This is a genomic window from Enterobacter sp. 50793107, assembly GCF_001463365.1.
Lineage (GTDB): Bacteria > Pseudomonadota > Gammaproteobacteria > Enterobacterales > Enterobacteriaceae > Enterobacter > Enterobacter cloacae.
In genome coordinates, this window is sequence record NZ_LNII01000163.1 from 1 (window position 1) to 57113 (window position 57113).

Here is a 57113-nt window from a genome sequence, read left to right on the forward strand (position 1 = left end):
CTTCGGCTTCGCGGAGAATACTGATGATCTGTTCGTCGGAAAAACGCTTCTTCATGGGGATGTCCTCATGTGGCTTATGAAGACATTACTAACATCGGGGTGTACTAATCAACGGGGAGCAGGTCAAGAAAACTATATTGACTGGGTGGGGTATTCCCAAACTAACGGCTTATCTCACCACATACAAGATTTTGACATTCTCTTTGACGACAAGGAAAACAATGAATAATAAAACTATGGACATCGTGAACATCGTGAACACCCTAATTAACTCTTTCCACGACATTTGGCATTTACCAGCCCTGCGGCTTGTTAATAAGGCGTGGCGTGAGAGAACGCCCTCCGCGCTTCTGGAAGCGATACAATACACTGAACAGGCAATTACCGCCCTTGAACACTGGAGCGCTGCTGTAGAGCACCTGGTGCAGATGAACGGGGATACCGTCACCGTGGATCAGGCGTGGCGCATTGCCAATGATATGGAGGAGCTTGCCCTCGCTATGGAACACATCACCGTTGAACTCGGAGAGCTTGCCATCCAGATCGCGGAAGAATGCGCATAACATAAAAGTTACGAAATGTCTTGACTTATTGTGCTATTTGTGTCATAATTAGAGTTATAGGGTAAGAATTCGAATCACTTCTCCCTCCTGAATGCCGTTTCCCATAGCGGCACTCTTTCCATCTGAATTTTCTCTCTGAAAGTGTTGGTTCTTTCTTCTTTGTCTTGTTTAGTTCCGAAGGAATGCGCGGGATGTAATGTCTCGTTGTGTTGGTATTGCATCGCAATCACCGCGCATCTCCGACTTTTTCAGAAAGAGCATTCGCTCTTTGCTCATTCATTCCGTTAGGATGAATGTAGTCAGACTGAATAAATGCCGTCAGTGGTCGTTACGTTCAGGCTGGCAATCTCTTATTACTATTCCAGTGGTGATATTGAGATTCCATTCCCACTTCTCGCCATGACAGAAGGGCTTCTGTTTTGAGGTGGGAGCAATGACGGGCGATCCTTCTTCTGTTATTCATAACAGTTGCGCCCTTCATTTTTTTAAAGAAACCATTCTTTAACATCATAATCCTCCGAAACGAAAATGACGTTAAACAATGCTTTCTAACAAGGGCATACTCTCCAGGGGCTTAATCGCCCCTTTTTAACAACTTGCGTTAACACTTTCGTTATTAATGAAAAGATGAACGCAGTCACAACGCGAAGGAAACAAAAATAGATGTTTCTACTTAATAACAAATCGCGTGTACTCAAATATAAAAATGATGTTCTCACCGTCAATCCTCAAATGATTGAGATGGTGGCTCAGTATGCTGGTTGTTCGGTTGATGAAGTGATCAAAGCGATGGATACGTATTTTCCTGACGAATCACCAAAACAAGAAACCACTATTCAGGATTTGATTGCACGTAAAGTAAATAAGGAATCAACCAAACAATGATTATTGACCTATCAGAAGTCTTTCCGGTACGTAAAAGCTACACAGATATTGTGAGTGCTGCGACCGACAATTTTGCAGCAGTAGACAGTAAAGTGTTCGCTTCTCTTCCTGCTGATGTGCAGTGCGGCGATGTGCTCGATAGCACTGGCGCTCTCTATACCTCTGGGAATGTGGCTTATGTCGTCGTGTCCGACTTCGTTCAAGCTGGAAGTAATAAGCCTGTGAACGTCCTACGCGCCCCCAACGTTGGATCATACGTTGCCCTCAAGAGCGACAATCTCAACGCAGCTAACCACGCAGCAGCGATCAGCGCATTACAGGCGCAAGGCTTCGCCACTCGTGAATTTTTCACCTCTTAAGCAAGGAAGATAAATAATGATTATTGGAAACGAGCGTATCGACCTTTCCCCATTATTCCAACTAACCAGCACCAGAAATTTCCTACTCAGTTCTCTAAATCTCTTTGATGGTGTGGGCGTTTCTTCTCATAAAGTTAGTGTGTCCCGTCTGCTGGAAGATAACACCAGCCTGTTCAACCAGCCTACGGCGCGTTTCTCAAACGAGCATAACACCACGCAGCGTCAGAGCGGCAAAGAATGGCTAATCGAGCTTCCGTATTTCCTTCGTGAAGATCTGATCACTCCGTCAGATATTCAGGGCAAGCGTAAGCCAGGAAGCGATATTCAAGAAACAGTGACGGACATTTACAGCGATTACATGGGTAAACACGCTGTAGCGTTTATGCGAACCCGTGAAAGTTACCTCGCACGATCACTCTTCTCTGGTCAGGTGTATACACCTAAGACAGACGATCTGTTAATCGACTTTGGCGACCTGTTCGGCGTAGCCCCGATGAATGCCACTCTTGATCTGTCAGCTACAGATAGCAGCACTCTACGTGCGATTGACGACATGGTGAGTCAAATCACCGAAGCGGCACAAGGTATGGCGTCACAGGTAGAGAGGATTATCGTTTTCGCCAAGGGTGGGTTCTATAGCGATCTGCGTTTCAGTCCTGCGATGGAGGCGGCTTTCCGCTATGTCAGCCCACTTGATGAAGGGAACGTAGTTTTCCAGCATCGTGACCTCCTGCCAGGCGTGAGCACTTTCAGTATTCCAGGCACGAATTGCGATGTTGTGAAAGTAACTGATCCGCTGCTACTTGCACAAATGGGTGATGCCGACGCTATCGCCATCCCGCAATTCGCTAAGGGAAGTGGTATTTACACCAATATCTACGGCGCGGCTTCGTCAACGTTCGAACTCCTTAATGCTGCACCTGCGGAAGTTTATAGCTGGAGCTTCGAAAGTGAGCGCGGAAACACGATCAACGTGATCTCGGAAAACTCAGCACTGCCAGTTAACCACGGCCTGAACTTCTCCGTTCACATTAAAGCCTCAGAATAACGAGCGATAGACGGTAGTTCTTCCCGTCTGGAAATAAAGAAGAACTTTAATCAGGGGCGTAGGGAACTGGAACACGCAAAGCAAATGCGCCAGCCCTTGCCCCTTTTTATTTCCAGAATAATGAGGAAAGATGAAATTGGAACTTATCCTAAAGAGTCGAGGCTTGCATTTACAACTAAATGATACAAATGCCGAGCAACTACTGAATTTAGCAGCCGTATCGAGAGCGCTTGATGTGAGCTATTCACATTTAAGACAACTTATTTTCAAGGGAATGAGTGTATCAGATGCACTTAATTATCTTGTGAACGAAAAGAAAGGGTGTGAATAATCATGCTTGAAATCCACACAAGTTCTATCAAGAACACGGTGAAATTTAGTGTTGATCGTAATTCAATGAAAGAAGCTATGGACGCTTTCGATCAAATTCAGAAGAAAGCCAAAGGCATTAAAGACCCTACGTTGAACATGAAAAGATTCAGCCAGGGGCTAAAATCTGCTGAAAGGGAACTCGATAAGCTGAATAAGAAAGCGTCAAAGCCTCGTAATAGCGATGAACGAGAAAAGGCAAGGGCAGCTAAGGCGCAAGCCCGTGTAGAGGCTCAGGCAGCGAAAGAGGCCGCAAGAAACGCACAGCGCCGTGAACGGGCTGAATTGAAGCTACTGGACACTGCCAGCAGCTTTAAAAGTATGCAGCACCTTACCAATGTTGAGCTTACACAGGCCGCGCTTGCAGCGTCACGGATCACTAAAGCCTATGCAGCAGGTACTATCTCTCTACAACGCCAGAACAGCGAGATTAAGCGCTTGCAGCAGAGCTACAGACGCATTAACGCAGAGCGTAGGGCAGCGGCAAAAGCGGGAGGGGCTAACGTTCTTGGTGGCGGTGGTAAGGCTACAGGGGCGATCTCTGGCTCTCTGATGGGCTTAGGCACTGGTGCGCTGGCTGGCGCTGGTATCGGGGCGGCGGCTTACGGTGCTTATTCATGGGGTAGAGATGCTGTAACAGCCCAGGAAGAGCGCAGCGAGATTGTGCAACGTGCCAGATTGGGCGGTGTGGATTACAACTTTCTGCAATCGTTAGGCCAGTTTGCACAAGCTAACGGGATTGATTCCGGTATCGGTACGCAGGGAGCCAGAAAAAACTTGGATGTTGCAAAAGATGTGTCCGAGAAACTCGCAGACGGTGCGCTGAATGCGAAACGTAATAAACAGGGTGAATGGACAGGAGCACCAACAGGCATTAACACTGCTTTGAACATGGGGTATACGCCTGAACAGCTTAAAGAATGGGCTAAAAATCCGTTTGGTTTTGTCTCTTCATACACCAACACAATGCAATCTAAAGGATTGAGTGAACAGGAAATTTTGCACAATCTCGAAGACCTCGGGGACGATCTCGGGCTTTACGCCAAAGCCTTTATGAACGGTGGTAAGGCACTCACTGATCAGGTGGACGTGCTCAAGCGTAATGGTCAGTGGTTGAACCAGGAGCAGCAGGATCAGCTTGTAGCCTACCGTAAGTTTAACCAGGAACTTAGCATTCTATCCGATAGCCAGAAGCTGGCATTCTTCGAAGGGTTTATGTCAGAGATTGACCCTGAAACCATGCGAGAGTTTAAGGAAGCTATGCAGGAGGCGTTACCTTTCTTCAAGGGAGCAGGGGCAGCAGCCGGTGATCTTGTATCCGGCTTGATTAAGCTAACCAACTGGATCACAGGTAAGCTGAATCTCCTGAACGGTGACAACACTACTAAAGAGGCGGTGAGCCAGCATTACGGCACAACGTCAGCACCTGCACAACCTGGGAGTAATCCAGTGGCTAACGCCTACGGAGCCAGCCAGCCTAAAGCAGACGGCACACATGAGCATAATGTATTCGACACAGTGCGCGAATGGTGGAACGGTACGAGCGGGGCGCAGGACGTTACCAGTTACGCGCAGAGCACCAACGGAGATTACTCTCCTGTTTCGATGTTGAAACAGAGTGCAGCAGCGCCAGTTAAGCCAGCCAGTGCGCCGATCATGCAGCCTGTAGTGTTGCAGAATCAGCTACCGGAAGGGCTTATCCATCTAACTATTTCTCCTGATCCGACATTTGGAAACATGCTTAATGCTACCGTTGATCAGCGTATCAGTGATAACAATCAGCGTATGGTGCTGGCTGTTTCATCTGGACAAGGGACGGGGGGCTAAATGGCAACACCTGGAAGTTTAACTATCGGGGGCAGCGATGCCTCCCGTATCAATTCAACCTCGAATAGTAATAATAGCAGTGCTACCCGCACCAAAGGTGAAAACGGATTCACCATCCTGGCATCTGTATATAATTCGTCCTCAGATAGCTACATTCAAAACTATCAAGCGATAGTTTTTGATGCTGTGACGGACACGGGAGTCCGTAGACAGGCTGATATTACCAGCTATCCCGTTGAGAGCGGGGCAGAGGTGAGCGATCACGTTCAGATTAAGAATAATACATTCAAGCTATCGGGGATTATTTCCGAAACTCCGGTGAGGCTGGAAAAGGATTTGTTATACAGCGCTGGTGTGAATGGCACTCGTATCAGTCAAGCTATCGAATACCTCGATAAGATGTTTGACAGTCGCCAGCCCATCACATTAGTGACAGAGCACAAAGTGTACGAGAATGTTATTCTCTCCGGCATTTCCTACGATTATAAATCTGAATACGCGATGCAATTCGATCTTGAATTTGAACAGATCAGACTTGTTAGCAAAGCTACAGTTAATGTTATCGCGACTAAAACGCAGGGAAATAAATCTGTAGGCGGTACGGTGAAACAGAAGGTAGTGAACAATGCACCTAAGAAAACCGAGGGTGATACGGTTACTACGGAGTTTAAGAAATAAGGGGCTTACGCCCCTTTTTTCGTTTCTGGAAAGATGATTTCTGGATAATCCACCATTTCCACATAGTCGGATAGCTCTTTCATGGAACACCCCGCGCTGTAGGTCTTGAATGCTTCTGTAGAAGCGGCTTGTGAAGAGTGCCCCGTGATATATCCGATCCGTTGTTCGGGTACTCCGGCACGGTCGAGACACGTGATAAAATGCCCCCTCAAACTGTGAAAGCACTGACGGTCTGTAGCCATAGGCACTACGCGACGCCGTAAGCGGGTGAATGCCTGGGAATAGAATGGTCCTTTCTTACCGTCTTTGCGTTCAATCTTGTTAGCCTGTGGTAACAGGTAATCTCCAGTGTTCAAACTCAGATAATAATCCACCATGCCGATCAGAAAAGCATGGATAGGAATGTGTCTAATCCCTGCCTTCGTCTTGGATTTGCTAATGTAGAATGTCCGTATCCCTTCCACCATAACGATCTCTTCTTTCTTCAAGCTGGCTATTTCGTCCAGCCTTGCACCAGAGAACAAACCGATCAGAATAACTGCTCGTAGCTCTTCGTCTGCTTCGTTGAGTAGTGTAGATAGCTGATGCCATTCAAACGGCTGATAGCTTTCAATTGTGCGCCGCGCTTCAAGGTTGTGACCATGAAACGGATTTAGGGGGGCTATAGCGTCATAGCGGCGTTTGGCGAACTCGTAGAGGCTACCTAACGATGTAAGCCAGTTTTGCACGGTCTGGGGCGCTACATCGCGTTTCTGCTGCTCTTCTATGAAGTCTGTAACTAATCGGCGTCCAATCTGATCCAGGCTGATATCAACTTTCCCAATACTCTGGAGAAACACCTCAACGGCTCGCGCCGATTTGCTCAGTGTGGAGAATGATCTCCGATCCTGGTAGGCAGTAGCGTATTCATCTCGTAAGAAGCACAGGTGAGGAATCGAACTGGCTCGCTCTTCAATCAATGGTTTATTCTTGTTCTTCCTGATTTGAGAGTGCAGGGAAGTGATCGCAAGCTGAATACGCTTATCCTCAGTATCAGGCTTGAACTGTTCTTTAAGGTTGTTCCACTCTACCAGCATGTGGTTACGGAAGTGACGCGCCTTGTAGATATCTCTTGTCCCTGTACTTTTCCGATACAGGCGCTTCCCGCCGAACATGTGACGCATATAAGACGGGATGTAGATTTGAAACTGCCATACACCGTCCGGTGAAAGATAAAGATACTCCTGGCCCTTGATTGTCATGAGACTGATCCTCTAAAATCTCGCAATCAAGTATCAATAATAGTTACTATGTTGATTCGATGATCGTCGCGTTGCGGAAATTATGAAACAGAGTTTCGATTCCCTTCGCCCGCTCCAGACCTTTCTTAAAGACTAAATCCTAAGCGACTCTGTTTAAAGCTTTCTGGCTGATTTACTTACTGTAAGCAATTTTGAACATCGCACTGCCATCCAGCATTCTCGCTAAATAGCAGTCCGACGTTTTTGACGTTAACCCTTTATTTTTAGTTCCTTGATACGGAAATCATTTCCCATACTGGCTGACACATGGCTGACTACCGCGAGTTCAGCCTGACTGCCCGTGGCTTTGAATTTTCCACTCAGGGTTACCCATTCATTTGCCTGCTTCAGTTCCAGGGGGGCGGAAATGTCTTTGCCATCAGCACGCAGCGAAACCTTTGGCGCTTCATATTTTCCTATGATGCGCGCAATTTTCACCGTCCAGGTATATTCATGCCCGGCAGTCAGACCTGTCAGCGTCTTTTTGAGGATCTCACCGGCATGGTTTTTATTAGGTCTGGTAATAAACTCGACGGCGCGGGTGCTGGTGTCAACCAGGTAAAGATCGTGCCCGGCAGGTCCGGCCTGCCAGTTATTCCAGTTATCGCGCTCAAAGTTGGTTAAATCTTCAAACGGAGCTGCCGCCGCGGCGGAAATATCCGCCTCGCGATACACTTCAACGCTGAATTCACCGGCGTTGTCTTTGTACTGGTCTTTGCCATCGGCAAAAATCAGTGTCAGCGCCCCTTCAGCAGGAACCGACCAGCGGTATTTATGATTACCAACCGGATAATTTTCGTTACCAATGCGTGCCTGAAGCGAAGGATTGCGTAACGTTAGCGTTTCACCCTCTCGGGGAATACGCCCCTGTGGTGCGGTAAGCGCAAAATTTTCACTTCCATTCCTGGCCCAACCACTGGCCAGAATAGTAATTATCTCTCCCGCTTTGAGGGCAACTCCTGTATTTGTCCCTTCGGCATTTTTTGCGTCAACTTTTCCTGACCAGATTAAATTTTCGCTCATGTCTGACTCCTGTGACAGCGTGGCGAAGAATTTCGCCATTGAAAGATAGTCCTTACGAAATGCGTGATTTAAGTCACTCAGTTCTGCTAACCGCCTGATAATTTGAATAAATAAAATCCTGAGAAGCACGAACTTCTCATCATCATTACCCGGTTGTTATCGGCAGGAATGAGAATAGTCAGGTGGTATATACAATTCAAAACGCTAAAAGCTTTATTAAGGGTTGCGATTTTGTAATCAATTAAAAATATTAAAATAATTATCGCTGAATTAGGAATAATCTTAAGCAATAAGAGGGTGAGTGCAGGGTTTTTAAATCGTTTATTCTCCCCATTGTTTACGTTGATATTCATGTAAGCACTTCAGGAAATCGGGCATACTTATCACGTGTCATGCGGGTAAAGTTCAAAAATAAACAAATCATCTTTTTACGTATGCCATACCCTCTGATATACCTTCATTCCCTCATACCAGTCTGAGTGATGGCCGCTGTGGTCTATACTGGCCATTATCGAATACCCAAAGGTGGTGTCATGCATATATTGCCTCCTGTTCGCCCTGAACACTCCATTGAACGCCTGACGGCGGTACTTGAACCCATTGCGGAAAAAGTGAAGCTCGCGCCGCGTAAGCGGATTACCTGGAAACATAAAGGCCGCCAGCAAATGTATCTTTTTCAGGAAGGAGAGCTTTCTTTGCTGCGGGCATCTGACGGGTTGCTGTTAGTTAGCGTTTTTGAGCCTCATCTGTTCGGCATTGCCGAGATGATCCAGCCGACGCAAGGACATATACTACGCGCAGAACGGGAGTCTCTGATTTTGCGTGCTGATGCAGATGAAGCCGCCGCGCGATTTCGTGAACAGGGCGTCTGGGAGGATGTGGCAGCCTTGCTGTCGTACCATACGGCCTATCTCATTTATCGTGATGCCCAGGTTGTGCAGCAGCGCACCTATTCCGTGATTCGCAGCTATCTGCAGGAGATGATATTACTGCCTGATGAGGTGCGGATGCGAATAACTATTCTGGAATATATTCAGGATCGTACGCTTCTTTCCCGCAGCAGTATTCTCAATGTATTATCTGCACTTAAGCAAGGTAAATATATCGCGTTCAAACGTGGCGGATATTTACTGGAGGTAGGGCATTTGCCAGAGTCATTTTAAAATTTAAAAATAAACAGAAAATGATTTCGCGATCGTCGTGTTTGTCGATATCGTTTGCTCACTGAAATATTCAACAGAGTAAACGGGATTTCTATGAAAAAGACACTTGTTGCATTAATTCTGGCTAACGCTTTTACCGCAACGTCTGCATTTGCAGCGGCAGATACAGGCACCTGGTATAGCGGTGCTAAATTCGGCTGGTCACACTATTTTGACGCCAACACCGGCTCGAAAGCGAGCGATAATAATAATGGCTCGAACCAGTATAATATCGATCATGATAATGTCGGTGGTGGGGTATACGCGGGTTATCAGATGACTCCGTGGCTGGCACTGGAAGGCGGGTACGATTATTTAGGCAATATGCAGATTAAAGGCAAACATAGCGCGGGGGCACAAATGAAAAGCCAGGGGCTACAGATGTCCTTAAAAGCCAGCTATGCCGTGACCGACAGCTGGGATATCTATGGTCGTGCCGGGGCGATGGCCTATCGTGCTGAATCTGATGTAAGTGGTCACAATCGTTTTGAAACAGGCGTTCGCCCGCTTGCCGCAGTCGGGACGGAGTATGCGTTTAACAAAAATTTAGCGGGCCGTCTGGAATATCAATGGGTAAGCAACGTGGGTAATGCCAACCAGATTGGCGTCAGCAGCGACGTAAGCTCTGTGACTGCAGGTCTGACATGGCGATTTGGACAGCACGATTAATCTTTGCCATCCTTTCCGTTACAAAAGCCCGACTGTTCAGCAGTTGGGCTTTTGGCATTTAACCGGTGACTAAAGGTTGAAGGACAATGTTAATCTTTTGCAGTCCCGTGACGTTTTTATCTTTCAGGTACTGCTGATTAACCATTTCCAGCTGCTCAAGTTTAGTCAGCGAGGCGAAGACCGGCTGAACAGGGCTATCTTCGGTAAAAATATCTTTCGCGGTAGTCTGTTGTAAATAATCTGATTTCAACTGCGCTGTTAAACGGTCGATCTGAACTTTATTTTCCTGATACAGCGCAGCGATATGCGATGCCGGAATTTCTGGCGGTTTTTCTCCGGGTAAAACTAATGGGATCTGCAGATGATGGATTTGTTCAACCTTATCAGGCGCAGAAGCGCTGCAGGCGGTTAATAAACTGAGGCTGAGCAGAGTCAGTAATAATGACCGTTTCTTCATGGGGGACTCGTGTTAAATAAGCAGAGCGGACATTATCGTAAACAACCGATACATCTTCAGATTAAACTTGTTTAATTTTAAATATCCCGGCGGGAATAATCAGCCAGGCTGACGCAGCCACCCCGTCTGCGTCAGTCATGCACGCAGGGGAAACAATCCGGCAAGAAAACGCTATACGTTATAGCCATCAGGATCCCGTAAGGCTATGCTTCATTCAGCACGATAATAATTACAGAGGCAATGTCATGGATAAAGAACTACTGGATGCGGGTTACCGGGCCTATACCGGGGAGAAAATTGACGTCTACTTCAATACCGGGATCTGCAAACACTCCGGTAACTGCGTTCGCGGCAGCGCAAAGCTGTTTAATCTGAAACGTAAACCGTGGATCATTCCTGATGAAGTGGACGTGGAAACCGTTGTACGCGTGATTGATACCTGCCCGAGCGGTGCGCTGCAGTATCGCCAAAAATAAGCGAGGAACCATGGATATTCTGGAAGGCCATAACAAGTTTTATGTAAACGATGCGAACGGCAATCAGGTTGCAGAGATTGTCTTCGTGCCCACAGGTGAGCATCTGAGTATTATTGAGCACACTGATGTCGATCCGAGCCTGAAGGGGCAAGGGGTTGGTAAGCAGCTGGTGGCGAAGGTGGTGGAGAAAATGCGCGGTGAGAATCGCAAAATTATCCCGCTGTGCCCGTTTGCAAAGCATGAGTTTGATAACACGCGGGAATATGACGATATTCGGGCGTAAAACACACCGGCGATGGCCGGTGTTTTTTTATCTCACCTGCTCCAGCAGCAATCCCAGCGCGATCGCCACCATAATCCCCCCTGAGGCCATGCTCACCGCACGTGCCGCCTGCGGACGGGTCGCCAGCACCGCTTTCGAACCATACCCCACCAGCAAATAGACCAGTGTGCAGGTGATAAGATGCATCACACCCAAGGCTGACATCTGCGTGGCAATCGACCAGCTTCCCTTTGGATCGGTAAACTGCGGAAGCAACGCCAGAAACAGTAAGAAGACTTTTGGGTTGAGCCCGCTGATACATAATCCCTTCACCGCCCACTGTTTCCAGTTTCCTGCATGCTGCACGGTGCTTTCCGGCGCAGCAGGATGGCGTAACAGCGTGATGCCGAGCCACAGCAGATAAACCGCCCCCGCAATTGTCAGCCCTGATAATGCCAGTGGATGTTGAGCAATCAACACACCCACGCCCGCCACTACGACCAGCGTGGCGAGCAGATGCCCGGACATCAGCCCCATCACCGCCGGCACTACGCGCCGCCCGTTGATCCCGGCGCTGATCGCATAGGCCCAGTCTGCACCCGGTGTCATGATGAGCAGGAAGGACACCACCCAAAAACCGGCCACAATACTCATTTCCATCGTCTGTGAAACTCCTGTACCTGAATTACCCGGAGAGAAAGAATATCGGTATCGGTACGAAATGAGTTTTCAATGTTATGCTCATAAAACGCTAAAATTGAGAAAATCTTCCATATGGATAGCATTGATCGAAAAATTCTTGCTGAACTGCAGGCTGATGGCCGTTTATCTCTTACGGAGCTGGCGGAGCGGGTGAACCTGAGCCTCTCTCCGTGTCACCGACGCGTACGTGCGCTGGAGCAGAGCGGAGCCATTACGGGGTATCGCGCCAATCTCGATCCCGCCAAAATGGGGTTTAATTTCCTGGCGATTGTGTTTGCCACCCTGAAAGAGGGTGATAAGAAAGCGGTCAGCGCGTTCGAAGAGGCGGTGGAAGAGATCCCGCAAATCGTGCTGGCCCAGCGATTATTTGGTGATCCCGACTACCTGATGCATGTTGTCACCCGCGATCTGTCGGCTTTTCAGAAACTGTATGACGAGAAACTTTCTGCCATGCCAGGCGTACAGCATCTTCGCTCTACGCTGGTGATGAAAACGGTCGTGCAGGACAGACCGTTTCCACTGTAAAAATCAGACGCGCCCGGCAGAAGGCCGGGCACGCGAGGGTTAGCCGACAAACATCACCGACACGCACAGCACGCCAACAATCAGCGTGAGCAGGCTGCCAATGGAGCGATACGGCTTCAGGGCGGGGATCAGGTAGGTCGACAGCGTCGGCATGATAAACAGGATCATGGCGATAAGCGGACCGCTGATGGCGTAAATCATCGAAATGGCGTTCGGGTTAATGCAGCAGACCGCAAAGGTGATCAGCGACACGCCCAGAATAGAAATCGCACGGTTAAAGGCGCGGCTCTTCTTCACGCCGACCTGATTCAGCGACGACTTCACGATTTCCGTCGCCCCTTCAATCACCCCAAAATAGGTGCCCAGGAACGATTTCGACATGGCAATAATCGCCACAATAATGCCGGAAATGCCGAGCCAGGCCGGAGAAGAGGGCATCATCGACAGCGCTGACAGGATCGTCACCCCTTGCTCTTTTGCGGTCACAATATAGGACGGCGGAATCGAGAGCAGGCAACTGAACACAAAGAACAGCACGCTCAGGCAGATGATCAGATACGCCACCTTCATGATTTTCTTGCACTTGTCCATGGCTGCGTCACCGAACTTCTCGCGGCGATCGACGGCAAAGGTGGAGATAATCGGCGTATGGCTAAACGCGAACACCATCACCGGGATTGAGATCCACACCTGATGCAAAGTGTGGCGATCAAACGCCATCTGGCTGGTGAGCAGTGAGGGTTGCCAGCTGCCGGTCAGGTACAGGGAGACAAACAGGAAATAGGCGATCAGCGGAAACACCAGGAAGCCCATCACTTTGATCGTGATATGTCGCCCCATCAGGAAGATAAGATTCAATACCAGTACCACGCCAAAACTGACCAGCACGCGAGTGGCGGTATCCACCGTCATCCTTTTTGCCAGTTGCTCGGTTAATGAATTGGTGATGGCCACGGCGTAAATCTGCACCACCACGAAGAAGGCGATGAAATAGAGCGTGGTGATCAGATTCCCGATTTTCCTGCCGTAGTAGTGGGAGACCGCGCCGGTGATCCCTTCATTGCCTTTCGTTTTTGACGACAGGATAAATTGCGCCAGCGCTTTATGCGGCCAGTAGGTTAATGGGTAGGCCACAAGGGCGGTAATGAACAGGACAATAGCGCCTGCGGAGCCCAGCTGGATGGGCAAGAACAGCGTTCCTGCGCCCACGGCCGTGCCATAGAGAGCGAAACTCCACAGAGTCTCATCTTTTGACCAAATTTTCGACATTAGAGCAACGTATCAACTAGCAAACCATTCAGAATGGAGTGCAATTTACCATAGTTATGCGTTGAGAGCGCAGTTGCTTCGACGGAGTTTGGCCGGACCAGTCGTCCGGCCAGAGGGGAGTTAGCCCGCCAGGGCGCGTCGCTGCTGACGGCGCTTCAGGAATTTCTCACGTAACGTGTCATACGCCCAGTTGTAGAACATGGTGTAGGGCAGGAAGAACAGGAAGAAACCTATTTCCAGCGTGAATGCCTGTAGCAGCGTGACGCCCAGAACCGCGGCGACAATCGACACGCCAATCACGATAAACCCACATTCGAACCCCAGGGCATGCATCGCGCGGACTTTTGCCGTGCGTTTTACGCGCTGGACAGGCCAGAAACGGTCGAAACCGAAGTTATAAATAATGTTCCAGAGCATGGCCGTGGTGGCGAGGATAATGGTCAACCCACCCATCTCCACCACGGAACGCTGCATCAGCCACGCTGCCGTTGGGGCGAGGATCGCTGTGGCAATCCCCTCAAAGCAGACCGCGTGGAAGATCCGCTCCGGCAGTTTACGTTGGAGTGCATCCTGATGTTGCATAGCTTTCGACCTCGTTAATTCGCCGGTATGGGCGTTGATGGCGCCTATTTTTATCGCTAAAGGTGATATATTAAAGATGGTATCCATCGATAAAGTAGATAGGTTATGCGCTACTCACCTGAAGCCCTTACCGCGTTTGTTGAAACCGTGGCAGCGGGCTCTTTCTCTGCTGCCGCACGGCGGCTGCGTAAAAGCCAGTCAACAATCAGCACCTCGATTGCCAATCTTGAAGCAGACCTCGGCTTTGATCTTTTCGACCGTTCGGCGCGCCAGCCGGTGTTAACCGCTCAGGGAGAGCAGGTGCTGGGCTATGTCCAGGCGATCCTCGCCGCCAGCACGCGGCTGGACGAACTGGCGGTATCGTTGACCGCGCAAACGGAGGCGCGCCTGACGTTTGTCCTCTCTGATACGCTTAACCCGGACGTGCTGGAAGATCTGATGAACCAGTTTGACCAGCGTTTTCCCCATACGGAATTTGAGTGCCTGATTGGCGAGGAAGAGGACGTCATCGATCTGCTGCAAAAGGAGAGGGCGCAGGTTGGCCTGACGGAGGCGCGTGACGCTTACCCGACCGATATCGGCGTCACCCGGCTGCCGATGCAAACCCGGATGGCGATTTATGTCGCGACCACGCATCCTCTGGCCGGGCAACATGAAGTGCAGGCCGATGAGCTGCACGGCTGGCGGGAACTGCGGCTCAGCACCTACCTTGAGCGTGAGGCAACGCTCGCCCGGGGGCCGGTCTGGTCGGCACCGAATTACCTGTTACTGCTGAGTATGGCGGTGCAGGGATTTGGCTGGTGCGTGTTGCCGTGTGCGCTGGTGGAAGAATTTGCCGCCGCGAAATCGCTGGTGCAGTTGAATGTCCCTGGCTGGCCTCGCGCGATCGGTATTGATTTGCTGTGGAATAAACGATCCCCTCCCGGCGTCGCCGGAAGCTGGCTGCGGCAGTATCTGCAGGACGCACGCTGATCCTTGTGATTAAACTCACTATTTTTAAACAATTAAGATAAATGCCAGTAACAATCCTCTACTATCGTCATGTCCTTTAACGCAGAGGTGGTGATGAAAGATGTCGTTATAGTGGGTGCGTTGCGTACAGCTATCGGCTGTTTTCAGGGAGCGCTGGCGCGTCACTCGGCTGTTGAACTGGGTAGCGTAGTGGTTAAAGCGCTGGTGGAGCGCAGCGGGATCCCGGCACATGAAGTCGATGAGGTGATCCTCGGACAGGTCCTGACGGCCGGCGCCGGGCAAAACCCTGCCCGTCAGGCGGCGCTAAAAGGCGGCCTGCCCAACACCGTCTCGGCAATCACCATCAACGACGTCTGTGGCTCAGGGTTAAAGGCGCTGCATCTTGCCACGCAGGCCATCCAGTGTGGTGAAGCGGATGTGGTCATTGCCGGTGGGCAGGAGAACATGAGCCGCGCGCCGCATGTCCTCACCGACAGCCGCACCGGCGCGCAGCTGGGTAACAGCCAGTTGCTCGACAGCCTGGTGCATGACGGGCTGTGGGACGCGTTTAATGATTATCATATGGGCGTGACGGCGGAAAACCTGGCGCGTGAGTACGGTATAAGCCGTGAGCTGCAGGATGCTTACGCGTTGAGCTCGCAGCAGAAAGCGCGTGCCGCGATTGATTCCGGGCGTTTTCGCGATGAAATTGTCCCGGTGTGCACCCAGCGTCAGAACGGTCAGACGATTGTCGTCGACACCGATGAGCAGCCGCGAACCGATGCCAGCGCAGAAGGGCTGGCCATGCTCAATCCTGCTTTTGAAACGCAAGGGTCGGTCACGGCGGGAAATGCCTCTTCGATTAACGACGGTGCGGCGGCGGTGATGATGATGAGCGAAAGCAAAGCGCAGGAACTGGATCTCCCCGTGCTGGCCCGGATTAAGGCGTTTGCCAGCGTGGGGGTTGATCCGGCATTAATGGGGATCGCGCCGGTGTATGCGACCCGCCGCTGCCTGGATCGCGCGGGCTGGCAGCTTTCCGATGTGGATCTGATTGAAGTCAACGAGGCCTTTGCCGCGCAGGCGATCTCAGTGGGCAAAATGCTGGAGTGGGATCCGCTGCGGGTGAATGTCAACGGCGGTGCGATTGCGCTCGGTCATCCCATCGGTGCTTCCGGCTGCCGCATTCTGGTATCGCTGGTTCACGAGATGAAAAAGCGTAACGCCCGTAAAGGCATTGCCACGCTCTGTATCGGCGGTGGGCAAGGAGTAGCGCTGGCTATCGAACGTTAATCCCTTCCTTCATAAAAAAACCTCCCGATGGGAGGTTTTTTTATGCGCGTTATTCCTGCCTGACGTGATCTCCCTCCATTAATTTCGCCTAAATCCCACTTGTTTGTTGACGTGTATCACGCCGATTTGTACCGAAAAAAATGAAACAAATAATTACGATCTTGCTCACTAAAATAGCATTTATTAAAAAATAAACTGCCATTTCATAAAAATGAAACGTTATTTTAATTGAGGGTTTTTGTCATGTTTAACAAATCTCTGGTTGTAGCTTCTCTTATTGGTACTTCTTTCGCCGCGCAGGCGGTGACCGTCGATCTGCGTCATGAATACATCGACAACGGCGCAAATGCAGACCGTGTTTCAGTCTCGCATCGCTTTGCGAATGGCGTCGGTTTTTCTGTAGAAGCGAAATGGAAATCGGGTGGCGATAGGGCCGACCAGCCGTTTGCGGATGTGGTGGGTAACGGTCATGAAGATCAAATTAGCTGGCGCTGGAAAGCGACAGAGAATATTGCGCTGACTCCCGCGTTCACGCTTGAGAGTAACGACAGCCGTACCATTTATAAACCGAACCTGCACATGCAATACAGTTTCGATAATGGCTTTTACGTGGCCGCGCGCTACCGTTATGAATATACCCGTTATCCGTCGAGCTCTAATAAAGACGATGACAAAGTTAACCGTGGTGATGCCTGGGTCGGCTGGGTCATGGGAGACTGGCGTACCGAACTGAATTATGTTTATGCAAAAAGTACGGAAGGGATGGTCCGTAATAATAATAAAGATTATTCCACCGAATATAACGCGAAGCTGGCGTATAAATGGGATAAAAACTGGGCGCCGTATGTTGAGGTGGGTAATGTGGGTGTAAAAGAGAGCGATGAACGTCAGACCCGCTTCCGTTTAGGCGTGGCGTATTCCTTCTGATATTTCCCTCCAGGCCCGGTGAGCGCAGCGTCACCGGGCAAAACGTTCAGAGCAAAAAAAGCCCTCCGTAAGGAGGGCAAGGCCAGTTACAGAAACACATTTTTAAATCATGCAGACAACATATCCGGTTGCGCGGGGAGTTTCGCAATATAGAGGGCAGGTTTACCGTCTTTATCGGAACTGAATAGCACCGCTTTCTCGTCCGGTGTAAAGGAGGGATGCGGATGGGTGACCTGGCGGCTATTTTCTACCGTCGCCCAGGAGGTATCATGACGGGCGATGCGATAGTAGCGCTTTTTGGCCACGTCAAAGGCGTAGAGATAGGGATCGTTATCGATGGTGTAACCGTGGGTGTCTTTCACATCCACCGGTGTGCCGGAACCGTCGCCTACCAGTAACGTGCCGTCGAAATTACTCATCAAATGTGAACAGGATGGCATCTGCATTATCGTCTCATTTACGCCGGTTTGTGGATCGAAGCGGCAGATGGAACGACCCTGCTGGCCTTTCAGATACGAGACGTATACCAGCGCGGAGCCATCCGGGACCCAGAATTCGTGGGTACAGCTTTCACCTTGTGCATGGGTTTTGACTTTACGTATGTCGGTGCCATCTTCGTTGACCAGCCACATCCGGGCATCGACCAGATCGTGTGGTCCCTCGTGACAAAACGCCACCGTATGGTCATCAAACGGACGATAGATAGGATGCCCCAGCCACTTCTTCTCTTCATGAATGATTGAGCTCTCGCCGGTTTTCAGATCCACGCGCAGCAGCCGGCAGTGTGGCCCTTTATGGAAGAAGTCGTGGAAAATTTGCCAGTCGTTCAGCGGCGTCCAGTCGCGTTTCGCAATTTCAATGCCCACAAGGCTGGTGCAGTCGCTGTTCGCCACCCAGGTGCCGTAACCGACCCAGTCATCCGGGACGCGGTACACTTCACGCTCTGCCCGTGTCTCAAGAGAGACCTCCATAAGCGTGCGATCGTTCTTCACATAGTAGAAGGCGCGATCGTCCGGGGAGAGAAATCCGCCAAAGGTGTTATCGCCTGCGCCCTCTGTCAGCTGTACGGCTTCGGCGTTCTGCAGATCCAGCAGGTAATAGTTCCAGTGACCATCGAACGCTCCGGCGAACAGCAGATGACTGCCGTCATTAAAGAAGCACTTCTGGTAAAAGTAATTGCGATGACATGTTACTTCAGGCGGGGTCAGACGCGTGACTTCGACGCCTGTATCCGGATCCCGGCCGATCTCGTAGTTCAGCTTGACCCGCATACCTTTAGCCATAATGCGCTCCTTTCGGCAATAAAAATAAGATTAAAAAGTGGGTGTTAAATTATCAAAACGCCGTTTTATTTAGTGTGACTTATCGCGCAGTTTGTCAGTTTGAGTGAGGTGAAGCGGCGAATCCTGACGCTTCCGTGATCGGAACACCATTTCTGGTATAAAGAATCACAAAAAATGAAACGATGTTTTAAATGTAATTGAAAACCCCATTATGGGCGTTTACACTGTGCTTATCCTTAAAACGGAACGATGTTTCGTTAATTTTCTGCCTTCGGGCACGGTCCATTCTGGAGGTTATCGTGGACGTCAGACAAAGCATCCACAGCGCGCACGCCAAAACCCTCGACACGCAGGGGCTGCGCAGTGAATTTTTAGTTGAGCAGGTGTTTGAAGCCGATCGCTACACCATGGTCTACAGCCACATTGACCGCATTATTGTGGGCGGAATTATGCCGGTGACCAAAACTGTCTCCGTGGGTGGGGAAGTGGGTAAACAGCTCGGCGTGAGCTATTTCCTGGAACGGCGTGAACTGGGCGTGATTAACATTGGCGGGCCGGGCACCATTACGGTTGACGGCCAGTGCTACGAAATTGGTCACCGCGACGCGCTGTATGTCGGCAAGGGCGCGAAAGAGGTGGTTTTTGCCAGCGTCCACGGCAGCACGCCAGCGAAGTTTTACTACAACTGCGCCCCGGCTCACACCACCTGTCCTACCAAAAAAGTTACCCCGGCAGACGTAGCCCCGGTGACGCTGGGCGATAACCTCACCAGCAACCGTCGCACCATCAACAAATACTTCGTTCCGGATGTGCTGGAGACCTGCCAGCTCAGCATGGGGCTGACCGAGCTGGCGCCGGGCAACCTGTGGAACACCATGCCGTGCCATACCCACGAGCGCCGCATGGAGGTCTATTTCTACTTCAACATGGATGAGGATGCCTGCGTATTCCACATGATGGGGCAACCGCAGGAAACACGCCATATCGTGATGCATAACGAGCAGGCGGTTATCTCTCCAAGCTGGTCAATTCACTCCGGTGTGGGGACGAAGGCGTATACCTTCATCTGGGGAATGGTCGGTGAAAACCAGGTCTTTGATGACATGGACCACGTCGCGGTAAAAGATCTGCGCTAGTCGCGGGCAGTTAAGTATAAATCTGCCTGTTGCTGACAGGCATCGAAAGAGTAAGGAACAAACATGATTCTGGATGCATTCTCTCTGCAAGGTAAAGTGGCTGTGGTTTCCGGTTGTGACACCGGTCTGGGCCAGGGCATGGCGTTGGGGCTGGCAGAAGCGGGCTGCGATATCGTGGGCATCAACATCGTCGAGCCTACGGAAACCATCGAGCGCGTGACCGCGCTGGGCCGCCGTTTCCTGAGCCTGACCGCGGATCTGCGTAAAATCGACGCCATTCCTGACCTGCTGGATCGCGCCGTGGCGGAATTCGGTCATATCGATATTCTGGTCAATAATGCCGGGCTGATCCGCCGTGAAGACGCGATTAACTTCAGCGAGCGCGACTGGGACGACGTGATGAACCTGAATATCAAAAGCGTGTTCTTTATGTCTCAGGCGGCGGCGAAACACTTCATCGCTCAGGGGAACGGCGGCAAGATTATCAATATCGCTTCCATGCTCTCCTTCCAGGGGGGCATCCGGGTGCCGTCTTACACCGCGTCAAAAAGCGCAGTGATGGGGGTCACCCGTCTGCTGGCGAACGAATGGGCGAAGCACAATATCAACGTTAACGCCATTGCCCCGGGCTACATGGCGACCAACAACACCCAGCAGCTGCGTGCGGACGAGCAGCGTAGCGCGGAAATCCTTGACCGAATCCCGGCAGGGCGTTGGGGGCTGCCGGACGATCTGAAAGGACCTGTGGTGTTCCTGGCATCGAAGGCGTCGGACTACATCAACGGTTATACCGTAGCGGTTGATGGCGGCTGGCTGGCGCGTTAATTCGCGCTGACGAAAGAGCCTCTGCCTGCGGGTGGAGGTTTTTTTTGCTCAAAAATTGTCATTATCCATATCGACAAAGATGAAAAATCCATACAAAAAAAATCATAAATGACGCGCATCACAGTTTTATTACTTAAATATTAATCAATTAGTAAAATATGGCGATATTTCACCGCGAGTTGAAATTGTAATGTCCATCACAGATCGCCATGCCATAGCGAAATAATCCATATCTTCGCGAATTCCGGCCTGACACTTTTCTTCGCTATCTCGTAATTTCACTTAACGAATTTCTCTGTTCAGGCAGGAAACTATGACATCTATAAATGACTCTACCCTCATGCCCGCGGCGCTGCGCGATACTCGCCGCATGAACCAGTTTGTCTCCATTGCGGCGGCAGTGGCTGGCTTGTTATTTGGACTGGATATCGGCGTCATTGCTGGCGCATTACCGTTTATTACCGATCACTTTACGCTGAGCAGTCGCCTGCAGGAGTGGGTGGTGAGCAGCATGATGCTTGGCGCAGCCATCGGCGCGCTGTTCAACGGCTGGCTCTCGTTCCGTCTCGGGCGCAAATATAGCCTGATGGTTGGGGCAATTCTGTTTGTGGCTGGCTCCATTGGCTCTGCGTTCGCTACCAACGTGGAAGTGCTGCTGCTCTCCCGCGTCCTGCTGGGCGTGGCGGTCGGGATTGCCTCCTACACTGCGCCGCTGTATCTCTCGGAGATGGCGAGCGAGAACGTGCGCGGCAAGATGATCAGTATGTACCAGCTGATGGTCACGCTGGGTATCGTACTGGCGTTTCTGTCAGATACTTACTTCAGCTACAGCGGTAACTGGCGCGCCATGCTGGGCGTGCTGGCGCTGCCGGCGCTGTTGCTGATTGTGCTGGTGATTTTCCTGCCGAACAGCCCGCGCTGGCTGGCGCAGAAAGGTCGTCACGTGGAAGCGGAAGAGGTGCTGCGCATGCTGCGTGATACCTCAGAGAAAGCGCGTGAAGAGCTGAACGAGATCCGTGAAAGCCTGAAGCTGAAGCAGGGCGGCTGGTCGCTGTTTAAAGCCAACCGCAACGTGCGTCGCGCGGTGTTCCTTGGCATGCTGCTGCAGGCGATGCAGCAGTTCACCGGGATGAACATCATCATGTATTACGCGCCGCGTATCTTCAAAATGGCCGGATTCACCACCACCGAACAGCAGATGATTGCAACGCTGGTGGTCGGGCTGACCTTTATGTTTGCCACGTTTATCGCGGTATTTACCGTGGATAAAGCCGGTCGTAAACCGGCGCTGAAGATTGGCTTTAGCGTAATGGCGCTCGGTACGCTGATCCTCGGTTACTGTCTGATGCAGTTTGATAATGGCACCGCCTCGAGCGGTCTCTCCTGGCTCTCTGTCGGGATGACCATGATGTGTATCGCCGGATATGCCATGAGCGCCGCACCGGTGGTGTGGATCCTGTGCTCTGAAATTCAGCCGCTGAAGTGCCGCGACTTTGGCATCACCTGTTCCACCACCACCAACTGGGTGTCGAACATGATCATCGGCGCAACCTTCCTGACGCTGCTGGATGCCATTGGTGCAGCAGGAACGTTCTGGCTCTACACGGTACTGAACGTGGTGTTTATCGGGGTGACCTTCTGGCTGATTCCTGAAACCAAAGGCGTGACGCTGGAGCATATTGAACGCAAGCTGATGAGCGGGGAGAAATTACGTAATATTGGCGTGTAATGTTATTGCCCGGTGGCGCTTCGCTTACCGGGCCTACAATACCTTGTCGGCCCGGTAAGGCGTCGCCTTTTAACGCATCGCCCGCTTCAAAATACGCTCAGCCTGACGCTGGAAATCTGCAGCGGTCTCTTCCACCGATTTCTGACCATAGTCGATATACTGCAGCGAGGTGCCGAACTGCGCCACAATCTGCGGATCGTCAAAGTAAGGTGACACGCTGAGTTTTGCAGGCAGCGACTGCGCCAGACGCAGGCCTGCAACCGACGGGTCGTTTTCTTTAATGGTACCGGCTTCAGTCAGGTAATGAACCGCCACGTTGCTCAGTGGTACGCCACGCTCCAGGCCCAGCGTCTCCACGCCCTCTTTACTGTTCAGCAGGAAGTTAATCAGCTTTGCCGCCGCTTCCGGGTTTTTGGTCGATTTACCGATCGACAGCATCTGTGCCGGTTTGAAGAACAGGCCCGCATCCGTGGCACCCGGCAGCATCGGGTAACTGCCCAGCACCAGTTTTGCCGGTGGCTTGAGGTTATCGGAGTATTTATTGATGGTGGAGTTCCACATATAGGTGCCGCCCCATTCCCCCTGGATCCACGGCTTCATCTCATACATGTTGCTCTTGCCAAACGACGCATAGTATTTGGTGTCCGGCATCACATGGCTATCAATCAGTTTTTTGTAGGTCTGGAAGAACTCCACCCATTGCGCCTTGCTGTAGGTGAATTTTTTGGTTTTCTCGTCCACGGCAGGGATGTTGTATTTCTGAACCATGTAAGAATTCAGCAGCGCCAGCGTGTCCTGGTGTTCCAGTATGACAGGGTAATACTGCTTGCCGAGCTTGCTTTCGAAGGTTTTACCGGCGGCCATCAGTTCGTCCCAGGTTTTTGGGTAGTCCATGCCCGCTTTTTTCCACGTTTCGTCGTTAAAGTAGAAGACGCGCGCGGTCACGGAAATTGGGATCCCGTTCAGCTTGCCGTTGACCGTTGTGGACTGGAGCTCTTTGGCATCAAACTGGCTTAGATCTATCACGTCCTTCATTTTGTTCAGATCGTAAAAGCCGTCGCCGGTTTTCGAGAAGATCGGCAGCCAGTTCCAGTTGGTTTGCATCACATCCGGCTCTGTGCCGCCTGCGATCTGGGTGGTCAGACGGGAAAGATGGCCGTCCCAGCCGGTGTATTCCGCCTTAACGTTAATGTCCGGGTTCTGTTTATGGAACTCTTCTAACGCTTTCAGCGTCACCTGGTGACGGCCATTACCGCCCCACCAGGACATACGTAAATCGGTAGTTTGCGCCATCGATGGCAAAGCAGTAAGGCCCAGGGTCGCGGAGATTGCTGCGCTTAAAAGCACATTTTTCATTTTTCTTGCTCCATCAGAGAGAGAGGTTCAGTTCAGTTTTTGCGTCAAAAATATGGCACTTATTCATGTCGAAGCGGAAATAGACTTTTCGGTTAAGCCCTTTAGCGATCATCGGCTTAGCCTCTTCCGAAGGGATTCTGGCGGTCAGTTCGTTGTCTCCTACCTTCAGGTACACAAAGAATTCGTGGCCCATGTTCTCCACGCGCACCATTTCGCCGCTGCACCCATCCGGGAAAGGCGAGTCTGAGATCGACACAAATTCCGGACGCACGCCGTAGAACACGTCCTGACCGGCGTAAGCAGCGACTTTTTCCTGCGTTTGCGCATTGAGCGGCATGGTTTCATTGCCGAGGGTGATGTGCAGTTGCCCGGCTTTTTCCACCAACTGGCTTTTACGAATGTTCATCTCCGGTGCACCGATGAATCCTGCGACGAACATGTTGTTGGGCTTGTGGTAAAGATTATCCGGGGTATCGACCTGCATGATGTGGCCCAGCTTCATTACACAGATACGGTCGCCCATGGTCATCGCTTCGGTCTGGTCATGCGTGACGTAGACGGTGGTGGCCGGTTTACCGGACTGCTTCAGCTGCTTATGCAGATCTGAAATACGAATACGCATCGAGGCACGGAGCTTGGCATCAAGGTTTGACAGCGGTTCGTCAAAGAGAAACACGTCCGGCTTTTTCACAATCGCGCGGCCAACCGCGACGCGCTGGGCCTGTCCACCGGAAAGCTGACGCGGCAGGCGGTCAAGCAGCGACTCCAGCTCCAGGATTTTGGCCGCTTCGTTTACCTGCGACTCAATTTGCTCTTTCGGCAGTTTGCTCAGCTTAAGACCAAAGGCCAGATTTTCGCGCACCGTCATGTGCGGGTAGAGCGCGTAGTTCTGGAACACCATCGCAATGCCGCGCTCCTTCGGTGCGAGGTTGTTCACGATCTTATCGCCGATCCGCACTTCACCGCCGCTGATGGTTTCCAGCCCCGCCAGCATGCGAAGGGTGGTGGACTTGGCACAGCCGGATGGACCGACGATCACCATAAACTCCCCCTCGGCGATCTTCAGGTCGATAGCATGTACGGCTTTGAAGCCGTTGGAGTAAACCTTTTCCAGTTTATTGAAGACAACTTCAGCCATGATATTTCCCTCTTAACCTTTAATTCCGCTGCTGGAGACGCCCTGCACGAAGTAGCGTTGGGCCAGGAAGAACACAATGATGGATGGCAGAATGGAGATGCTCGCCATTGCCAGAATTTCGTTCCACGGCGCACCTTCGGTAACGTCGATGGACATTTTCAGCGCCAGTGCAATCGGGTATTTATCCACGCTGTAGACATAAATCAGCGGCCCGATAAAGTCATTCATTGACCACATGAACTGGAACAGGGCGACGGAGATAATGGCCGGTTTCAGGATCGGCACCACCACGTACCACAGCACCTGAAGGGAGTTACAGCCGTCGATTTGCGCCGCCTCTTCCATGTCACGCGGCACGCCGCGCAGGAACTGGATCAGCATAAAGACGAAGAACCCCTGCGTGGCGAAGGCCAGCGGCAGGTACAGTGGCATGTAGCTGTTCAACATGCCCATTTCACGGAACATCAGGTACTGCGGAATCAACAGCACGGTGCTGGGCAGCAGCATGGTGGTGATGAGCGTGGCGAACCAGAATTTTTTCCACGGGATCTCAAAGCGGGCAAAACCATACGCCACAATGGTGGAGGAGATAATGGTCAGGATCACTTTGGGGATCACATACTTAAAGGTGTTCAGCATGTAATGGCCGAAGGTGTACTCGGTCCCGGTCTTCCAGCCGTTGATAAATCCGTCCCAGGTGGCATGTGCTGGCCACAGGCTCAGGGTAGTGAAGATCTCGTGGTTCGGTTTGAACGACGCTGAGAACATCCACACCAGCGGGTAGAGCATCAGCAGGCCGACAAACAGCAGGATCGTATAACGAACGGTGGCGTTGATTTTCTCTCTGCGCTGCGTACGGGCAACCTCGCGTTCGGCGACGCTTCTTGCCGCGGAAAGGTGTTGAATATCAGCCATTTTTGCCTCCTTTATCGGCGGAGTAGAACACCCAGTATTTCGACGACTTAAAGGCGATACCGGCAAAGACGGCCACCACCAGGAACAGGAGCCACGCCAGCGCCGCGCCATAACCCATATCGAAATATTTAAACGCCGTGTCGTAGATGTAGAGCGAGAACAGATAGGTCGAGTAGGTTGGCCCGCCGCCGGTAATGACGTACGGCCCGGTAAATTCCTGGAATGCCTGAGTGGTTTGCATGATGAAGTTGAAGAAAATCACCGGCGTAATCAGCGGCACGGTCACTTTCATGAACATTTGCCATCTGGACGCGCCGTCGATCATTGCCGCTTCATACTGAGACTGCGGAACGTTTTGCAGCGCCGCCAGGAAGATGACCATCGCGGAGCCGAACTGCCAGACGCGCAGCAGGGTCACGGACATCAGCGCCAGAGAGGGCTCACCCAGCCAGTTCACCGGGTCGAAGCCAAATACGCCAATAAAGCTGTTCAGCAGACCATCTATCGCAAATAGGGCGCGCCACAAGACAGCAATCGCCACGGAGCTGCCGAGGATCGACGGAATATAGTAAGCGGTACGGAAAAAGCCGATCCCGCGTAATTTGAAGTTGAGAACAAACGCAATCCCTAATGCAAACGCGAGCTTCAGCGGAATGGTCAAAAATACATACGCGAACGTGACACCCATTGATGTCCAGAAGAGCGTGTCTTCGGTAAACATATAGCGATAGTTTTCGATGCCGTTAAACACCGGTGGGCTCATCAAATCGTAATCCGTAAAACTGAGGAAAAACGATGAGACGAAGGGGAAAGCCGTAAAGAGTATCAACCCAATAATGTAGGGTGATATCCATGCGAGCCCCAGCAGCTTGTTTTCATTCATACAGACCTACCTGGCAATCAGTGGGTGAAATGACGGTATGAGTTTCAGGTCATCCGAACCGTAGTTTTCGAATAATAAAACAGTGTTTTATTTTATATTATGGCTATTTTTTCCCGCGTCATTCGCTTAATGATGGAAATGTGATCAGCATCGAAACGCTGTTTCAATAAAGTGAGGAGGGTGGCATTTTGCCGCTATTTCTGGCGATCAAGGCAGGTCTTGCATGTAAGCAGAAAGAAAAGCGGATGATTAATAACAATAATACCGGAAAGGTACTAACTACCAACTTTGATAGCCAGTACACAGATAGATCAATATCGCGTTCAGATTATTCTTACTTTCTTGTATCATCGGACCACCTGAACTCACGAGGCAGAAATTACCTGCACTCTTAACAGAAGAACGTCTATGTCAGCGATGGATTTCAAAAAAAACACGGACCTCGATTTTCCTTCTTATGCCACCCCGGCTGTCAGCACTAAAGAAATCGACCTTTTGGGGCTGTTAGACATCCTGCTTGCCGCCAAAAAGCGCATCATTGCTATTGCGTTCGCGTTTGCGCTGGCCGGACTGGCGATTGCCTTTTTACTGCCGCAGAAATGGACCAGTAAAGCGGTGATCACGCCTGCCGAACAGACGCAGTGGAACCCGCTGCGCCAGATGATGGTGGCACTACAGGTTCTGGATGTGGACGTAAAAGTGTCCCGTGATGAAGTGTTTGGACTGTTTATCAAAAAGTTTCAGTCGCAGTCATTGCTTGAAGAGTATATGAAATCCTCCCCTTACGTTATGTCACAGCTTGAGGGGACAAACGTGGATCCGCTGGAGCTGCATCGTGCGGTGGTCAATATCTCTGAGAAGATGAAAGCGATTGATAACACTCAGGTAAAAGACGCAGATAAAGCGCCTTACGTCTCCTGGACGCTCAGCTTCACCGCCCCCACGGCGGGAGATGCGCAAACCGTTCTGGAAGGGTATATCAAGTATATTGCCGCGATTGTCGAGCAAGAGATCATGCTGAATATCCGTAACCAGCTCGCCCTGAAAACGAAGGTGGTAGAGCAGCAGCTGGATCTGGATCGGGTGCGTCTGACCAATATTCACAACACCAATCTGCAGCGTCTTAACTATTCGCTGGAAGTGGCTAACGCGGCGGGTATTAAGAAACCTGTCTACAGCAACGGACAGGCCGTAAAAGACGATCCGGATTACTCCGTTGCCCTGGGCGCTGACGGTATCGCGCAGAAATTGCAGATTGAGAAAAATCTTAAGGATGTGTCTGAGCTGAATGCAGACTTCCAGAACCGTGAATATTATCTGGCGCAGCTGAAAAAACTCTCCGTTGAAGACGTTAAACTGGAACCCTTCAAGTATCAGCTTTCACCTTCCATGCCGGTGAAAAAAGATGGCCCGGGGAAAGCGCTGATTGTCATGCTGGCGGGGATTCTGGGTGGGCTGTTCGCCTGCGGTAGCGTACTGCTTCGTGAAGCGATGCTTAGCCGTAACCCGCTGCCAGAGCCGGTAGCGGAATAACTGACGCAGAGAAAAAGGGCGCTGAAATCAGCGCCCTTTTTTATTGCAGAAAATCTTCCCGTACGGGGGTAAAGGTATCCAGCAGGGTGCCGGGTTGAAGACATACGCAGCCGTGCATGACATGCGGCGCTTTGTAGAGCGTATCGCCGGCCCTGACAATATGCTTCTCTTCACCAATGGTGAATTCGAACTCACCGGACAGCACATAGGTTAGCTGTTCATGCGGATGGCTATGCATCGGGCCAATAGCGCCCTGGGCGAAATTCACTTCAACCGCCATCATCTTACCGCTGTGGGCCAGGATCCGACGGGTTACGCCGTTACCCAGATCGTCAAGCGTGGTCTCGTTGTGGAAAATAAACATGCCTTCCCTCATTATAAAATGAAATATTGTTTCATTTAATTTACATCACCTCTTTTTAAAAAGAAACGGCGCGACAAAGAACTGGAAACGCGATCACAAGTTTGCTTCACTGAGATAAACAGAGAAGGAGGGATAATGAAAACAATCGGCCTGCTGGGTGGCATGAGCTGGGAATCGACCATTCCCTACTATCGTTTAATTAATGAAGGGGTGAAGCAGCGCCTCGGAGGACTGCATTCTGCCAGTTTGCTGCTGCACAGCGTGGATTTCCATGAGATTGAAGCGTGCCAGTCGAGCGGTGAATGGGACAAAGCCGGAGAGATACTGGCGCAGGCGGCACTCGGGCTTCAGCGTGCCGGTGCCGAAGGGATTTTGCTCTGTACCAACACGATGCATAAAGTTGCTTCGCACATTGAAGCGCGTTGCCCGCTGCCGTTTTTGCATATTGCGGATGCGACCGGGCGCGCGATTGGCGCGGCGGGGATGCGTCGCGTGGCGCTACTGGGAACGCGCTACACCATGGAGCAGGATTTTTACCGTGGCCGGTTGAGCAGTGAGTTCGGTATCGAAAGCCTGATCCCGGATGACGCCGACCGGGTGCGCATTAATAAGATTATTTTTGATGAGCTTTGCCTCGGCACCTTCAGTGAGTCTTCCCAGACGTATTACGTCAGCGTGATTGAACAACTTGCCCGGCAGGGGGCTGAAGGGGTGATCTTCGGCTGTACCGAGATCGGCCTGCTGGTACCGGCTGAGCGAAGCCCGATCCCGGTATTCGACACTGCCGCCATTCACGCCGCTGATGCGGTGGAGTTTATGCTGTCATAACGGATTTTGCCGGTCAGGTAAGCGAAGCGCCACCTCACGCGCATGCTCAACTAAATGCCCGGTAAAGGCATCAACCAGTGCCGACGCCGGGCGATGCAGGGGGCGGATCAGGCTGACGGTAAACGGGACGGAGAGGCTAAACGGGCGAATCACAATCTCGCTCCCGGCGTAGTCCAGCGCTGTAAGCGGGTTAACCACGGCTACGCCTACCCCGGCACGTACCATTGCGCATATTGAGGCCGCGCTGTGTGTTTCTACTACCATCCGGCGTTTTACCTGATGTTCGGCAAACAGCGTGTCCAGCAGTTGTCGATAGCTGTCGGTCTGCGACAGGCTAATGTAATTTTCCCCGTGGAAATCAGCGGGGGTCAGCATTGCTTTACTGGCAAGCCGGTGCCCGGCAGGAAGCACGCAAACCTCATCCAGCGTGAGCAGTTCCGTGCGCTCCGTACCTGCAGGGGTGGTGAGGGTTTCGGTTAACCCCAGGTCGTGACGCTGCGCTGAAAGCCACTCTTCCAGCAGCGGAGATTCCTGCGGCACGATAGTGAGACTGACCTCCGGATAGCGGGCCAGAAAAGGCTGCAGCAGCGTCGGTAAAAAGGATTGTGAAAAGACGGGCAGGCAGACAATCGACAGTTCGCCCTGACGAAACTCGCGCAGGCTTTCCGCCGCACTGACAATTCTGTCCAGCCCATACCACGAGCGCTGCACTTCCTCGAACAGACGCAGCCCTTGTACCGTTGGGTGCAGCCGGCCCCGGGTGCGTTCAAACAGTTTCAGTCCCAGCACTTTCTCGAACCGTGCCAGCTCGCGGCTTACCGTAGGCTGCGAGGTGTGCAGCATCTGCGCGGCTTCGGTGAGGTTGCCGGCGGTCATCACGGCGTGAAAAATCTCAATATGGCGTAAGTTGACGGCGGGCATAGGGCACCTGAAAGCGAAGGACTGTCCATATCATTTTTGCATAGACTCGCGATAAAACGATATTTTTTATTCTCTTTCTGCTGTGGCGTAATCATAAAAAAGATGACCACCCGGAGAAGACCATGCCACGCCCGCTTAACCAGACTGACACCGATTTAAATGCCGATAACCTGCTGCGCCTGCCTGCCGAGTTTGGCTGCCCGGTATGGGTCTACGATGCGCAAATCGTTCGCGAGAAGATTGCTGCGCTGCATCAGTTTGACGTGGTGCGTTTTGCCCAGAAGGCGTGCTCCAATATCCATATCCTGCGCCTGATGCGCGAGCAGGGCGTGAAGGTTGACTCCGTGTCGCTGGGTGAAATCGAGCGCGCGCTGGCGGCTGGCTTCGATCCTAAAACCGATCCTGACGCAATTGTCTTTACTGCGGATCTGATCGACGACGCGACGCTTGCCCGCGTGCATGAACTGCAGATCCCGGTTAATGCCGGGTCTGTGGATATGCTGGAACAGCTTGGACAGGTTTCTCCCGGCCACCGCGTCTGGCTACGTGTGAACCCCGGTTTTGGCCATGGTCACAGCCAGAAAACCAACACTGGCGGTGAAAACAGTAAACACGGCATCTGGTATGCCGATATGCCCGCCGCCCTTGAGGTATTACAGCGTTACAACCTGAAGCTGGTGGGCATTCATATGCACATTGGTTCGGGCGTGGATTACGGTCACCTGGAACAGGTGTGCGGCGCGATGGTGCGTCAGGTTATCGACTTCGGGCAGGATCTGGAGGCGATCTCCGCCGGTGGCGGCCTTTCGATTCCTTATCGTGAAGGGGAAGAGGCGATCGATACCGATCACTATTACGGCCTGTGGAGCGCCGCCCGGGACAAAGTTGCCGCGCATGTCGGGCATCCGGTGAAGCTCGAAATTGAACCGGGTCGTTTCCTGGTGGCGGAATCTGGCGTGCTGGTTGCTCAGGTGCGTAGCGTGAAAGAGATGGGATCGCGCCACTTCGTACTGATTGATGCGGGCTTCAATGACCTGATGCGTCCGTCCATGTATGGCAGCTACCACCATATTTCAGCGCTCGCCGCCGATGGCCGCGATTTAACCGACGCCCCACGTATTGATACGGTTGTCGCAGGCCCGCTGTGTGAATCGGGCGATGTCTTTACCCAGCAGGAAGGGGGTAAAGTAGAAACCCGCGCGCTGCCGGAGGTGAAACCCGGGGATTATCTGGTGCTGCACGATACCGGCGCTTATGGGGCGTCGATGTCTTCTAACTACAATAGCCGCCCGCTGCTGCCGGAAGTGCTGTTTGATAACGGCAAGGCGCGGCTGATCCGTCGCCGCCAGACCATTCAGGAGCTGCTGGCGCTGGAACTCGTCTGAGTAAAATATGGCCCCGTGGTTACCGAGTCGCGTAGTACCAGCGTACCGGTAAACGGCGGGATCGCTTCTACCGGCTGGTTTTTTGCCAGCCGGATCGCCTGGTCGATGGCCGTGACAATCATATTATCTATCGGCAGATAGACCGATGAGAGCGCAGGCTCCAGCCATTTTGCGCTGGGCGCATCGTCAAAGCCAAACAGTGAAATATCCTGCGGGATCTTCAGCCCTGCCTGGTGCAAGGCTTTGGAGGCTCCCAGCGCCATATCATCGTTACAGGCAAACAGGGCGCTAAACGGCACACCGTCGGCAATCAACTCCCTGCACAGTTCATACCCCCGCGTCATGCCCGCATCGCCGTACTTAATCCGGCGCTCATCCAGACGAATGCCGTGCTTTTCCAGCGCTTTACGGTAGCCCATCAGGCGGGCTTTACCGGTAGGGGTGTGGATAGGGACGGTAATACAGGCGATCTCCCGGTGGCCCTGGTTTATCAGGTAATCCACGGCCTTAAAGGCGGCATCCTGCTGTTCGAAGAAGACGCAGCGATCGGGAGCTTGGCTGACTTCCCGGTTGATGACCACCAGCGGGGTTTGCACGGAGTGGATCAACTTCATGATCGCTTTTTCGCTCATGTACCGCGTGTAGAGCACAATGGCGTCACACTTGCGATCGGCCAGCATCTGTACCGCCTGTTCTTCCTGTTCCGGCGCGTCATGACCGTCGGTGACGATCAGCTGCTTCCCGTGCGTTTCGGTCTGCCGGGAGGCCTGCTGAAGGAGGCGGCCAAAGTAAAAGCCATCGAAGGTTGAGACCACCAGACCAATGCTGTTGCTGGTCTGGTTAGCCAGCGAACGCGCGAGAAAATTCGGGCGATACCCCAGCTCTTCCATTGCCGCGAACACCTGCTGACGCGTGCTCTCTTTGACCTGACCTGTGCCGTTCAGCACGCGCGATACCGTGGCTTTTGATACACCTGCGCGCAGTGAGACATCCAGCATTGTTGCCATTAGACATTCCTGATTCCACGTAACGATCTGCAGTTTAACACAGACCATCCGGCGCATAAGCGACGCGGGAAGGGCAAAACGCCCATCACGATCACGCTTTTCAGTAACGATCTGTCAGAACCGAAGAAATGGCTGCAATTGGTATACCAAATTGGTCATAAATCACGATCTGGAATACCGCTGGTGGTGTTGAGAGCTTAATCACAGAACCATTACCCTCATAAAGCTATTTTTGGTATGCCAATAGTATCCGGCTGTACACCTTATTCAATAAAAGCCCTTTTACTGAGGTAATACCCTATGGCATTGCAGGAAAAACTGATCGACGCTCTGGGCAGTTTCGCCACTAAATTCAACAGTTATCGCTATATCATGGCGATCAAGTCAGCCTTCATTACCTTAATGCCGGTCATCATCGTTGGGGCGTTCTCTGTGCTGATCTCCAATATGGTGCTGGATCCGAAAAACGGCCTGGCGAGCTTCTCGTCGCTGTCGTTCCTCGCCGCGCTAAAGCCGATCACCAGCGCGCTGAATTACGCCACGCTGAACTTCCTCAACATTGGCGCGGTATTCCTGATTGGCATTGAGCTGGGGCGCATCAACGGTATCAAATCCCTTTTCCCGGGGCTGCTGGCGGTGATCTGCTTTATTTGCGTGACGCCCACCACCGTGGAGATGCTGGTGGATGGCGAAATGCACGTGGTGAAAGATGTACTGCTGCGCCAGTTCTCAGATACCCGCAGCCTGTTCCTCGGCATGTTTATCGCCATTCTGTCCGTTGAAATCTACTGCTGGCTGGAGAACCGCCCGGGGCTGAAGATCCGAATGCCGGACACCGTGCCGCCTAACGTGGCCGCGTCGTTCTCCGCGCTGATCCCGGCGATTATTACCACCACTGCCATTGCCACGCTGGGGTTTGTGTTTCATCAGATCACCGGGATGTATCTCTACGACGCGGTGTATCAGGTGGTGCAACAGCCGCTGGAGCGGGTGGTGCAAAGTCTGCCTGGGATCCTGCTGCTGATGTTCGTTGCACAGCTTTTCTGGGTGATTGGTATCCACGGCAACCAGATGATCAAGCCGATCCGCGAGCCGCTGCTGCTGGGGGCGATCACCGTCAACATGAGTGCGTTTGAGCAGGGTAAAGAGGTGCCGAACATCATCACCATGCCGTTCTGGGATGTGTATATGAGCATCGGCGGTTCGGGCCTGACTATCGGCCTGCTGATCGCGGTGATGATTGCCACCAAACGCAAGGAGATGAAAGAGATCGCCAAGCTTTCCATCGGCCCGGGGATTTTTAATATCAACGAGCCGGTGATCTTCGGTATGCCAATCATGCTTAACCCGATCCTCGCCATTCCCTTCATTATCACTCCACTGGTGACGGGCTCCATCGGCTACTTCGCCACCGTGACCGGGTTTGCCGGTAAAGCGGTGGTGATGGTGCCGTGGACGACGCCGCCGCTGATCAACGCATGGCTCTCTACGGCAGGTTCGATGGGGGCGGTGATCACCCAGCTAATCTGCATTGTGACGGCGGTGATTATCTATCTGCCGTTTGTGAAAATCGCTTCACGCCGCGCAGAGCAGGCCGCGCTGCAGCAGGCCACTGACAACCCGTGAGGATGCGATGAGCACAAAACAGATAGCCATACCGCAGGATTTTATTCTCGGCGCGGCCGCATCGGCCTGGCAGACCGAAGGCTGGAGCGGTAAAAAGCCGGGGCAGGATTCATGGATCGATCTCTGGTACAAGAATGACCGTCACGTCTGGCACAACGGCTATGGCCCGGCGGTGGCGACCGATTTTATCAACCGTTTTCGCGAGGATGTGGCCCTGATGAAGCAGGCGGGGCTGACGCACTACCGCACCTCGATCAACTGGTCACGCTTTTTAACCGACTATGAAAACGCGACGGTGGATGAAGAGTACGCTGCCTACTACGACGCGCTGTTCGATGAGATGCACCGTCAGGGCATTGAGCCGATGATCTGCCTCGAACATTACGAACTGCCGGGCGTGCTGCTGGATACCTACGGCGGCTGGGCGTCAAAGCATGTGGTTGAGCTGTTTGTCCGCTATGCGGAAAAGGTCTTTGCACGCTACCACGGTAAAGTGACCCGCTGGTTTACCTTCAACGAGCCGATTGTCGTCCAGACCCGCGTGTATCTGGACGCGCTGCGTTGGCCGTATGAGCAGAACACCGGCACGTGGATGCAGTGGAATCACCATAAGGTGCTGGCGACGGCAAAGGTGGTGAAGCTGTTTCGCGAGAAAGGCTATCGCGGTTCTGTGGGCTGTATTCTCAACCCGGAGGTGACCTATCCCCGCTCCTGCGCCCCGCATGACCTGCGGGCCGCTGAGATGTATGACCTGTTCTACAACCGTGTCTTCCTCGACCCCCTGGTGCACGGGCGCTATCCCGCAGAGCTTTTTACCCTGCTGGAGCAGCATCAGGTTGAGTGGGAGTACACCGCGGACGAGCTGGCGCTGATTGCGGATAACACCGTCGACGAACTGGGGATTAACCTCTACTACCCGCACCGTGTGAAGGCACCTTCCCGCGCCTGGCATCCGGACACGCCATTCCACCCGGCATACTACTACGAGCCGTTTGAACTGCCGGGGCGGCGCATGAACCGTTCCCGCGGCTGGGAGATCTACCCGCGCATTATTTACGACATGGCGATGCGGATTAAAAAAGACTATCGCAATATCGACTGGTTCGTGGCGGAAAGCGGAATGGGAGTGGAAAACGAAGCGCAATTTCGCAATCGCGATGGGATTATCGACGACACTTACCGCATCGATTTCATCAGCGAACACCTCTACTACACGCTGCTGGCGCGGGAGGAGGGGGCGAACTGCCATGGCTATATGCTGTGGGCATTTACCGACAACGTCTCGCCGATGAACGCGTTTAAAAACCGCTACGGGTTGATTGAGATCGATCTGGATAACCAGCGTGCCAGACGAGCAAAAAAATCAGCCTCCTGGTTCCGGCAGCTACGCGATACGCGGAGGCTCACGCTTCAGGTTGATGATGAATGGAAGTAGGCGAAAAGCATGCCGGTTCTGGTAAAATAGCGCACAAACTGGCCGGGAGGACGCCCGGTCTGCGCATTAACTGAAAAAACAGGTGAAAACGTGGATAAGGCTGTCATCCTGCCGGAAAAAAAACAGTACCAGGAAATTGGCGAGGATTTACGGGCGCAGATTATCCAGGGGCACTATCCCGTTGGTTCGCGTCTTCCTCCTGAGCGCAATATTGCCGAGAAGTACGGCGTAAGCCGCACCATCGTGCGCGAGGCCTTACTGATGCTGGAGTTGCAGGGCACGGTGGATATTCGCCAGGGCTCCGGTGTTTATGTGATGCGCATCCCCGAAGAGCATGAAAACGAAGAAGAGCGTTTTCTCAATAGCGACGTGGGGCCGTTTGAGATTTTACAGGCCCGTCAGCTCCTCGAAAGCAATATTGCCGCGTTTGCCGCCAAAATGGCGACCCGTGCAGACATCGACAATCTGCGCCGTATTATCGAGCAGGAGCAACGCGCGATTGCCGCCGACGATAATAGTCAGGACAACAATAAGATGTTCCATCTGGTCCTGGCGGGCGCGACGCAAAATCAGATGCTGCTGGCGACGGTGGAGAGTATCTGGCATCACATGGACAGCAGTCCGCTGTGGCAGCAGTTTAATGGCCACATCGCCAGCCGCGCGTACCGCCTGAAATGGCTGGGTGACCGGCAAACCATCCTGGCCGCGCTGCGCCGCCGTGACGTCATGGGCGCCTGGCAGGCAATGTTCCAGCATCTGGAAAACGTGAAAAAAAGCTTACTTGAACTCTCAGACGAAGATGCGCCGGATTTTGACGGCTATCTCTTTGAATCTGTGCCTATTTTCCAGGGGAAGCTGGTATGACTATTCTGCCGCTCTACGCCGCACCGCAGTATGCGGAGCAGGTGACCGACTGGATCTGGCAGGCCTTTGGCGACGGCCTGCCCCGGGCGTTTTTCCACAGTATTGTTGAGCACAGCCAGACGCCGGGCGCATTACCGCTGACTTTTATTGCCCTGGAGAACGAACAGCTTGTGGGCACCGTGGGGCTCTGGCGCTGCGATCTGATCACCCGACAGGATCTTTGCCCCTGGCTGGCAGCCCTGTATGTGGATGACGCGGCGCGAGGCAAGGGGCTGGCGGGGCTGCTGCAAAAGCATGTTATCCACTATGCCGCGCAGGCCGGGTATGACACGTTGCATCTCTGGTCTGCCTGCCGTGACTTCTACGAACGTTACGGCTGGCAGTATATCGGCGATGCGCTGGAGTACCCGGACAAAACGGTACATCTCTATCGCTATTCGTCCGGGGCTTCGGCGGGTGCCCCAACAGAGTGACGGCGCACTAACGTTGGACTAAACAGGTGGGTGATTTCCGGTGGCTGACGCTGCTCGGCGAGTGCTAACGCCAGCTCGGCCGCCTGCGTGGCCATGGTGATAATGGGGTAGCGGACGGTGGTCAGGCGAGGGCGCACGTAGCGGGAGACCAGCACATCATCGAAGCCAATAAGGGAAATTTCTCCCGGCACCTCAATCCCGTTGTCATTTAACACCCCCATAGCTCCGGCTGCCATTGAGTCGTTATAGCTGGCAACGGCAGTGAAATTCCGTCCACGTCCTAACAGCTCTGTCATTGCCTGTTCGCCGCCGCTCTCGTCGGGTTCACCGTAAGCCACCAGCCGGTCATTGCACGGCAGACCGTTTTCGCGCAGGGCATCGTAATACCCCTGCAGGCGATCTTCGGCATCGGAAATGGGGTGGTTTGAGCAGAGATAACCAATGCGGGTGTGACCCTGTTGAATCAGATGGCGGGTGGCAAGCCAGGCACCGTAGCGGTCGTCGAGCGCCACGCAGCGTTTCTCAAACCCGGGAATAATCCGGTTGATGATCACCATGCCGGGGATCTGCTTCATCAGATGAATGAGTTCGGCGTCGGGGATCATTTTGGCATGGACAACCAGCGCCGCGCAGCGGTGGCGGATCAGTTGCTCGATAGCCTGGCGTTCTTTTTGTTCATTGTGATAGCCATTGCCGATCAGCAAAAAATTCCCGGTCTGATAAGAAACCTGCTCAACCGCTTTCACCATGGCGCCGAAAAAGGGGTCAGAGACATCACCCACAACCAGCCCGATGGTTTCGGTTGACTGTTGAGCGAGCGCACGGGCGTTAGCATTAGGATGGTAGTTCAGAGATTCCATGGCGTTTTGCACCGCCTGGCGTGATGCGTCACTGGCTTTTGGGGAGTCGTTGATCACGCGCGACACGGTCGCGACGGAAACACCTGCCAGACGGGCCACATCCTTTATTGTCGCCATTCATTACCTTCTTAGTGGGGGTAAGCGTTTACACGCCAATAAGTGTTGCGGAAAAGCGCCGTGCATTCAAGGGGGGCGCACTTTCCCTCTCCACAAACGTGACGCAGCACAACCCCGGCGGTGTAATCGTTACACGGCCAGACATGTCGGAATAATGTCAATCTGAACCTTTAGTTACACTTTGCCTCAGGCTGTTGCGATTGTCCGATAGCGGGAAAGAAGACGACATTGATAAAGTTGAGATCCCAGAGGTATTGATTGGTGAGATTTCTTAGTACGGTTTCGTACTCATCTCTTGCACCAACCTGCGCGGATGCGCAGGTTTTTTTTCGCCTCTATTTTTGCTGTCGCTCCTGTACCACTTCTCGTGTAATCTGCCACCATTTACTAACCCTTCACACTGGCTGGCAAAGGGAGTTGAGATGCTTTTTGGGTTCTTTCGCACACTGTTCCGTATCCTCTTTCGCGTCCGTTTAACGGGCGATGCAACGGCGCTCCGCGGCGAGCGTGTACTTATCACACCAAACCATGTTTCCTTTATCGACGGCATCCTGCTGGCGCTGTTTCTGCCTGTGCGCCCGGTGTTTGCGGTCTATACCTCTATTAGTCAGCAGTGGTACATGCGCTGGCTCACCCCGCTGATTGATTTTGTGCCGCTCGACCCGACAAAACCGATGATGATTAAACATCTGGTACGTCTGGTTGAGCAGGGACGTCCGGTGGTGATTTTCCCGGAAGGGCGGATCTCGGTCACCGGCTCGCTGATGAAAATCTACGACGGGGCAGGGTTTGTGGCGGCGAAGTCAAAAGCGACCGTTGTGCCACTGCGTATTGAAGGGGCGGAGCTCACCCATTTCAGTCGTCTGAAAGGGTTAGTGAAGCAGCGCCTGTTCCCGAAAATCACCCTGCATATTCTGCCGCCAACCTCATTACCGATGCCCGACGCGCCGCGTGCGCGCGACCGCCGTAAAATCGCCGGTGAAATGCTGCACCAGATCATGATGGAAGCGCGGATGGCCGTCCGCCCGCGCGAAACGCTCTATGAATCTCTGCTGTCGGCGCAGTACCGCTATGGCGCGAAGAAAAACTGCATTGAAGACATTAACTTCACCCCGGACACCTATCGCAAGCTGCTGACCAAAACCCTGTTCGTGGGACGTATTCTTGAGAAATATAGCCAGAAAGGCGAGAAGATTGGCCTGATGCTGCCTAACGCCGGGATCAGCGCGGCGGTGATTTTTGGTGCGGTTTCCCGGGGCCGTATCCCGGCGATGATGAACTACACGGCGGGCGTAAAAGGGCTGACCAGCGCCATCACCGCGGCTCAAATCAATACCGTTTTCACCTCGCGCCAGTTCCTCGATAAAGGCAAGCTGTGGCACCTGCCGGAGCAGCTGACGCAGGTACGCTGGGTCTTCCTGGAAGATCTGAAAGCGGACGTGACGACGGGTGACAAGCTGTGGATTTTCGCTCACCTGCTGATGCCGCGTCTGGCCCAGGTCAAACAGCAGCCGGAAGATGACGCCATTATCCTCTTTACCTCTGGCTCAGAGGGGAACCCGAAAGGGGTGGTTCACAGTCACAAGAGCATTCTGGCAAACGTGGAGCAGATTAAAAGTATTGCTGACTTTACCGCCAATGACCGGTTCATGTCGGCGCTGCCGTTGTTCCACTCCTTTGGCCTGACGGTGGGGCTTTTTACCCCGCTGTTGACCGGTGCCGAAGTGTTCCTTTACCCAAGCCCGCTCCATTATCGCATTGTGCCGGAGCTGGTGTATGACCGTAACTGCACCGTGCTGTTTGGCACCTCAACCTTCCTCGGTAATTACGCGCGCTTTGCCAATCCGTATGACTTTTACCGCGTGCGCTATGTGGTGGCCGGGGCGGAAAAACTGCAGGAGAGCACGCGCCAGATTTGGCAGGACAAGTTTGGTCTGCGCATTCTTGAAGGTTATGGCGTTACCGAATGCGCGCCGGTGGTCTCGATCAACGTGCCGATGGCGGCGAAGCCGGGGACGGTGGGCCGTATTCTGCCGGGAATGGATGCGCGTCTGCTGGCGGTACCTGGCATTGAGGACGGTGGCCGTCTGCAGCTCAAGGGGCCAAACGTGATGAACGGTTATCTGCGAGTGGAAAATCCGGGCGTGCTGGAAGTGCCGATGGCGGAAAACGTCAATGGCGAGAGTGAGACGGGCTGGTATGACACCGGAGATATTGTCCGTTTCGATGAACAGGGCTTCGTGCAGATCCAGGGCCGGGCAAAACGCTTCGCCAAAATTGCGGGTGAGATGGTCTCGCTGGAGATGGTTGAGCAACTGGCGACAGCGGTATCCGCTGACAAGCTGCATGCTACGGTTGTGAAGAGCGATGCCAGCAAAGGCGAAGCGCTGGTGTTGTTCACCACCGACAGCGAACTGAAACGCGACCGGTTGCTACAGCATGCGCGTGAACATGGCATTCCTGAGCTGGCGGTACCGCGCGATATTCGTTACCTGAAGCAGCTTCCGGTGCTGGGCAGCGGTAAGCCCGATTTCGTGACCCTGAAGGGTATGGTTGACGAGGCGGAACAGCAAAATGCGTGAGTCAGTACACACTAACACTTCACTCTGGTCGAAGGGCATGATGGCGGTCATTGCCGCCCAGTTTCTCTCTGCCTTCGGTGACAATGCGTTACTGTTTGCCACCCTGGCATTGCTGAAGGCCGAGTTTTATCCGGACTGGAGCCAGCCCATCCTGCAGATGGTGTTTGTGGGTGCTTACATTATTTTCGCTCCGTTTGTCGGACAGGTGGCGGACAGCTTCCCGAAAGGCCGGGTGATGATGTTTGCGAACGGCCTGAAACTGCTGGGCGCCGCCAGTATTTGTTTTGGTATCAACCCGTTTATCGGCTACACGCTGGTGGGCATTGGCGCAGCGGCGTACTCCCCGGCGAAGTATGGCATCCTGGGGGAACTCACGACCGGCGATAAGCTGGTGAAAGCCAACGGGCTGATGGAGTCCTCTACCATTGCGGCGATCCTGCTCGGTTCTGTCGCAGGGGGCGTGCTGGCGGACTGGCATGTGCTGGCGGCGCTGAGCGTGTGTGCAGTGGTGTATGGCGGGGCGGTGGTAGCCAACCTGTTTATTCCAAAATTGCCGGTGGCACGCCCGGGGCAATCCTGGCGCTTTACGCCTATGACAGGCAGTTTCTTCAACGCCTGCCGCGTGCTGTGGCGTAACGGTGAGACGCGCTTCTCCCTGATGGGCACCAGCATGTTCTGGGGCGCAGGCGTCACGCTGCGTTTCCTGCTGGTGCTGTGGGTGCCGGTGGCGCTGGGGATTACTGACAATGCGACACCGACTTATCTTAACGCAATGGTGGCGATTGGGATTGTCGTTGGGGCTGGCGCGGCGGCGAAGCTGGTGACGCTTGAGACCGTTGCGCGCTGCATGCCTGCGGGGATCCTGATTGGCGTGGTGGTGCTTATCTTCTCGCTGCAGCACGCCTTGCTACCCGCCTACGCGCTGCTTGTCCTGATTGGTATTCTGGGGGGCTTTTTCGTTGTGCCGCTCAATGCGCTGTTGCAGGAACGCGGCAAGCAGACCGTCGGCGCAGGGAATGCCATTGCAGTGCAAAATCTCGGTGAAAACCTGGCGATGCTGTTAATGCTGGGGCTCTATTCGCTGGCCGTTAAAGTCGGTGTGCCGGTGGTGGGGATTGGCGTAGGATTCGGCGCGCTGTTTGCGCTGGCGATTACCGGATTATGGCTCTGGCAGCGTCGCCGTTGATAAGAGCGGCCTGACGCCCTCACCACGGCCCTCTCCTACGGGAGAGGGCGCAAACATTAAAAACGGCAACCAGGTTGCCGTTTGCTTTTATCACGGTGCCGGGTAGGTGTATACCTGATGCACCGCTTCAATCTCTGCTAATACCTCTTCACTCAGATTCAGATGGAAACTCTCGATGTTCGTTTTCAGCTGTTCCATGGTCGTTGCGCCCAGCAGAGTGCTGGCAACAAACGGCTGACGACGCACGAAGGCCAGAGCCATCTGAGCCGGATCAAGACCGTGACGTTTCGCGATATCCACATAGGCCGCCACGGCTTTTTGTGTCTGCTCACCGCTGTAGCGGGTAAAGCGGCTGAACAAGGTGTTACGCGCTCCGGCAGGTTTCGCGCCGTTAAGGTATTTCCCTGTCAACGTACCAAAGCCCAGACATGAATAGGCGAGCAATTCCACCTCTTCGTATTGCGTCACTTCGGCCAGACCCACTTCATAGCTGCGGTTGAGCAGGCTGTATGGGTTCTGGATGGTGACGATGCGGGGCAGGTCATGTTTGTCCGCCAGGTGCAGATAGCGCATTACGCCAAAGGCCGTTTCGTTAGAGACACCGATGTAGCGGATTTTTCCCGCTCGCTGGCATTCGGCCAGGGCTTCCAGCGTTTCCAGTAGCGTAACGGCCGGGGCGCTCTCATTCCAGCTATAGCCCAGCTTTCCAAAGCAGTTGGTGGGGCGCTGCGGCCAGTGAACCTGATAGAGATCGAGATAGTCGGTTTGCAGGCGCTTCAGGCTGGCATCCAGCGCGGCGCGGATATTTTTGCGATCGAGGATCTGGTTTGGACGGATCCCGGCATCGTTGTTGCGTGCGGGGCCGCTGACTTTTGACGCAACAACCAGCTTTTCGCGATTCCCGCGTTTGGCGAGCCAGTTGCCGACGTAGGTTTCGGTAAGCCCCTGCGTTTCCGGACGAGGCGGTACAGGGTACATCTCTGCAACATCAATCAGGTTAATGCCCTGGCTGACGGCATAATCGAGTTGTGCATGGGCATCGGCTTCGCTGTTTTGTTCACCAAATGTCATCGTGCCCAACCCCAGTTGGCTTATTTCCAGAGCGCTGTGGGGGATACGGTGATAATGCATAGCCGGCTTCCTTCATTAGAAATACAGACCACGTCAGGAACCTCCCGACAAAGGAATATAAACATGGCAGAGGGGAAGCAAAAGGGGAAGAAAAAAATCAAAAAGGCCAGCAAGCCACTGACCTTTATCTGTTTATCGCTCGATAATCTGCGAAACTTCGTCGCGATTGATCTGCATTTTATTACCCTGCTGGTCATGGTAGCTGACCAGGCCGGTATCATCGTCGACTTCAGGTTTACCGTCGGTCAGGATCATCCGGCCATCTTTCGTCGCCATAACGTAATCGCTACTACAGCCCGATACCGCAAACGCTAAACCCACTGCTGAAATCAACACTGCCCATTTTTTCATCGTTATCGTCCTCACCTGGCTCGTATCAAATCATAGTGTAGTATTAACCTGATATATCGAAAGGAGAAAGGGGGAAAATCTTAAATCCCCGTCGATTATGTTTGATAGTTCGCAAAATGAGTAAAAAACTATGTTTTCAGTAAGAAATGGCGAGCCAGCAGCGCACCTGTGAAGTTCTTTTTGAGATAAAAGCCGCGCGGCAACGTGAGTATCGGTTCGCCCTTGGCGCCAATAGCCTCGGTGAGGGCTTTGCTGTTGGCCGCTTTCGGACGCAACTGTAAAACTTCTCCGTGTCGGGCCGTGATGCGCTCTACCTGCCCAAGGACGATCATATCCATCAGCTCTTCCCAGTCCAGCCTTAGCTGCCGCTCTTCATCTTCATCGGGGCTCCAGAGCAGCGGCGCGCCTACCCGGCGTTCAGCCAGCGGGATCTGGCGTTCACCCTCAACCGGAACCCAGAGCACGCGCTTGAGTTTATGGCGAACATGGCTGGTTTCCCACGTCACGCCGGTATTCCCGGTTAACGGCGCCACGCAGACAAAGGTGGTTTCAAGGGGCTTTCCCAGACGGTCTATGGGAATGGTTTTTAGCTCAACGCCCAGAGCCGCAAAATCCTGCTCGGGTTTACTCCCCGCACTTGCCCCCAGCCACAGTTCAAGCAACATGCCGATCCAGCCCTTATCCCGTTTCAGATCCTTTGGGATCGGCAACCCTGCCATCGCTGCCAGTTCGCCAAGCGAAAAGCCCGCCAGACGCTGGGCCTGCCCAAGCAACTGGGCTTCGCTTGTTGGCGGAGAAAGCATAGGTGAGAGCGCAAGCATGACGGCAACCTTTTGATTAAAAAATAAACTAAGAAACTGTCCCCTGTGGATAGAGTTTAACTTTTTCTGTACGAATATGCCATGTACATGATTTTTAGGTTTTTTTAGTCATGAAAGACCGTTCTTTATGAAACGAAAAACGGGTTGTTCAATTCTGGTCACTGACAATGAACAGGATCTTACACCATGTTATCCACAGAAAAGTGGGATAACTGGGAATAACCCTGACTACTGTTTCAATCTACAGCCTTGACGTGCGACGAAAATCGAATTTTCACACAAATTGTGCCTAACTTATTGGCACAATCTGTGGATAAAACCGACGCTGTTCGATCTTTCATCAGCATAACGATCATAGGTGTGATGATCATCACGTAATTCCTTCCTGGGGCGCTAAAAACAGAGCTAATTAAATGAATATTATAGGAATGTTTTCAGCGGGTGACACGGTGTAGCGAGGGGCTCTTCAGGTTGTTCATCGGTAATTCCACACTTCTTCACAACTATATCCACAGAAAAGGTGAATAAAATTGCCCTTGTTGCTGCTTATCTGTTTATAACTCTGCGCATATTTGTGAGTTATTCAAATGTTATTAGGTTGCAGGCCTGTAAGAGAGTGGTTTACCGCCTCCCTGTAGTGTGAAACAATCATTCATATATCAGATTTAGTTTGGGGTAGTCCGGTGATTGATGACGATGGCTACCGCCCGAACGTAGGAATAGTAATTTGTAATCGTCAGGGCCAGGTGATGTGGGCCCGGCGATATGGTCAGCACTCCTGGCAGTTTCCGCAAGGCGGGATCAACCCAGGGGAGTCCCCAGAACAAGCGATGTACCGGGAGCTGTTTGAAGAGGTCGGTTTAAGCCGAAAAGATGTTCGCATCCTGGCTTCGACCCGCAACTGGTTGCGTTACAAGTTACCGAAACGTTTGGTGCGTTGGGACACAAAGCCGGTTTGTATCGGCCAGAAACAGAAGTGGTTTCTGTTGCAATTGGTGGGCAACGATTCAGATATCAATATGCAAACCAGCAGTACGCCGGAGTTTGATGGCTGGCGCTGGGTGAGTTACTGGTATCCTGTTCGTCAGGTCGTGTCATTTAAACGCGATGTTTACCGTAGGGTGATGAAAGAGTTCGCAAGTGTTGTCATGCAGCTTCAGGAGATCCCGCCTAAGCCGCAGAGCGCACCTGCCTGGCGACGTAAAAGAGGTTAAGCTACGCAAATCATGCTCACCCGCTTGCGAGAAATAGTCGAGAAAGTGGCCAGTGCGCCTCGTCTGAACGAGGCGCTGAATATTCTGGTCACTGACATCTGTCTTGCGATGGAAACTGAAGTCTGTTCGGTGTATCTGGCCGATCATGACCGACGTTGCTACTACCTGATGGCGACCCGTGGTTTAAAAAAACCACGTGGTCGTACCGTTACGCTCGCCTTTGATGAAGGTATCGTAGGCCTGGTGGGGCGACTGGCTGAACCCATCAACCTTGCCGACGCGCAAAAGCACCCCAGCTTTAAATACATTCCCTCCGTAAAAGAAGAGCGTTTCCGCGCCTTCCTGGGCGTACCGATCATCCAGCGTCGTCAACTGCTTGGCGTACTGGTCGTTCAGCAGCGCGAACTGCGTCAGTATGACGAAAGCGAAGAGTCTTTCCTCGTGACGCTAGCCACGCAGATGGCTGCGATCCTCTCTCAGTCTCAGCTTGCCGCCCTGTTTGGGCAGTACCGCCACACGCGTATTCGTGCGCTGCCGGCCTCGCCTGGCGTGGCGATTGCTGAAGGCTGGATGGACGCCACCCTGCCGCTGATGGAACAGGTGTACGAAGCCTCAACGCTGGATGAAGCGCTTGAGCGCGAGCGCCTCACCGCGGCGCTGGAAGAGGCGGCCAACGAATTTCGGCGTTACAGCAAACGCTTTGCCGCCGGGGCGCAAAAAGAGACGGCGGCCATTTTTGACCTCTATTCGCACCTGCTCTCCGATGCACGTCTGCGCCGTGAGCTTTTTGCCGAGGTTGATAAAGGTGCCGTAGCGGAATGGGCCGTTAAAAAGGTCATCGAAAAATTTGCTGAGCAATTTGCCGCACTGACAGACGGTTACCTGAAAGAGCGTGCGGGAGATTTACGTACACTCGGTCAGCGTCTGCTGTTCCACCTTGATGACACGATCCAGGGGCCGAATGCCTGGCCAAAACGCTTTGTGCTGGTTGCCGATGAACTGTCCGCGACCACGCTGGCGGAGCTGCCGCAGGACAGGCTGGCTGGTGTGGTGGTGCGCGATGGCGCAGCTAACTCCCATGCGGCTATTATGGTTCGTGCCCTGGGTATCCCCACCGTTATGGGGGCCGATATTCAGCCCTCGGTGCTGCACCGACGCACGCTGGTGGTGGATGGCTATCGCGGTGAGCTCCTGGTCGATCCTGAGCCGGTCCTGCTCCAGGAATACCAGCGCCTTATCAGTGAAGAGAATGAATTAAGCAAGCTGGCGGAAGATGACGTCGACCTGCCTGCACAGCTCAAAAGCGGCGAGCGCATCAAAGTTATGCTCAACGCAGGTTTAAGCCCCGAGCATGAAGAGAAGCTCGGCAGCCGCATTGATGGCATCGGCTTATATCGCACTGAAATCCCGTTCATGCTGCAAAGCGGCTTTCCCTCAGAAGAGGAGCAGGTCGCACAGTATCAGGGCATGTTGCAGATGTTTAACGACAAGCCGGTTACCCTGCGTACCCTGGACGTTGGGGCGGATAAACAGCTGCCGTATATGCCAATCAGTGAAGAAAACCCGTGCCTGGGCTGGCGTGGGATCCGCATTACGCTGGATCAGCCTGAGATCTTCCTGATCCAGGTGCGCGCCATGCTGCGCGCGAATGCGGCGACCGGGAACCTCAGCATTTTACTGCCTATGGTCACCAGCATCGATGAGATCGACGAAGCGCGACGGTTGATCGAACGTGCAGGCCGTGAAGTCGAAGAGATGATCGGTTACGCGATCCCCAAACCGCGGATCGGGGTGATGCTCGAAGTGCCGTCCATGGTCTTCATGCTGCCGCAGCTGGCGAACCGGGTCGACTTTATCTCTGTCGGGACCAACGATCTGACGCAGTATATTCTGGCTGTCGATCGTAACAACACGCGTGTTGCCAGTATTTATGACAGCCTGCATCCGGCTATCATTCGGGCGCTGGCGATGATTGCCCGCGAAGCGGAGCAATACGGTATCGATTTGCGGCTGTGTGGCGAAATGGCCGGGGATTCAATGTGCGTTGCGATCCTCATCGGCCTGGGGTATCGCCATCTGTCGATGAACGGCCGCGCTGTCGCACGTGTGAAGTACCTGCTGCGCCATATTGACATCGAGGATGCCCGCGAGCTGGCCGAGCGCAGTCTTGAAGCGCAGCTGGCAACAGAAGTGCGTCATCAGGTCGCCGCGTTTATGGAGCGACGTGGCATGGGCGGCCTGATCCGCGGTGGCCGCTGAAGTTTTTATCTCTCTACCTGTAGGCTGAGGGATCCACAATGATTCATAAACAGAAGCAATAACGCTGCTCTCAGAATGACCACCAGAGCTGTATGTTCCCCCTCACCCCAGCCCTCTCCCAGGAGGAGAAGGAACCGTCCGTGCGTAATTTTTCTGTGGGGATCCCTCTGCCCCGTGGGGGAGGGCAACATCCCATACCATCCTCTATACACATCTTTTACATCTCTGGCGCATCCTCCGCGTCCGCCTTGTGCTATGATTCGCAACTTTGGAGCCTCTGCTGACCGCCGGGGCGCATCTCTACCGCTGTCCACTTTCAGCGGAATAACAACATCTTGTGGTGACAGATGAACAGTGGTTATCTGCATTTTCCGGAATTTGATCCGGTCATTTTCTCAGTAGGACCCGTTTCGCTTCACTGGTACGGTCTGATGTACCTGGTGGGCTTCATTTTTGCTATGTGGCTTGCTGGCCGTCGCGCCAGTCGTCCTGGCAGCGGCTGGACCAAAAACGAAGTCGAAAACCTGCTTTACGCGGGCTTCCTCGGTGTGTTCCTTGGTGGGCGTATTGGCTATGTCCTGTTCTATAACCTCCCGGTATTCCTCAACGATCCGCTCTATCTGTTCCGCGTCTGGGACGGGGGGATGTCCTTCCATGGCGGCCTGATTGGTGTGATTCTGGTGATGGTGATTTTTGCCAAACGCACCAAACGCAACTTCTTCCAGGTATCGGATTTTATCGCGCCATTGATTCCGTTTGGTCTGGGGGCTGGTCGTCTGGGCAACTTCATCAACGGCGAGCTGTGGGGACGTGTCGACCCGAGCGTTTCCTTTACTATGCTGTTCCCGGGCTCGCGCGCGGAAGACCTGGCGCTGCTGCCGTCTCATCCTGAATGGCAATCCATTTTTGATACGTACGGCGTTCTGCCGCGTCACATGTCTCAGCTCTATGAACTGGCGCTGGAAGGCGTGGTGCTGTTTATCATCCTGAATCTGTTTATCCGCAAACCGCGCCCGATGGGGGCTGTCTCCGGCCTGTTCCTGATTGGCTACGGTGCGTTCCGTATCATCGTTGAGTTCTTCCGCCAGCCGGATGCGCAGTTCACCGGCGAGTGGGTACAGTACATCAGCATGGGGCAAATCCTCTCCATTCCGATGATCGTGGCAGGTGCCATTATGATGATTTGGGCGTATCGTCGTCGTCCACAGCAACAACTTTCCTGAGGAACCATGAAACAGTATCTTGAATTGATGAAAAAAGTGCTCGACGAGGGCACGCCGAAAAATGACCGTACCGGAACCGGGACGCTCTCCATTTTTGGCCACCAGATGCGCTTCAACCTGCAAGAAGGCTTCCCCCTGGTGACGACAAAGCGCTGCCACCTGCGCTCGATCATTCATGAACTGCTCTGGTTCCTGCAAGGCGATACCAACGTTGCCTATCTGCACGAAAACAATGTCTCTATCTGGGACGAATGGGCAGATGAAAACGGCAATCTGGGCCCGGTGTACGGCAAGCAGTGGCGTGCGTGGCCAACGCCTGATGGCCGCCATATTGACCAGATCACCACCGTGATGAACCAGCTGAAAAACGACCCGGACTCGCGCCGTATTATCGTTTCTGCCTGGAACGTGGGTGAGCTGGATAAAATGGCGCTGGCACCGTGCCATGCGTTCTTCCAGTTCTATGTGGCTGATGGCAAACTCTCCTGCCAGCTTTACCAGCGCTCTTGCGATGTCTTCCTCGGCCTGCCGTTTAACATCGCCAGCTATGCGCTGTTAGTACATATGATGGCCCAGCAGTGCGATCTGGAAGTGGGCGATTTTGTCTGGACCGGTGGGGATACGCACCTGTACAGCAACCACATGGAACAGACGCATCTCCAGCTGACCCGTGAGCCGCGTGCACTGCCGAAGCTGATTATCAAACGTAAACCGGAATCGATCTTCGATTACCGCTTTGACGACTTCGAGATTGAGGGATACGACCCGCATCCGGGCATCAAAGCGCCTGTCGCAATCTGATACGGCAAATCGTTACATAACCGGCGCATTTACGCGCCGGTTTTTTTTCGTCTGTACTCTGTTCCCCGAGGCGTTATCCAGTCGGCGTGCAACGCGTTGCAACGGATAACATTCTCTGGATAACGCCTCGTAAAACCCCGAATTGCGACTCGTCATGTTCACGGCGTTTCGCCACACTCCCGGCATGAAAAAAGAGCACGGCTTTACGTTTATCGAAACTCTGGTTGCCATTTCGCTGGTTATTATCCTCAGCGCGACAGGGCTCGCCGGCTGGGACAACTGGCAACAGCGGCAGAGGTTGTGGCAGGTCGCCTGTCAGGTCCGCGACTATCTGGTGTTTCTGCGAAACGATGCCAATCGTCACAACCGTGACCACCTGATTACGCTTCAGCAGGACGACAGAGGCGCCTGTTTGATGAGCTCTGCGGTGCAGGGCTGTGAGAACAACAGCCCGTATGTGCTCAGACCGTTGTGGCCTGACGTCGTGCTAAGGGAGGTTACGCCTTCATTAGGATTCTATGGATTAAGGGACACGGCGTGGGCAGGGCGGATACGCGTACAGAGCAGGGCAGGAGAATGGATGATTGTCGTCTCAAACGGAGGGCGTATCAGGATGTGCACTGTTACAGGGGAAAATGCATGCCGATGAACCAGCACGGCTTCTCACTCACAGAGGTGCTGATTGCAATGGCGATCAGCAGCATTCTGTTACTCAGCACGTCGCGTTTTTTACCGGAGCTGCAACGGGCAGTTTTGCTGCAATCCAGGGCGCAAGAGCGTGAAGAAGAGATCTGGCAACGCCTGTTCGCGATTGGCAAGCAGTTACAGCGCGCGGGGTATTGCGCGGGTAATTGTCAGGGGCAGAGCCTGACCATCGGCAGGGAGGGAAGCTGTGTGATTGTCCGGTGGGATGCAAACAGTAACGGCACCTGGGACACCTCAGCATCGGATAACGAAAGTACGGGGTTTCGTCTGGAATCAGGCGCGCTGGAAACCCTGCGTGGCGCGACGGGGTGTGAAGGAAAAGGATGGGAGAAGCTTACCGACCCGGCCCGGCTTATGATCCATACATTTGTGGTACGTAAACATGAGCACCCGGGATTTGCGCCAGCGTTATATCTCGAGTTGACCGCCAGCGGGGTGAATGATAAGCACGCTGCCCCTTACCAGGTTCGCTATGGCGTTACGGGGTTTAACTTGTGAACCGCCAGAATGGGATTGCCTCACTGACGCTGGTTCTGCTGTTACTGGTGTTAGGCACACTGATCCTGACCGGCCTTAACCAGCAACTCATAACATTTACCATGCTGGTTGGCGACGAGAGCCGCGCCATCCAGCAGCAGGCAGCCGCGCAGTCTGCGCTGGAGTGGGGGCGCGTTCAGCACTGGTCGTTGCAGCCTGATGTACAGTGCAAACAGAGACAAACGCAACGTGTTTGTTTGCGTGTACTGAATGAGTCGCAGGTGTTACTCATCGCTGGAGATGGAGAGCTGTTGCTCTGGCGTGGCGGGGAGATTGTCAACGGGCACATACGCTTTTTACCTCATGGCTGGAGTGATTTTTGCCCGCTAAAGGAGCGTGCGTTATGTCGGTTGCCGTAAAGAATGAAAAGGGGTTCAGCATGGTCGACGTGTTGCTGGCGATGATGCTGCTGGTGGCGATCGTAACGGCGCTGTCCGGCTATCACCGGGCGCTGGCTTCCCGCTTTGCCCTGTTTAGCCAGTATCGTCAGCTCTGGCACATCGCCTGGACGCAGTCGCAGATGGATGCTGGTGCGCTGCCAGCAGGCTGGCAGATAAACCGGATGCAGACAACGCAGTCTGGATGTGTCAGCATCACGGTTACACTTATTTCTCCTCTGGGTCGACGCGGTGAGATGACGCGTCTGCATTGCCCGGTTAGCCAGTAGTCGGGAGCGTCTATGTTAAGGGTCTACCACTCAAATCGTCTGGATGTGCTGGAAGCGCTGATGGAATTTATCGTTGAGCGCGAGCGGCTCGACGATCCGTTTGAGCCTGAAATGGTGCTGGTGCAGAGCACCGGTATGGCACAATGGCTGCAGATGTCGCTTTCCCGTAAATTTGGCATCGCGGCGAATATCGATTTTCCGCTTCCCGCGAGCTTTATCTGGGAGATGTTTGTCCGCGTGTTGCCTGACATCCCGGAGCAGAGCGCGTTTAACAAACAGAGCATGAGCTGGAAGCTGATGGCGCTTTTGCCAGATATGCTCACGCATGATGAGTTTGCCATGCTGCGCCACTACCTGCATGACGATACCGACAAACGCAAGCTGTTCCAGCTGGCATCACGTACCGCGGATCTCTATGACCAGTATTTAGTGTATCGTCCGGAATGGCTGACTCGCTGGGAGGCGGGTGAGTTAGTGGAAGGTCTGCCGGAGGCGCAGGTCTGGCAGGCGCCGCTGTGGAAAGCGCTGGTGGAGCATACCGAAAAGCTGGGTCAACCCAAGTGGCACCGTGCGAACCTCTACCAACGGTTCATCTCCATACTGGAAAATAGCACTGACCGACCGGCCCGGCTGCCCTCCCGCGTATTTATCTGCGGTATTTCCGCCTTGCCACCCGTCTATCTGGATGCGCTGAAAGCGCTCGGAAAACACACCGACATCCATATTCTGTTTACTAACCCCTGCCGCCATTACTGGGGCGACATTCAGGATGACCGGTGGCTTTCGCGGCTTGTGACGCGCCAGCGGCGACGTCTCTTTGAAGAACGCACGGTGCCCTTGTTTAAAGACAGTGCCTCTGCCGCGCAGCTTTTTGATGAGCAGGGCATTCAGAACCTGCCTAACCCGCTGCTTGCCTCATGGGGCAAGCTGGGCCGGGACTACATTCATATGCTCTCTGATATCACCTCGTCAGGCGAAGGCGACGTGGATGCGTTTGTTGAAATCACGCCGGACAGCCTGCTGCACAATATCCAGTCCGATATTCTGGATCTGGAAAATCGCGCGGTGATGGGCGTGACGGCCGAAGAATTTGAACGCAGCGACACGAAGCGGAGACTGGATCCCGACGATCGCAGTATCACGGTGCATGTTTGCCACAGTGCGCAGCGTGAAGTCGAAGTCCTGCACGATCAGTTGCTCGCCATGCTACAGGACGATTCTGACCTGACACCGCGTGATATCGTGGTGATGGTGGCGGATATCGACAGCTACAGCCCCTTTATTCAGGCTGTTTTCGGCAGTGCGACGGGAGAGCGCTACCTGCCTTATGCCATCTCTGACCGTCGGGCTCGCCAGTCTCACCCGGCCTTGCAGGCATTCGTTACCCTGCTGTCACTGCCCGACAGCCGCTTCATTTCCGAAGATGTCCTGGCATTGCTCGATGTCCCCGTGCTGGCCGCTCGTTTTAACATTAACGAAGAGGGGTTACGCTACCTTCGTCAGTGGGTAAACGAGTCTGGCGTACGTTGGGGGATCGATGACGACAACGTACAGGAGTTTGAGCTTCCCCCTACCGGGCAGCACACCTGGCAGTTTGGTCTGACGCGTATGCTGCTGGGGTATGCCATGGAAAGCAGCCAGGGCGAGTGGAACGAGGTCCTGCCTTATGATGAATCCAGCGGGCTCATCGCGGAGCTTGTCGGGCATTTAGCCTCGCTGCTGATGCAGCTTAACCGCTGGCGACGTGCGCTAATGCAGCCGCGTCCGCTGGAGGAGTGGCTGCCGGTTTGCCGGGAACTGCTCAATGATTTCTTCCTGCCGGACAGTGACACGGAAGCCGCAATGGCGCTGATTGAAACACAGTGGCAGGCGATAGTCGATGAGGGGGTGAACTCCCACTATAACGAAGCGATCCCGCTTTCGCTTCTGCGGGATGAATTGACCCTGCGCCTCGATCAGGAGCGTATCAGCCAGCGCTTCCTTGCCGGGCCGATCAATATCTGCACGCTGATGCCCATGCGTTCCATTCCCTTCAAAGTGGTGTGTCTGCTTGGTATGAATGACGGTGTTTATCCGCGAGCCCTGCCGCCGCTGGGCTTTGATCTCATGAGCCCGGCACCGAAGCGGGGCGACCGTAGCCGTCGTGATGATGACCGCTACCTCTTCCTTGAGGCGCTTATTTCCGCGCAGAACAAGCTTTACATCAGTTATATCGGTCGGTCGATTCAGGACAACAGCGAGCGTTTTCCCTCTGTTCTGGTGCAGGAACTGGTGGACTATATCGGACAGAGCCACTACCTGCCGGGGGATGAAGAACGTAACTGCGATGAGAGCGACCAGCGGGTGAAAGCGCATATCACCTGTTGTCACAGCCGTATGCCGTTTGACCCGATTAACTACGTCGCCAGCGAATTGCAGAGCTATGCCCAGGAGTGGCTGCCCGCGGCGAAAAAAGAGGGGAAGGCGCACAGTGATTTCATTCAGGAGCTCGACGCGCTGCCCATTGAAACCCTGACCTTCGAACAGCTGCAGCGTTTTTGGGCGCATCCGGTACGCGCCTTCTTCCAGCAGCGGTTGCAGGTAAATTTCCGCTCGGAAGAGAGCGAAATTCCTGACGCAGAACCGTTTACGCTGGAAGGGCTGGAACGTTATCAGTTAAACCTCCAGCTGCTGAATGCGCTGGTAGAGCAGGAAGATGCTGACAAACTGTTCCGCCGCTATCGCGCTGCGGGGCAATTACCGTATGGTGCGTTTGGGGAGATCGTCTGGGAGGCGCAGTGCACAGAGATGAAGGCGCTTGCCGAGCGTGTTATCGAATGCCGACAGCCGGGAACAAGCCTCGAAATCGACCTCAACTGCAACGGTATCCAGCTGACGGGCTGGCTGACGCAGGTTCAACCGGACGGGCTGCTGCGCTGGCGGCCTTCCATGCTGAGCGTTTCGCAGGGTTTGCAACTCTGGCTCGAACATCTTGTCTACAGTGCTGGCGGTAACCAGGGTGAAAGCCGGATGTTTGTACGCAAGGAGGGCGAGTGGCGTTTCCCGCCAATGGAGCCGGAGCAGGCGTTACATTACTTGTCCTTGTACATTGAAGGTTACCGTCAGGGGATGAACAAGCCGCTGCTGCTGCTGCCTGAAAGTGGCGGGGCGTGGATAAAAGCCTGTTATGACGCGCAGAATGATGCGATGTTAACGGATGACGCTTCACTGCAGAAAGCGCGGAGTAAATTTGTTCAGGCCTGGGAAGGTAACATGATGGTCCGTGGTGAAGGCGATGATGTCTGGTATCAACGGTTATGGCGAACGCTTGAGCCAGAATACTTTGAGACCATCACGGAAGAGGCACAACGTTACCTGTTACCGTTGTTCAAATTTAATCAGTCCTGAGCGCTGTATAAAAATTGCGCAGTAAAGGGTGTTCATTTATGATGCACCTGCTATCACGGACTGATGTACAGAAAGAAAGAGATGCTGGCGTGTCCAGCACGAAGTTTGTTAATGATGTAGCCGTGATAAAGAGGTCGTTAATGCCAGGCAGCACCTTGTTCAAAGCGTTTGTTTTGTTTGTCGCCCTTTGGGCTCCCGTCACTCAGGCAGACTCCGGTTGGCAACCCGTCCAGGAAACTATCCGTAAAAGCGAAAAAGATACCCGTCAGTATCAGGCTGTCCGCCTTGATAACGGGATGACCGTGCTGCTGGTTTCCGATCCGCAGGCGGTGAAATCCCTCTCGGCGCTCGTGGTACCGGTTGGGTCGCTGGAAGATCCCGAAGCGCACCCGGGTCTTGCGCACTATCTGGAACATATGACGCTGATGGGGTCCAAAAAATACCCCCAGCCGGATAGCCTCTCCGAATTTCTGAAAATGCATGGCGGCAGCCACAACGCCAGTACGGCACCGTATCGGACGGCGTTTTATCTGGAAGTCGAAAATGATGCGCTGGAAGGGGCGGTGGATCGTCTCGCCGATGCCATTGCCGCACCGCTGCTGGATAAAAAATACGCTGACCGTGAACGTAATGCCGTCAATGCTGAATTGACCCTGGCCCGCACGCGAGACGGTATGCGCATGGCGCAGGTGAGCGCCGAAACCATCAACCCGGCGCACCCTGGAGCCCGTTTTTCCGGGGGGAACCTCGAGACGCTGAGTGACAAACCAAACAGCCCGGTGCTTGATGCGCTGCACGCGTTTCGCGACAAATACTACTCCGCAAACCTGATGAAAGCGGTTATCTACAGCAATAAACCGTTGCCAGAACTGGCTGCCATGGCGGCGCAGACCTTTGGACGGGTACCAAATAAAAACATCGACCTGCCGCAGATAAACGTACCGGTTGTCACCGACGCGCAGAAAGGGATCGTGATCCACTACGTGCCCGCACTGCCGCGCAAGGTGTTACGCGTTGAGTTCCGCATTGATAACAACACCGCACAGTTCCGCAGTAAAACGGATGAACTGGTCACCTATCTTATTGGTAACCGCAGCCCGGGAACGCTTTCTGACTGGCTGCAAAAGCAGGGGCTGGTGGAAGGGATCCGTGCTGACTCCGATCCAGTGGTTAACGGCAACAGCGGTGTGCTGGCGATTTCCGCCACTCTGACCGACAAAGGGCTGGCGCACCGTGATGAGGTGGTCGCGGCTATCTTCAGCTATCTCTCGTTACTGCGCGATAAAGGCGTCGATAAACGCTACTTTGACGAACTGGCACACGTGCTGGATCTCGATTTCCGCTATCCGTCCATTACCCGCGACATGGACTATGTTGAGTGGCTGGCGGATACCATGATCCGCGTGCCGGTTGAACATACCCTGGACGCGGTCAACATTGCCGACCAGTATGACGCTGAGGCGATAAAAGCGCGCCTGGCAATGATGACCCCACAGAATGCCCGTATCTGGTACATCAGCCCGAACGAGCCGCATAACAAAACGGCCTATTTCGTGGATGCCCCTTACCAGGTGGATAAAATCAGTGAGCAAACGTTCGCAAACTGGCAGAAAAAGGCCAGCGAGATCGCGTTGAAGCTGCCGGAACTGAATCCCTACATCCCGGATGATTTCTCCCTGATTAAAACCGCGAAAGCGTACCCACACCCGCAGCTTATTGTTGATGAGCCGACGTTGCGCGTGGTGTACACCCCAAGCCACTACTTCGCCAGCGAGCCAAAAGCCGATGTCAGCGTTGTTCTTCGCAACCCGAAAGCGATGGATAGCGCCAAAAATCAGGTGATGTTTGCGCTCAATGACTATCTGGCCGGTATCGCGCTTGACCAGCTCAGCAACCAGGCCGCGGTGGGTGGGATCAGCTTCTCTACCAATGCCAATAACGGACTGATGGTCAATGCAAACGGCTATACCCAGCGTCTGCCTCAGCTGTTCCAGGCGTTGCTGGAGGGCTATTTCAGCTACACGCCAACGGAAGAGCAGTTTGAGCAGGCGAAGTCCTGGTATGCGCAGATGATGGATTCCGCTGAGAAAGGCAAGGCGTACGATCAGGCGATTATGCCGGCGCAGATGCTGTCGCAAATCCCTTATTTCCAGCGTGAAGATCGCCGGGCGCTGCTGCCATCCATCACATTAAAAGAGGTGCTGGCCTACCGCGACGCGCTGAA

The 57113-nt window shown here is 53.4% G+C and carries 56 protein-coding genes and 1 pseudogene (1 of these 57 running past the window's edge); 38 read left to right on the top strand and 19 right to left on the bottom strand.

All coding sequences use genetic code 11. From position 1 onward, the window contains the following. The 8 genes from APU11_RS28695 to APU11_RS22885 form a co-directional block, all read left to right on the top strand. Nucleotides 1-229 (top strand): hypothetical protein (locus tag APU11_RS28695; protein ID WP_204375979.1); only part of this gene is annotated, 229 nt, incomplete at its 5' end. Then, complete coding sequence (locus tag APU11_RS22855) at nt 222-563, top strand: hypothetical protein (protein WP_057059861.1); 342 nt, start codon at nt 222-224, stop codon at nt 561-563. The genes APU11_RS28695 and APU11_RS22855, both read left to right, overlap by 8 nt. Nucleotides 564-1226: 663 nt before the next feature. Continuing rightward, nucleotides 1227-1448 (top strand): hypothetical protein, encoded by a 222-nt coding sequence (locus APU11_RS22860; protein ID WP_023304372.1) that lies wholly within the window; start codon nt 1227-1229, stop codon nt 1446-1448. Then, nucleotides 1445-1807, top strand: coding sequence for a hypothetical protein (locus APU11_RS22865; protein ID WP_045623265.1), 363 nt, complete (start codon nt 1445-1447; stop codon nt 1805-1807). The genes APU11_RS22860 and APU11_RS22865 overlap by 4 nt, the downstream gene beginning before the upstream one ends. A gap of 16 nt (nt 1808-1823) precedes the next feature. Next, nucleotides 1824-2855, top strand: coding sequence for a major capsid protein (locus APU11_RS22870; protein WP_045623267.1), 1032 nt, complete (start codon nt 1824-1826; stop codon nt 2853-2855). A 130-nt stretch (nt 2856-2985) separates the two neighbouring features. Further along, on the top strand, nt 2986-3186 hold the full coding sequence (locus tag APU11_RS22875) for a hypothetical protein (protein WP_225561446.1): 201 nt from the start codon (nt 2986-2988) through the stop codon (nt 3184-3186). Nucleotides 3187-3188: 2 nt separating this feature from the next. Beyond that, nucleotides 3189-5051 (top strand): hypothetical protein, encoded by a 1863-nt coding sequence (locus APU11_RS22880; protein WP_225561447.1) that lies wholly within the window; start codon nt 3189-3191, stop codon nt 5049-5051. After that, a complete protein-coding gene (locus APU11_RS22885) occupies nt 5052-5729 on the top strand; it encodes a phage baseplate protein (protein ID WP_045623271.1) in 678 nt (225 codons plus the stop codon). Nucleotides 5730-5734: 5 nt separating this feature from the next. Here the strand turns inward: APU11_RS22885 and APU11_RS22890 are convergent, their stop codons facing one another. Further along, nucleotides 5735-6970, bottom strand: a complete 1236-nt coding sequence (locus APU11_RS22890) for a tyrosine-type recombinase/integrase (RefSeq protein WP_045350901.1) — start codon at nt 6968-6970, stop codon at nt 5735-5737. A 249-nt stretch (nt 6971-7219) separates the two neighbouring features. Next, nucleotides 7220-8161 carry a LecA/PA-IL family lectin gene (locus tag APU11_RS22895; RefSeq protein WP_230202357.1) on the bottom strand — a complete coding sequence of 314 codons (942 nt, stop codon included), beginning with the start codon at nt 8159-8161 and terminating at the stop codon, nt 7220-7222. A gap of 404 nt (nt 8162-8565) precedes the next feature. On the opposite strand from APU11_RS22895, the gene APU11_RS22905 reads away from it, so the two are divergent. Both APU11_RS22905 and APU11_RS22910 read left to right on the top strand, forming a co-directional pair. Further along, a complete protein-coding gene (locus APU11_RS22905; RefSeq protein WP_058650435.1) occupies nt 8566-9195 on the top strand; it encodes a helix-turn-helix domain-containing protein in 630 nt (209 codons plus the stop codon). A gap of 93 nt (nt 9196-9288) precedes the next feature. Next, on the top strand, nt 9289-9903 hold the full coding sequence (locus tag APU11_RS22910; protein WP_013098588.1) for an outer membrane beta-barrel protein: 615 nt from the start codon (nt 9289-9291) through the stop codon (nt 9901-9903). Between the two features lie 58 nt (nt 9904-9961). Here APU11_RS22910 and APU11_RS22915 read toward each other — a convergent pair whose 3' ends face one another. Further along, nucleotides 9962-10360 carry a hypothetical protein gene (locus APU11_RS22915; protein WP_013098587.1) on the bottom strand — a complete coding sequence of 133 codons (399 nt, stop codon included), beginning with the start codon at nt 10358-10360 and terminating at the stop codon, nt 9962-9964. 245 nt (nt 10361-10605) lie between these two features. Here APU11_RS22915 and yjdI point away from each other — a divergent pair, with 245 nt between their 5' ends. Together yjdI and APU11_RS22925 are read left to right on the top strand one after the other, a co-directional pair. Next, complete coding sequence (gene yjdI, locus APU11_RS22920; RefSeq protein WP_013098586.1) at nt 10606-10836, top strand: 4Fe-4S mono-cluster protein YjdI; 231 nt, start codon at nt 10606-10608, stop codon at nt 10834-10836. A gap of 10 nt (nt 10837-10846) precedes the next feature. Continuing rightward, nucleotides 10847-11119, top strand: coding sequence for a GNAT family N-acetyltransferase (locus APU11_RS22925; protein WP_013098585.1), 273 nt, complete (start codon nt 10847-10849; stop codon nt 11117-11119). Between the two features lie 27 nt (nt 11120-11146). Here APU11_RS22925 and APU11_RS22930 read toward each other — a convergent pair whose 3' ends face one another. Further along, nucleotides 11147-11758, bottom strand: coding sequence for a LysE family translocator (locus APU11_RS22930; protein WP_020687110.1), 612 nt, complete (start codon nt 11756-11758; stop codon nt 11147-11149). A gap of 114 nt (nt 11759-11872) precedes the next feature. Between APU11_RS22930 and APU11_RS22935 the strand changes: the two genes are divergently transcribed. Further along, nucleotides 11873-12325, top strand: a complete 453-nt coding sequence (locus APU11_RS22935) for an Lrp/AsnC family transcriptional regulator (protein ID WP_013098583.1) — start codon at nt 11873-11875, stop codon at nt 12323-12325. Between the two features lie 39 nt (nt 12326-12364). Here the strand turns inward: APU11_RS22935 and APU11_RS22940 are convergent, their stop codons facing one another. Both APU11_RS22940 and APU11_RS22945 read right to left on the bottom strand, forming a co-directional pair. Next, nucleotides 12365-13594, bottom strand: coding sequence for an amino acid permease (locus APU11_RS22940; protein ID WP_023620440.1), 1230 nt, complete (start codon nt 13592-13594; stop codon nt 12365-12367). A 120-nt stretch (nt 13595-13714) separates the two neighbouring features. Continuing rightward, nucleotides 13715-14176, bottom strand: a complete 462-nt coding sequence (locus APU11_RS22945; RefSeq protein ID WP_038983886.1) for a multidrug/biocide efflux PACE transporter — start codon at nt 14174-14176, stop codon at nt 13715-13717. A gap of 105 nt (nt 14177-14281) precedes the next feature. On the opposite strand from APU11_RS22945, the gene APU11_RS22950 reads away from it, so the two are divergent. The 3 genes from APU11_RS22950 to APU11_RS22960 all read left to right on the top strand — a co-directional run bounded on the left by APU11_RS22950 (nt 14282) and on the right by APU11_RS22960 (nt 17347). After that, nucleotides 14282-15148, top strand: coding sequence for a LysR family transcriptional regulator (locus APU11_RS22950; protein WP_013098580.1), 867 nt, complete (start codon nt 14282-14284; stop codon nt 15146-15148). Nucleotides 15149-15241: 93 nt separating this feature from the next. Beyond that, entirely contained in the window at nt 15242-16420 is a 1179-nt protein-coding gene (locus APU11_RS22955; RefSeq protein ID WP_023620438.1) for an acetyl-CoA C-acetyltransferase, read from the top strand. A gap of 243 nt (nt 16421-16663) precedes the next feature. Then, nucleotides 16664-17347 (top strand): porin, encoded by a 684-nt coding sequence (locus tag APU11_RS22960; RefSeq protein ID WP_038983884.1) that lies wholly within the window; start codon nt 16664-16666, stop codon nt 17345-17347. Nucleotides 17348-17454: 107 nt separating this feature from the next. Here the strand turns inward: APU11_RS22960 and APU11_RS22965 are convergent, their stop codons facing one another. Then, nucleotides 17455-18630, bottom strand: a complete 1176-nt coding sequence (locus APU11_RS22965; protein ID WP_029883167.1) for an oligogalacturonate lyase family protein — start codon at nt 18628-18630, stop codon at nt 17455-17457. Between the two features lie 299 nt (nt 18631-18929). On the opposite strand from APU11_RS22965, the gene kduI reads away from it, so the two are divergent. The 3 genes from kduI to APU11_RS22980 all read left to right on the top strand — a co-directional run bounded on the left by kduI (nt 18930) and on the right by APU11_RS22980 (nt 22320). After that, on the top strand, nt 18930-19766 hold the full coding sequence (gene kduI / locus APU11_RS22970) for a 5-dehydro-4-deoxy-D-glucuronate isomerase (protein WP_038983881.1): 837 nt from the start codon (nt 18930-18932) through the stop codon (nt 19764-19766). Nucleotides 19767-19829: 63 nt separating this feature from the next. Continuing rightward, a complete protein-coding gene (kduD, locus tag APU11_RS22975; protein WP_013098575.1) occupies nt 19830-20591 on the top strand; it encodes a 2-dehydro-3-deoxy-D-gluconate 5-dehydrogenase KduD in 762 nt (253 codons plus the stop codon). Between the two features lie 295 nt (nt 20592-20886). Further along, nucleotides 20887-22320: a sugar porter family MFS transporter gene (locus tag APU11_RS22980; RefSeq protein WP_286012102.1), complete on the top strand. Its 1434-nt coding sequence runs from the start codon at nt 20887-20889 to the stop codon at nt 22318-22320. A 69-nt stretch (nt 22321-22389) separates the two neighbouring features. Here the strand turns inward: APU11_RS22980 and APU11_RS22985 are convergent, their stop codons facing one another. From APU11_RS22985 to APU11_RS23000, 4 genes are read right to left on the bottom strand one after another with little or no spacing between them, the layout of a single operon-like run. Then, on the bottom strand, nt 22390-23676 hold the full coding sequence (locus APU11_RS22985) for an ABC transporter substrate-binding protein (protein ID WP_058650436.1): 1287 nt from the start codon (nt 23674-23676) through the stop codon (nt 22390-22392). 13 nt (nt 23677-23689) lie between these two features. Further along, complete coding sequence (locus APU11_RS22990) at nt 23690-24814, bottom strand: ABC transporter ATP-binding protein (RefSeq protein WP_038983877.1); 1125 nt, start codon at nt 24812-24814, stop codon at nt 23690-23692. Nucleotides 24815-24826: 12 nt separating this feature from the next. Next, on the bottom strand, nt 24827-25729 hold the full coding sequence (locus APU11_RS22995; RefSeq protein WP_023620436.1) for a carbohydrate ABC transporter permease: 903 nt from the start codon (nt 25727-25729) through the stop codon (nt 24827-24829). Beyond that, nucleotides 25722-26612 carry a sugar ABC transporter permease gene (locus APU11_RS23000; RefSeq protein ID WP_058650437.1) on the bottom strand — a complete coding sequence of 297 codons (891 nt, stop codon included), beginning with the start codon at nt 26610-26612 and terminating at the stop codon, nt 25722-25724. The genes APU11_RS22995 and APU11_RS23000 overlap by 8 nt, the downstream gene beginning before the upstream one ends. A 408-nt stretch (nt 26613-27020) precedes the next feature. Between APU11_RS23000 and wzz(fepE) the strand changes: the two genes are divergently transcribed. Continuing rightward, nucleotides 27021-28145 carry an LPS O-antigen length regulator Wzz(fepE) gene (gene wzz(fepE), locus APU11_RS23005; RefSeq protein ID WP_013098569.1) on the top strand — a complete coding sequence of 375 codons (1125 nt, stop codon included), beginning with the start codon at nt 27021-27023 and terminating at the stop codon, nt 28143-28145. Nucleotides 28146-28185: 40 nt separating this feature from the next. Here wzz(fepE) and APU11_RS23010 read toward each other — a convergent pair whose 3' ends face one another. Continuing rightward, complete coding sequence (locus tag APU11_RS23010; protein WP_013098568.1) at nt 28186-28509, bottom strand: cupin domain-containing protein; 324 nt, start codon at nt 28507-28509, stop codon at nt 28186-28188. Nucleotides 28510-28644: 135 nt separating this feature from the next. Between APU11_RS23010 and APU11_RS23015 the strand changes: the two genes are divergently transcribed. Further along, on the top strand, nt 28645-29337 hold the full coding sequence (locus APU11_RS23015; protein ID WP_058650438.1) for an aspartate/glutamate racemase: 693 nt from the start codon (nt 28645-28647) through the stop codon (nt 29335-29337). On the opposite strand, the gene APU11_RS23020 is transcribed toward APU11_RS23015, so the two are convergent. After that, on the bottom strand, nt 29332-30258 hold the full coding sequence (locus tag APU11_RS23020) for a LysR family transcriptional regulator (RefSeq protein WP_058650439.1): 927 nt from the start codon (nt 30256-30258) through the stop codon (nt 29332-29334). The genes APU11_RS23015 and APU11_RS23020 overlap by 6 nt on opposite strands. Nucleotides 30259-30380: 122 nt before the next feature. Here APU11_RS23020 and lysA point away from each other — a divergent pair, with 122 nt between their 5' ends. Then, on the top strand, nt 30381-31643 hold the full coding sequence (gene lysA / locus APU11_RS23025) for a diaminopimelate decarboxylase (protein WP_040021662.1): 1263 nt from the start codon (nt 30381-30383) through the stop codon (nt 31641-31643). Here the strand turns inward: lysA and APU11_RS23030 are convergent. Continuing rightward, complete coding sequence (locus APU11_RS23030) at nt 31613-32650, bottom strand: LacI family DNA-binding transcriptional regulator (RefSeq protein ID WP_023620433.1); 1038 nt, start codon at nt 32648-32650, stop codon at nt 31613-31615. The two genes, lysA and APU11_RS23030, sit on opposite strands and share 31 nt — an antisense overlap. A 300-nt stretch (nt 32651-32950) precedes the next feature. Between APU11_RS23030 and APU11_RS23035 the strand changes: the two genes are divergently transcribed. From APU11_RS23035 to APU11_RS23050, 4 genes are all read left to right on the top strand, one after another. Then, nucleotides 32951-34276 (top strand): PTS transporter subunit EIIC, encoded by a 1326-nt coding sequence (locus tag APU11_RS23035; protein WP_013098563.1) that lies wholly within the window; start codon nt 32951-32953, stop codon nt 34274-34276. Nucleotides 34277-34283: 7 nt separating this feature from the next. Then, entirely contained in the window at nt 34284-35711 is a 1428-nt protein-coding gene (locus APU11_RS23040) for a glycoside hydrolase family 1 protein (protein ID WP_038983864.1), read from the top strand. Nucleotides 35712-35801: 90 nt separating this feature from the next. Then, the gene (locus APU11_RS23045) at nt 35802-36575 is read left to right on the top strand and encodes a GntR family transcriptional regulator (protein WP_013098561.1); all 774 of its coding nucleotides are present in this window, start codon (nt 35802-35804) and stop codon (nt 36573-36575) included. Next, nucleotides 36572-37048, top strand: a complete 477-nt coding sequence (locus APU11_RS23050; protein ID WP_040021659.1) for a GNAT family N-acetyltransferase — start codon at nt 36572-36574, stop codon at nt 37046-37048. The genes APU11_RS23045 and APU11_RS23050 overlap by 4 nt, the downstream gene beginning before the upstream one ends. On the opposite strand, the gene galR is transcribed toward APU11_RS23050, so the two are convergent. Further along, on the bottom strand, nt 37009-38025 hold the full coding sequence (gene galR, locus APU11_RS23055) for an HTH-type transcriptional regulator GalR (RefSeq protein ID WP_013098559.1): 1017 nt from the start codon (nt 38023-38025) through the stop codon (nt 37009-37011). The genes APU11_RS23050 and galR overlap by 40 nt on opposite strands. Before the next feature lie 422 nt (nt 38026-38447). On the opposite strand from galR, the gene aas reads away from it, so the two are divergent. Next, a complete protein-coding gene (aas, locus tag APU11_RS23060; RefSeq protein WP_058650440.1) occupies nt 38448-40607 on the top strand; it encodes a bifunctional acyl-ACP--phospholipid O-acyltransferase/long-chain-fatty-acid--ACP ligase in 2160 nt (719 codons plus the stop codon). Beyond that, a complete protein-coding gene (gene lplT / locus APU11_RS23065) occupies nt 40600-41793 on the top strand; it encodes a lysophospholipid transporter LplT (protein WP_023620430.1) in 1194 nt (397 codons plus the stop codon). The genes aas and lplT overlap by 8 nt, the downstream gene beginning before the upstream one ends. 90 nt (nt 41794-41883) lie before the next feature. On the opposite strand, the gene APU11_RS23070 is transcribed toward lplT, so the two are convergent. From APU11_RS23070 to APU11_RS29045, 4 genes and pseudogenes are all read right to left on the bottom strand, one after another. Next, nucleotides 41884-42924 carry an NADP(H)-dependent aldo-keto reductase gene (locus tag APU11_RS23070; RefSeq protein WP_013098556.1) on the bottom strand — a complete coding sequence of 347 codons (1041 nt, stop codon included), beginning with the start codon at nt 42922-42924 and terminating at the stop codon, nt 41884-41886. Nucleotides 42925-43056: 132 nt separating this feature from the next. Then, a complete protein-coding gene (locus tag APU11_RS23075) occupies nt 43057-43275 on the bottom strand; it encodes a YgdI/YgdR family lipoprotein (RefSeq protein ID WP_013098555.1) in 219 nt (72 codons plus the stop codon). Between the two features lie 128 nt (nt 43276-43403). Then, nucleotides 43404-44096 (bottom strand): DNA mismatch repair endonuclease MutH, encoded by a 693-nt coding sequence (mutH, locus tag APU11_RS23080; protein WP_013098554.1) that lies wholly within the window; start codon nt 44094-44096, stop codon nt 43404-43406. 154 nt (nt 44097-44250) lie between these two features. Further along, nucleotides 44251-44337, bottom strand: a pseudogene (locus APU11_RS29045) (hypothetical protein); the annotation flags it as partial. 442 nt (nt 44338-44779) lie between these two features. Between APU11_RS29045 and rppH the strand changes: the two are divergent. From rppH to ptrA, 10 genes are all read left to right on the top strand, one after another. After that, nucleotides 44780-45310 (top strand): RNA pyrophosphohydrolase, encoded by a 531-nt coding sequence (gene rppH, locus APU11_RS23085; protein WP_013098553.1) that lies wholly within the window; start codon nt 44780-44782, stop codon nt 45308-45310. 12 nt (nt 45311-45322) lie between these two features. Next, nucleotides 45323-47569 carry a phosphoenolpyruvate--protein phosphotransferase gene (ptsP, locus tag APU11_RS23090; protein ID WP_020689338.1) on the top strand — a complete coding sequence of 749 codons (2247 nt, stop codon included), beginning with the start codon at nt 45323-45325 and terminating at the stop codon, nt 47567-47569. Nucleotides 47570-47916: 347 nt separating this feature from the next. After that, entirely contained in the window at nt 47917-48792 is an 876-nt protein-coding gene (gene lgt, locus APU11_RS23100; RefSeq protein ID WP_013098551.1) for a prolipoprotein diacylglyceryl transferase, read from the top strand. A gap of 6 nt (nt 48793-48798) precedes the next feature. Next, nucleotides 48799-49593 (top strand): thymidylate synthase, encoded by a 795-nt coding sequence (thyA, locus tag APU11_RS23105; RefSeq protein ID WP_013098550.1) that lies wholly within the window; start codon nt 48799-48801, stop codon nt 49591-49593. A gap of 184 nt (nt 49594-49777) precedes the next feature. Beyond that, nucleotides 49778-50242 carry a prepilin peptidase-dependent protein gene (locus APU11_RS23110; protein ID WP_058650474.1) on the top strand — a complete coding sequence of 155 codons (465 nt, stop codon included), beginning with the start codon at nt 49778-49780 and terminating at the stop codon, nt 50240-50242. Further along, the gene (locus APU11_RS23115) at nt 50233-50796 is read left to right on the top strand and encodes a prepilin peptidase-dependent protein (RefSeq protein ID WP_058650442.1); all 564 of its coding nucleotides are present in this window, start codon (nt 50233-50235) and stop codon (nt 50794-50796) included. Before APU11_RS23110 ends, APU11_RS23115 begins: the two co-directional genes overlap by 10 nt. Beyond that, nucleotides 50793-51194, top strand: a complete 402-nt coding sequence (locus tag APU11_RS23120) for a DUF2509 family protein (RefSeq protein ID WP_013098548.1) — start codon at nt 50793-50795, stop codon at nt 51192-51194. Before APU11_RS23115 ends, APU11_RS23120 begins: the two co-directional genes overlap by 4 nt. Then, nucleotides 51179-51502: a prepilin-type N-terminal cleavage/methylation domain-containing protein gene (locus tag APU11_RS23125; RefSeq protein WP_013098547.1), complete on the top strand. Its 324-nt coding sequence runs from the start codon at nt 51179-51181 to the stop codon at nt 51500-51502. The genes APU11_RS23120 and APU11_RS23125 overlap by 16 nt, the downstream gene beginning before the upstream one ends. Nucleotides 51503-51514: 12 nt before the next feature. Continuing rightward, on the top strand, nt 51515-54889 hold the full coding sequence (gene recC / locus APU11_RS23130; protein ID WP_058650443.1) for an exodeoxyribonuclease V subunit gamma: 3375 nt from the start codon (nt 51515-51517) through the stop codon (nt 54887-54889). A gap of 140 nt (nt 54890-55029) precedes the next feature. Beyond that, on the top strand, nt 55030-57113 hold the 5' portion of the coding sequence (gene ptrA, locus APU11_RS23135) for a pitrilysin (RefSeq protein WP_058650444.1). The gene runs 799 nt beyond the window's last position; only the first 2084 of its 2883 coding nucleotides appear in the window; the start codon lies at nt 55030-55032; the stop codon falls past the right edge of the window.

Excerpts from the sequence above, each read along its gene's own strand:
- APU11_RS22855 (WP_057059861.1), top strand. The coding sequence starts at position 222 with ATGAATAATAAAACTATGGACATCGTGAACATCGTGAACACCCTAATT.
- APU11_RS22860 (WP_023304372.1), top strand. The coding sequence starts at position 1,227 with ATGTTTCTACTTAATAACAAATCGCGTGTACTCAAATATAAAAATGAT.
- APU11_RS22865 (WP_045623265.1), top strand. The coding sequence starts at position 1,445 with ATGATTATTGACCTATCAGAAGTCTTTCCGGTACGTAAAAGCTACACA.
- APU11_RS22870 (WP_045623267.1), top strand. The coding sequence starts at position 1,824 with ATGATTATTGGAAACGAGCGTATCGACCTTTCCCCATTATTCCAACTA.
- APU11_RS22875 (WP_225561446.1), top strand. The coding sequence starts at position 2,986 with ATGAAATTGGAACTTATCCTAAAGAGTCGAGGCTTGCATTTACAACTA.
- APU11_RS22880 (WP_225561447.1), top strand. The coding sequence starts at position 3,189 with ATGCTTGAAATCCACACAAGTTCTATCAAGAACACGGTGAAATTTAGT.
- APU11_RS22885 (WP_045623271.1), top strand. The coding sequence starts at position 5,052 with ATGGCAACACCTGGAAGTTTAACTATCGGGGGCAGCGATGCCTCCCGT.
- APU11_RS22890 (WP_045350901.1), bottom strand. The coding sequence starts at position 6,970 with ATGACAATCAAGGGCCAGGAGTATCTTTATCTTTCACCGGACGGTGTA.
- APU11_RS22905 (WP_058650435.1), top strand. The coding sequence starts at position 8,566 with ATGCATATATTGCCTCCTGTTCGCCCTGAACACTCCATTGAACGCCTG.
- APU11_RS22910 (WP_013098588.1), top strand. The coding sequence starts at position 9,289 with ATGAAAAAGACACTTGTTGCATTAATTCTGGCTAACGCTTTTACCGCA.
- APU11_RS22915 (WP_013098587.1), bottom strand. The coding sequence starts at position 10,360 with ATGAAGAAACGGTCATTATTACTGACTCTGCTCAGCCTCAGTTTATTA.
- yjdI (WP_013098586.1), top strand. The coding sequence starts at position 10,606 with ATGGATAAAGAACTACTGGATGCGGGTTACCGGGCCTATACCGGGGAG.
- APU11_RS22925 (WP_013098585.1), top strand. The coding sequence starts at position 10,847 with ATGGATATTCTGGAAGGCCATAACAAGTTTTATGTAAACGATGCGAAC.
- APU11_RS22930 (WP_020687110.1), bottom strand. The coding sequence starts at position 11,758 with ATGGAAATGAGTATTGTGGCCGGTTTTTGGGTGGTGTCCTTCCTGCTC.
- APU11_RS22935 (WP_013098583.1), top strand. The coding sequence starts at position 11,873 with ATGGATAGCATTGATCGAAAAATTCTTGCTGAACTGCAGGCTGATGGC.
- APU11_RS22940 (WP_023620440.1), bottom strand. The coding sequence starts at position 13,594 with ATGTCGAAAATTTGGTCAAAAGATGAGACTCTGTGGAGTTTCGCTCTC.
- APU11_RS22945 (WP_038983886.1), bottom strand. The coding sequence starts at position 14,176 with ATGCAACATCAGGATGCACTCCAACGTAAACTGCCGGAGCGGATCTTC.
- APU11_RS22950 (WP_013098580.1), top strand. The coding sequence starts at position 14,282 with ATGCGCTACTCACCTGAAGCCCTTACCGCGTTTGTTGAAACCGTGGCA.
- APU11_RS22955 (WP_023620438.1), top strand. The coding sequence starts at position 15,242 with ATGAAAGATGTCGTTATAGTGGGTGCGTTGCGTACAGCTATCGGCTGT.
- APU11_RS22960 (WP_038983884.1), top strand. The coding sequence starts at position 16,664 with ATGTTTAACAAATCTCTGGTTGTAGCTTCTCTTATTGGTACTTCTTTC.
- APU11_RS22965 (WP_029883167.1), bottom strand. The coding sequence starts at position 18,630 with ATGGCTAAAGGTATGCGGGTCAAGCTGAACTACGAGATCGGCCGGGAT.
- kduD (WP_013098575.1), top strand. The coding sequence starts at position 19,830 with ATGATTCTGGATGCATTCTCTCTGCAAGGTAAAGTGGCTGTGGTTTCC.
- APU11_RS22985 (WP_058650436.1), bottom strand. The coding sequence starts at position 23,676 with ATGAAAAATGTGCTTTTAAGCGCAGCAATCTCCGCGACCCTGGGCCTT.
- APU11_RS22990 (WP_038983877.1), bottom strand. The coding sequence starts at position 24,814 with ATGGCTGAAGTTGTCTTCAATAAACTGGAAAAGGTTTACTCCAACGGC.
- APU11_RS22995 (WP_023620436.1), bottom strand. The coding sequence starts at position 25,729 with ATGGCTGATATTCAACACCTTTCCGCGGCAAGAAGCGTCGCCGAACGC.
- APU11_RS23000 (WP_058650437.1), bottom strand. The coding sequence starts at position 26,612 with ATGAATGAAAACAAGCTGCTGGGGCTCGCATGGATATCACCCTACATT.
- APU11_RS23010 (WP_013098568.1), bottom strand. The coding sequence starts at position 28,509 with ATGTTTATTTTCCACAACGAGACCACGCTTGACGATCTGGGTAACGGC.
- APU11_RS23015 (WP_058650438.1), top strand. The coding sequence starts at position 28,645 with ATGAAAACAATCGGCCTGCTGGGTGGCATGAGCTGGGAATCGACCATT.
- APU11_RS23020 (WP_058650439.1), bottom strand. The coding sequence starts at position 30,258 with ATGCCCGCCGTCAACTTACGCCATATTGAGATTTTTCACGCCGTGATG.
- lysA (WP_040021662.1), top strand. The coding sequence starts at position 30,381 with ATGCCACGCCCGCTTAACCAGACTGACACCGATTTAAATGCCGATAAC.
- APU11_RS23030 (WP_023620433.1), bottom strand. The coding sequence starts at position 32,650 with ATGGCAACAATGCTGGATGTCTCACTGCGCGCAGGTGTATCAAAAGCC.
- APU11_RS23035 (WP_013098563.1), top strand. The coding sequence starts at position 32,951 with ATGGCATTGCAGGAAAAACTGATCGACGCTCTGGGCAGTTTCGCCACT.
- APU11_RS23040 (WP_038983864.1), top strand. The coding sequence starts at position 34,284 with ATGAGCACAAAACAGATAGCCATACCGCAGGATTTTATTCTCGGCGCG.
- APU11_RS23050 (WP_040021659.1), top strand. The coding sequence starts at position 36,572 with ATGACTATTCTGCCGCTCTACGCCGCACCGCAGTATGCGGAGCAGGTG.
- galR (WP_013098559.1), bottom strand. The coding sequence starts at position 38,025 with ATGGCGACAATAAAGGATGTGGCCCGTCTGGCAGGTGTTTCCGTCGCG.
- aas (WP_058650440.1), top strand. The coding sequence starts at position 38,448 with ATGCTTTTTGGGTTCTTTCGCACACTGTTCCGTATCCTCTTTCGCGTC.
- lplT (WP_023620430.1), top strand. The coding sequence starts at position 40,600 with ATGCGTGAGTCAGTACACACTAACACTTCACTCTGGTCGAAGGGCATG.
- APU11_RS23070 (WP_013098556.1), bottom strand. The coding sequence starts at position 42,924 with ATGCATTATCACCGTATCCCCCACAGCGCTCTGGAAATAAGCCAACTG.
- APU11_RS23075 (WP_013098555.1), bottom strand. The coding sequence starts at position 43,275 with ATGAAAAAATGGGCAGTGTTGATTTCAGCAGTGGGTTTAGCGTTTGCG.
- mutH (WP_013098554.1), bottom strand. The coding sequence starts at position 44,096 with ATGCTTGCGCTCTCACCTATGCTTTCTCCGCCAACAAGCGAAGCCCAG.
- ptsP (WP_020689338.1), top strand. The coding sequence starts at position 45,323 with ATGCTCACCCGCTTGCGAGAAATAGTCGAGAAAGTGGCCAGTGCGCCT.
- lgt (WP_013098551.1), top strand. The coding sequence starts at position 47,917 with ATGAACAGTGGTTATCTGCATTTTCCGGAATTTGATCCGGTCATTTTC.
- thyA (WP_013098550.1), top strand. The coding sequence starts at position 48,799 with ATGAAACAGTATCTTGAATTGATGAAAAAAGTGCTCGACGAGGGCACG.
- APU11_RS23110 (WP_058650474.1), top strand. The coding sequence starts at position 49,778 with ATGAAAAAAGAGCACGGCTTTACGTTTATCGAAACTCTGGTTGCCATT.
- APU11_RS23115 (WP_058650442.1), top strand. The coding sequence starts at position 50,233 with ATGCCGATGAACCAGCACGGCTTCTCACTCACAGAGGTGCTGATTGCA.
- APU11_RS23125 (WP_013098547.1), top strand. The coding sequence starts at position 51,179 with ATGTCGGTTGCCGTAAAGAATGAAAAGGGGTTCAGCATGGTCGACGTG.
- recC (WP_058650443.1), top strand. The coding sequence starts at position 51,515 with ATGTTAAGGGTCTACCACTCAAATCGTCTGGATGTGCTGGAAGCGCTG.